Below are 57,671 nucleotides of genomic sequence, written 5' to 3' on the forward strand. Positions count from 1 at the left end.
CTTGTTTTATTTCTGATGATCCGGGAGCACCTGTTGAGCTGCGCAAGATATATAACTGTACTGCAAACATCGCCGGCCATTGCGCCTCCGGCGATGTTTTTTTTAATAAAGCCCTTCCCTGCCGTGGACCTTGGTATAAATGTCTGCGATGTGGAAAATTCTGCTTGCATCTAACCGGATCACCTGCTATATTGATAGTAACAATATGAAAATAACAAAAATTTAATAAGTATTTCCAACAAGGATTACCGGAGAAACGGAGGAATGCAGCATGCAGAAGGTTCTGGGTAACTGGAGGGTGTTCGAGGTAGTCTGGCTGGTCCTGTTCACAATAACAGGAGTGGTGTTCACGTTCCTGTCTAAGGATTCGTTATTCGGATTTACGGTCTTTATCACAGGAGTACTGTGTGTGGTACTTACGGCGAAGGGTAAGCTGGCTAGTTATGTCTTTGGGATGTACAATACGTTCGGTTATGCTTATCTGGCATATATCAACGGGTTATTCGGAGAGGTTATGCTGAATCTGCTGTTTTTTGTCCCGATGAATATTGCAGGCTTTTATATGTGGAAAAAGAATATGCAGAGCGGCAAGCTGTCTATGCTTCAAATGAAGGCCAAAGGCGTACTTCTCACTGTAGCGGTCTGTGTCTCGGGAGCGCTGCTGCTGGGATTCGGCCTATCGTTCATTCCAGGGCAGAACTCGCCTTATATCGATGCTGTAACAACTGTGTTATCTGTCGTAGCAACCATCCTGATGGTGAGAAGATTCAAGGAGCAGTGGCTGGTCTATATTGTACTGAATATGTTCACAGTAATGCTATGGGTCATCCGGATGCTGGATGGAAGCAGTGAAGGTCCGCTGATGATTGTCATGTGGAGCGCTTATCTTATTAACGCCGTATATGGCTACTATAACTGGAACAAGGGTGCGAAGGAGGCAATGGCATGAAGCGTCTTGGGTTAACACTCGGCAAGTTCGCTCCGCTGCATAAAGGGCATCAATTCATGTTCGATACGGCGCTTCAGGAGGTCGACGAATTGATTGTGGTGATCTACGAGACGGCGGTCAGTCCTGTTCCGCTGCAGGTGCGGGCAGACTGGATCCGCAAGCTCTATCCGTCATCGGTCCGGGTCATTGAAGCCTGGGACGGTCCCGACGGGTACTCAGATGACCGGGAGCATGAGATCCGGGAAGAGCAATATATTCTGGGTCTGCTGCAGGGGGAGCAGGTGACCCATTTTTATTCCAGCGAGTTCTACGGCAAGCATATGAGTATTGCGCTGGGGGCCATCGACCGGAGGGTGGATGAAGCCCGGCAGCAGGTGCCGGTATCAGCCACCATGGTCCGCTCTGATCCCTACAAATACCGGGATTATGTAAGTGGCATCGTATACCGGGATTTAATTACGAAGGTGGTATTTGTAGGTGCGATGTCTACGGGCAAGTCCACGATTACCGAAGCGCTGGCCCGGCAGTACAGGACGGCTTACGCCAGTGAATACGGACGGGATTATTGGACGGAGCATCAGGTGGACCGCCGGATCGGCATTGAGGCTTTTGATGAAATAGCTGCGGGCCATATTGAGCGGGAGCAGCAGGCGCTGCAGGAAGCGGACCGGTATCTGTTTGTCGATACGAATGCAATTACTACTTATATGTATGCGCTCGACTATCACGGGCGGGCCCCGGAGCTGCTGACCCGGCTTGCGCTGGAGAATGCGCAGCGGTATGATTTGTTCTTCCTGTGCGATGACGATATTCCTTATGACGATACCTGGGACCGCAGCGGCGATCAGAAGCGGCATGTATTCCACAAGCAGATCATAGCTGATTTGAAGGCACGGCGGATTCCTTATATTACGCTTAGGGGAACGCTTGCTGAACGGATGCGGAAGGTAGACGAGGTGCTCGCGAAATTCCAGCCGTATGGTAACTATTTCGGAGAGCAGCAGAACTAGCTTATATTGACAAGAAACCGGGAGGCGAAGAAAGTGGAATTATTGGATCGGGACGGTCTTACAGAACGTCAATTCATGGAGCAGTACAAGGCAGGGGATTATGAGCGGCCGTCAGTGGCCACGGATATGGTCATCTTCACGGTGACGCAGACGGAGACGGACAATTACCGCAAGCTTCCGGAGAAGGAGCTGCGTATTCTGCTGATCCGCCGGGGCGGGCATCCCTTCCTTGGGAAATGGGCACTGCCGGGCGGGTTCACGCGGTCCAGCGAGACCGTGGATCAATCTGCTGCGCGCGAGCTGAGTGAGGAGACCGGCGTAGAAGATGTGTATTTGGAGCAGCTGCAGACGTTCACCGATGTCGGGCGCGACCCGCGTACCTGGGTCATGAGCTGCAGCTATATGGCCTTAATCGACAGCAGCCGGTTTAAGATTCAGGCCGGGGATGACGCGGATGATGCGGCCTGGTTCAAGGTAAGCTACCGGCTGCTGCGCGAGCATAAGGAGCTGCTGGAAGAAGGCTACGTCAAGACTTGGACCTATGAGCTTAAGCTAAGCAGTGAAGAGGAAGAGCTGACAGCGGTGATTAACCGCACAGTGACTGCAAAGCCAACTGCCAAATCTACAGTATATGCTATAGAGTCGAATGACGGGCTGGCTTTTGATCATGCCAAGATCATTGCCTACGCGGTCGAGCGGCTGCGGAAGCAGACGAATGATACGGATATTGCGCTGCATCTGATGCCGCCGCTGTTCACTCTGACGGAGCTGCAGCAGGTGTATGAAGTCATTTTGGACAAGGAGCTGCTGAAGGCCGCCTTCCGGCGCAAGGTCGCGGAGCTAGTCACGGAGACGGATAACTACACAGAGAACGCCGGGCACCGGCCATCCCGGTTGTTCCGGAGGAACTGGGCGGAAATGTAAAGACTGTATCATACAAAACGGGAGGGAACGGTTATGAATATGGGAAGTGCTGTCCTGCGGACGCTGGAGTTCAGCCAGGAGCTGGATTTGCTGCACAAGCATATTACCGGCAGCGGTCTGCCGGTGTCCAAGAGTGATTCTTTTGATAAGCAGGTTATTCTGCTTGAACAATATCAAGGCGAAGATACGTTTCAATCCACATACAAGACAATGAAGAGGGTTAATATTCTGTCCGGATTGTTCGCTTTGCCTGTATTGCTGATTGTGGCTGCCGCCTTCATCTATGGACGTTATATCGACCGCGATTATGATGTTTTCGGATATTTTGTAGATCATCCCGTTATGTATCTCGTGCCGGCTGCGCTAATCGTAGTGACGCTGGTATTGGCAATGTTTCACTCGGCACTGCGGCGGAAGCTGTATGGCAGTATATACCCGGATCTCAAAAGAAAACTGGGGATGAATGCGGCCTGAGAGCCGCATCCTCCCCCGGTTATCAAAGCTAAAGGCGGCCGGTAACGGTCTGGCCCTTCAGCGGCCGCAGATGATCCTTCCACCGGATGTTCAGGGACCGTGAGCCGAACAGGTCGGATCCGTCCGACATCTGAAAGTGCAGATGCGGCTCGCTGGAGTTGCCGGAATTGCCGAGCTTGCCGATGACCTGGCCTGATATGACGTTATCCCCCTCTTGTACTGTGACCGATCCTTGCTTCAGATGCGCCAAAAAGCTATATTCCCCGCCGTGATCAATTACAACTACGTTACCTGCCGCTTCCTTCTCATTCATTACGCCAACGGGCGTATTATCAGGAATATCCTGTATAACCCTGATGACAGTTCCGTCAGCGGGAGCGGTGATATCCTTTCCGAAGGCATAATAGCTCTCATTATCGGCAGGATCGCCCTGATAGGAGTATCCATTCACTTCCTGCACGAAATCATAGGCGTAGCGCTGGCTCTCGTACTCATAATGATAATTGTCAAGCATGTTGCTGCCGCCCCAGAACACGAACCAGTCCCCCTCGAACGGCGGGGACACGACAGTTTCTGTTAGGGCTTGATCTGTCACGGGATAGCTGTCAAGATTGGTGATACTCAGACCCAGAATCATGCCGGTCTCATCAAAAAAAGCAAGAATTCCTTTGGCGCCGGTATCGCTTATCCATACCCGCTGCTCACTGCCGTTCAGCTTCACCACAGTAGAAGGCGTAAAAGAGGTAACCTCCTGAATGAACGCAGAACCCATCTCCGTAAAGTCTGCCTCACTAATGTACTGTTTGAAGTCGGGGCTGAAACGCTCATAAATCCCGCTATAATTGCCGCTCAGCAAAGCTTCAGCCAGATCTTCCGGCTGCACTGCATATTGTCCGTTTTGGCTGTTCATTGGGCGCGCTCCTCCTATTTCTTTTTGATATATTATATACAGTGTATTCCAGGTTTTCAAAAGAGCAGTATAAGGAGGTAAGATAAGTTGAAACGGGATCACAAACAGAACGGCTTCCTGCCCGCCATGAACCAGACCATCAACATCCTGGTTGTTGAGGATGATAATGATATTAATCAATTGCTGTGCGATATTATCCGCAGAAGCGGCTATATTCCCCAGTCCGCGTTCTCCGGAACCGAAGCGATGCTCTATCTGGAGCGGCAGGCCTGGGATCTGGTGCTGCTGGATCTCATGCTTCCGGGCATGGACGGAGAAGGGGTCCTTGGCTATATTGCTGAGCACAGCGCCGCTCCGGTCATCATTATTTCCGCCAAGCTGGACCAGAAGACGAAGATTGAGACGCTGCGGACCGGGGCGGATGATTATATTACGAAGCCGTTTGATATTGAAGAGGTCTCGGCCCGGATCGATTCCCATTTACGCCGGGCGCAGCGTGCGATGGAGCGCCTCCAGGTGCAGCAGCTGCAGCACAAGGATATCGTGGTGGATACGGAGGCTAAATCAGTTAGCGTCCAGGGGGCAGAGCTTGCTTTTACCGCCCGGGAATATGAGATTCTGGCGCTGCTTATGCTGTCTCCGAAGAAGGTCTTTACCAAGGCCAATCTGTTTAAAAGCGTCTGGAATGAAGAGTTCCATGGCGACGACAATACGATCAATGTGCATATGAGCAATATCCGCAGTAAGCTGGCGAAGGTGAATCCGGATGAGGAATATATCGAGACGGTCTGGGGAGTAGGGTACCGGCTCAAAACTTAAGGTTTGGTTAAGAATTAAGCTAAGCCTTTCTTATGTTTTCCTTTCTATACTAAGAGCATCACATAAGGGAGGTGCCAAGGTTGAGCGAATATGTGCTGAACACACATGACTTATGCAAGCAATACAGCGGGCAATTTGCGCTGAATAAAGTGAATCTATCAATTAAAAAGGGTTCGATTTACGGTTTCATCGGGCAAAACGGGGCCGGGAAATCCACGCTGATCCGGCTTGCCGCAGGACTGGCCTATCCGACTACAGGGACGATGGAGCTGTTCGGTGAAAGCGATGAGCGCAAACAGATTGAAGCCAGAAAAAGAATCGGGACAATTATCGAGGGTCCGGCGCTCTATGCGCATATGACGGCTGAAGACAATCTGGAGGCGCACCGGCTGCTCCGGGGCATTCCGGGTAAAGACCCGGTCCAGCGGATTCTGTCACTCGTCGGGCTTCAGGACACGGGGAAGAAGAAAGCAAAGCATTTCTCCCTGGGCATGAAGCAGCGGCTGGGGCTCGGCATTGCTCTGCTGGGCGATCCGGAGTTCCTGATTCTGGACGAGCCGATTAACGGGCTGGACCCGATGGGCGTTGTCGAAATCAGGGAGCTGCTTAAGAAGCTGAACCGGGAGTACGGAATCACCATCTTAATCTCCAGTCATATCCTCAGTGAGCTTCACTTATTGGCTACACATTACGGTATTATTCATAAAGGTGAGCTGCTGGAGCAGCTGACCGTAGCGGAGCTGACTGCCAAATGCCAGCAGTACCTGCATATCAAAGTGGATAATCCGGATAAAGCAGCGGCTGTTATCGAAACGGTTCTGGAGACACGGGAGTTTGAAGTGCTGCCGGGCGGGACGATCAAGCTGTTTAAGTATCTGGAGGCACCAGGTAAAGTGTCTCAGACACTTACCGGTGAGGGATTGATTATCGAGCAATTCATGCCGATGGGGGAAGACCTGGAATCCTATTTTACAGGCCGGATCGGAGGTGTTCAGCATGGGTAATCTGTTCAGGGCAGAGTGGTTCAAGCTGATGAAAGACCCTGTGTTCCGGCTGCTGATTACGGTGCTAGTGGCTGTATCGGCATTGTACCCGTTATTAATGTTCTTCGATACCGGAGATCCGGTTCTTATGGACGAGCTGTATATGTACAATATCCTTGGCGGCAACAACTATGTGATCAGGCTGGTTCCCTGTGTTCTGGCCGGCTTCTTCATCTCCAGTGAATATTCCAGCGGTACGATGAAAAGCATCGCGGCCTCCGGCAACAGCCGTCCACGGATTTATACAGCCAAGCTGATAGTCTACTCTGCGGGCTCGGTTCTTATTGCACTTGTGCTTCCGGTAGTGATGACCGGGGTCAGCTCGCTCTACTTCGGGTTCGACCATATGCCGGAGCTAGACTATTATGTGCAGACAATCGGGTTAACGATGCTATACGCAGCTGCCTTTGCCTCTATAATGGCGCTTTTCTCGAGCATCTTTACGGATAGCGGACGGGCGATTGCCTTCCTGCTCTTGTTCTTTTTGCTGATAGACAGTATTCTCTATTTGCTTGCTTCCAAGCTGGCGCTGTTCGAGTTCTTCTTCAATTATTCCATATTTAAGCTGCTGGTGGATGTGCCCCGGATCCTTATGACAGACAGTACGGACTGGTTCGCTCTGTTGTCTGTGCCTGCACTTACATTTGCCGTGTTCGGATTGCTGGGCAGCTGGCTCTATAACAGGAAGGAAATTAAATAAGCGAAGGGGCAGGTGAGACACATTCTCTGGATGACTGCGATAAGTATAGTAGCGTTACTGGTGGTGCTTGCCTGCCTTTATTGTGTGAAAAAAGAGCTGCGGAGAGTTACCCGGCAGCTCCGGCAGCTGAACAGCGGCACCTCGGCGAAAAAGATTGATCTCGCCTATTTCGATAAGGATCTGGAGCGGCTGGCTGAGGCGGTGAATGAGCAGATTGATCAGACCCGGCAGGCGAATGCCGACAAGCGGCGGACGGAATATGAGCTTAAGCAGGCGATCTCCAGCATCTCGCATGATATCCGCACCCCGATGACCTCTATTCTCGGCTATGTTCAGTTTCTGGAGACAGAAGACATAACCCCGGAGCAGCGGGGGAAGTATACGGAAATTGTTAAAAAAGGCGCACTCCGGCTGAAGGTGCTGCTGGAGGACTTCTTTGAGCTGTCGATTATTGAGTCTGCCGATTACCCGCTGAACCCTGAAGCCGTGAAGCTGAATGAGCTGCTGCCGGAGGTGCTGGTCGGGTTCTATGAGCAGTTTGCTGCCCGGCAAATTGAGCCGGTGATTCATATTCCTGAGGAAGAGGCGGCAGTTGTAGCCGACCCGTCTGCGGTGAAGCGCGTAATAGAGAATCTGGTGATGAATGCCATCAGGCATTCCAGCGGAAAGGTAGTGATTCAGCTGGAGAAATCCGGTCCGGCGGTCCGGCTGACCGTCAGTAATCCTGCTGATCTGCTACGCGAGCAAGATCTGCAGTATCTGTTCAACCGGTTCTACACCGGTGATCAGCCCCGCACCGGCAAGGGCACCGGGCTCGGCCTGTCGATTGCACGGAGCCTGATGCTGAAGATGAATGGTGAATTGTCTGCCGAGCTTAAGGGGCAACAGCTGTTCATGGTTTGTGAGTGGCAAGGGAAGCCGTCGTAGGAATACTCGTTGAAGGAATACTCAATGTTACCTCTGCTCCGCCGGAGGAGGAGACATTGCCCAGGTGTAAGCTTCCTCCATGCTGCAGTGCAGCGGACTTCGCGATATACAGTCCCATTCCGTGGTGGCTGCCGGAGCTGCGGCTTCGGTCGCCCCGGTAGAACTGGCTGGCAGCGTCCTTCAGATCGGCCTGTGAGAAACCACCGCCTGTATCCGTAACCGTGAAGTGAACGGCATTTGCATCACCCCGGACAGAGAGAGTCACGCTGCCTTGCGGGGGCGTATACTCCGCCGCATTCGCTAATACATTGATAATTCCCCGCTGCAGCAGCTCCTTGTTAATGAAGAGAAACTCCGGAAGGCTCTCCTTTTGTATAGAGGTCTGAAGTTCTCTGCCCGAGGCAAGTGCCTTCAATTGGGCCTCAAGCGCATCAATAACGTCTTTGACCGGGACATGCGACTGCTGATGAAGAGATTCGGCCTGCATGCCTGACAGATCAATTACCTCCTGCACATACGCTTCAATATCTCCGGCACTGCGGATAATGTATCCGTTGTATTCACGCTGGGCCTCATTCTGCGGTGTCTCCGCCAGCAGCTCCGCATTCCCCCGGATGATGGTCAGCGGCGTCTTAATATCGTGGGCCAGCGCAGATATCTGCTCCCTGCGGGAACGCTCCAGCTCCCATTGGCGCTTAAGCGAAGCATGCAGGGCATCCTTCATCTGGTCAAGTGAGGATAGCACTTCGTCAATCTCGCGGATGCCGCTGGGTTTAATCGTGAACTCCAGATTCTCGCGCCGGATGCTCTCTGTTGCCTCCTGTAAGCCGGTCAGCTTCTCGGACAGCCGCCGGCCGAACCGGGCAGCGAGCAGGGCTGCCTGCAGCAGAATGGCAAAGATGAAGAGCAATAGGGCCAGCAGCTGGGGATTCGGCAGATGACTGCGCAGCTGCGCAGAGGCATACTGCGGCGTTAGGCTGTAACGGAAGATCCAGAGCTCCTGTCCGCTCCAGGCGGTTGTATAGTAATAAGAGTCTTGAGTCTTCCCTTGCCGTACCATCTCCCAGGCATGAGCGGCCGCGCCCTGATTCAGATTACCGGACAGCAGAACTCCTTCCCCGTTGAAAACCGCATAATCGAGCATTTCCGGAACACTGCCGGGCGTTACGGTACTGCCGGAGACAAGGTGCTGCTTGAACGCAGCAATCTCCTTCTCGGCATAGTTGGCAGGCAGAACGGAGCCTGAAGCAAAAGCAAGCGTGAATAGGCTAAGTATCACCACCAGCAGCAGAATCGTGCCTGCACTCAAGAATAGAAGGTATTGCAGGAAAAAGGTGCGAAGCCGCACCGGCTTGTTTCGTCTCACAGCTTCCACTTGTATCCAATCCCCCAGATCGTTTCGATGGCATCCACTCCGCATTTACCCAGCTTGGCACGGATATTCTTGATATGCTCCGTAATCGTGCTGCTGTCGCTTTCCCCGTTATAACCGAAGATTGCTTCATAGATATGCTCTTTAGAGAAGACCTGCCCGCGGCTGCGAGCCAGAAACTCACAGATTTCATATTCACTTTTGGTCAGCGGCACTTTGTTCTCCTGGACGAACAGCTCTTTACCGGAAAGGTTAAAGCGGACCTGCTCCAGATAGAGCACCTTCCGCCGCTCTCTGCCCTCCCGCCGGAGATGGGCCTGAATCCGCGCCCGCAGCGCGCCTATGCCAAAGGGCTTCACAATATAATCATCTGCCCCTAAGCCAAGGCCATACATCAGGTCGCTCTCCAGCGTCTTAGCCGTAACAAACAGGATCGGGCAATCTACTGCTGACCGGATCTCCCGGCAGAGAGTGAAGCCGTCCACACCGGGCATCATTACGTCGAGCATAATAAGATCATAGGCGCCAAGGTCAATCCGGCGCACTTGTGCAGGATCAGACATTACCGTTACCAGATGCTGATCGGCAGCAAGGGCGCTGCGGATCAGCGACAAGATAGCGGGTTCATCGTCTACTACAAGTATTTTTGCCATATTCCATTCCCTCAATTATAGGTTGTAGGTCTAATTATCGCTTGATCGTCCCTCCCACCGCCGGAACCATATGCAGGATAGAATAACAGCTAGTATTGTTCCCGCTGTGCAGAGCGTAATTCCGGCCTTAAGTTCAGGTAAAGCAGGGGGTAGTATAGTGCCGGAAGCATGGATCGTCCATAAAGAGATGAAGCGGGTACCCCAGGCAAACGGGGTATAGGGCCAGGGGATATCGCCAAGTCCCGTAAGCATTAAGGCAGCGATGAGGCTGCCCGCAATTCCTGCTCCGATGGAAGCCCCTTTCCCTAAGCGAAGACTGATGAAGAGATGCATAACATAGAGAAAGATGCTGCTGCCGAACAGGATGACTGCCCCCGTGAGGTAAAAGGGTATCCCCAGCCTGTCCTGCTGCAGAATTCCGCCGAACCCCAGGGCAAAGATGAGATAGGCCAGCAGGATGGCTCCAAGACCAAACAGCAGCAGAAGCAGGAGCTTACTTATATAGGCTGAAATTTTATTAGCGGGCATAGCAAGCATCCCTTGAAACTGTCCTGCGCCGGCCTCCTGTTCCGCAGACATGGAGCAGACAAGTCCAATCAGTGCAGGTAATGCACAGCCCAGAGATTGTATGAATACGAGCGCTTTATCAATAGCATTCCATGGTGAGTATGAATAGTACGCCAGGAACACTGCTGTTCCGATCAGCGGAGCCAGCAGATGGATGAGTATAAATGGTGTGCGCCGGGTTTTGAGCAAATCCGCTCTTAGCAGTCCGGGTAATGATGACATTTTAATTCGCCTCCCGTTTGCGGAACCACGCTGCAGTAAGGAAGAAGAGCAAGCCGAACCAGGCCAGGGAGACGAGTGTATCTGGCAGAATCATACCGGTGCTTCTCAGCGGACTGTCCGCCGGTACGGGAAGGCCATTGGGCAGAATCGACAGAACCGGGCACATGAGTCTGGCGGTAATTGTATAAGGGACATAGTTCCACAATCCTCCGGTATCGAAGGTTACGATACCCAGGACAGTACCGGACATATTCAGCAGCACAGCAGCGAATAAGCCAAACCGTGCCGCCAGGAACAGGCATAGCGGAATCTGCCACAGGAAGGTGGCAAAGATCAGGAAGCTGCCGGCTACGCTGTCCGGCACCGGAATGGTTTGGCCAAACAGTACGCCGCCTGCGGTAATGCCTATAAGGAACAGGAGCAGCGTGACGAGGAGCCACTGTGCGCAGGCAAGGATTTTGCCGGCCCAAAGCATTCTCAGATCAAAGGGCAGAGCCAGCAGGCCGTGATACTTCATCTTGGCATCCTTCTGTAGAACCAGCGAACAGGTAAGGGTCAGCGCACCGGGAAGGAACACTGCATACCACCAGTTGTAAGCCCCGCCCTGAAAGGACTGTCCGCCCATCATCACAGCGCACAGAAGCATTGTGAACAGCGGGGTGATCCATAACAGCCTCGGGACGAAGGTGTGCCGCCATTTCAAGCGTTCAGCCCGGATATGACTAAGCATGTGGCACCCCCTCCCTGGGGCTCGCGGCTACCACCTGCATGAACAAGGCTTCCAGCTCTTGCCCCGCAGGCACGGCTCCCTGATAACCGAGAATGCCGCCAGCGATAATGCCGATCTGATCGGCAATCTGCTCCACCTCAGAGAGAATATGGCTCGACAGGATCACGGTAATCCCCTGCCCGGGAAACGACCGGATCAGCTCCCGCAGCTCCTGAATTCCAATCGGGTCGAGTCCGTTCGTGGGTTCGTCCAGAATGAGCAGCTCAGGCTGGTTCAAGAGTGCAATGGCGATCCCCAGCCGCTGCTTCATACCCATGGAGAATTGCCCGGCCCGTTTCTTCCCGGTATGGGCCAAGTCCACGGTAGCGAGCACCTCTTCAATCCGGGAATGCGGCAGTCCAAGAGCAAGTGTCCGTACCTTGAGATTCTCACTGGCTGTCAGATTGTCATAGAGCGGCGGAGCTTCAATCAGTACGCCAATCCGGCTGAGATGCTGGCGTGTCCATTGCTGTCCATGGATGAGAATATCTCCGGAACCTGGACGCAGCATACCTGCAATCATCTTGAGTGTGGTCGATTTGCCAGCCCCGTTCGGGCCGAGCAGCCCGTAGATGGAGTTACGGGGTACAGCTAACGATACTTTGTTGACAGCAGTCTGGCCCTTGAAGCTTTTGCATAAATTACTGGTTTCCAAAATAATGTTCTGCATAGTATATCATCCTTTCCACTTCCATAGTGTAAGAGGAATTTCTAAGGATTCTATAAGGGCAGACTTGAGTCCGCCGTGGGCCTTTGACAGGAGCATTGTGCATGTATGCCAAAAAAACGCCGTATGCATAATCGCATACAGCGTACCTGCCAGCCCCGGATTACCGCTCCCGCACCGTCTCCCCTTCAACCAGCACAGGCTGATAGTAGGTACTATTCCGCAGATCCTTCTTGCCCTGCAGCTTCTTAATGACCCATTCGGCGGCATCGCGGCCCATCTGCTCCTGCGGATGGGTCAGCGTCGTCAGCTTAATGTTCGCATTCTTCGCAATATAGGAATTATCCTGGCCGATAACCGACAGATCCTCAGGAATCCGGATCTCCAGCTGCCGGCACACATTCACCACTTCCAGACCAACCTCATCGTTGTAGCAGACAATAGCCGTCAGCACCTCACGGTTCTCGGTCAGGAACTGCTTCAGGCTGGCAGACAGGTCCTGCTTCGATTCCGTATCGAAGGAGAGCACTTGCTCAGGGTGGAAGCGCAGCTTGGCTTCGCCCAGCGCCTTGATATACCCCTTCATCCGGTATTTGCCCTGCAGGTCATCCATCTTGGCGATGATGCCGATCTGGGTATGGCCTTTCCTGATCAGCTCTCTGGTGGCTAAGTAACTGGACTGCACATCATCAAGGCAGAAGAAGGGCACCTCCAGCTCTTCATAATAGGCATTAATCATGATGAACGGGACATCCTGCTCTTTAAACGAGAGGTAGTAGGCAATGTTCGGATTGTACAGATTGCTCTTGGTCGGCTCAATGATCAGGCCGTCTACCCCGAAGGAGAGCATCATTTCCAGCGCCTTCTTCTCCTGGGCAACATCATTATTGGTACTGGCGAGCAGCAGCGAATAGTTATCCTCATTCAGCCGGCCCTCAATGCCGCGGATAATGGACGGGAAGATGTAATCCGAGATGTAAGTCGTGATCACACCGATTGTTTTATTATTCGGACTGCCCGCCGGTTTGGAGCGGAACTGGCTGCTGACATACGTGCCGGAGCCCTTCTCGCTGCGCAGGAAGCCTTCATTAGACAGGTCAAGAATAGCCTTGCGGACGGTCTGCCGGCTGACGCCATACGTCTCCTGCAGTGCCGATTCTGTAGGGATCTGTTCACCGACACTGTAGGTGCCGGAGAGGATATTGCTTCTTATATCATCCAAAATAATCTGGTACTTGGGCTTCACGCGGCTCACTTCTTTCGTGATTGTTCATATGCGGCTGTGTAGGATATAGTAAGTTGTACGTACACATTATAATGCGGATATTGACCTATTATAATCTACTTTTCCAGCAGGATAAAGGTATAAAGAAAAAAATAACGGGGAATCCTGATAATTTGTATGTATATCTTATATATTGTGTTGACAAATGTACGAACAAAAAATATACTAAGTCTGTTAATAAAGGAAGCGCCTTCTTTCTATTATGAATTTATAACCGTTTGGTCAGAGAGGAGTACCGTGAGCATGGATCAGAACATCAAGCAGGCGATACTTAATGGAGAAACTTCACTGGGTATCGAATTTGGGTCCACACGTATTAAGGCAATATTGATTGATCAGCGTTTCGAGACGATCGCTACCGGAAGTTATGAGTGGGAGAACCTGCTTCTGGACGGGTACTGGACGTATCATCTGACAGACATCCTTAAGGGTCTGCAGACCGCATATCAGGAAATGAAGCAGGAAGTTGAGCGGAAGTATGAGCTTAAGCTGACTAAGGTTGGTTCGATCGGCTTCTCGGCTATGATGCACGGGTATATGGCTTTTGACAGCAAGGGTGAGCTGCTGGTTCCGTTCCGGACCTGGCGTAATGCAACAACCGGTGCTGCGGCAAAAGAATTGACGGATAAATTCCAGTTCAACATTCCTGAACGGTGGAGCATTGCCCACCTGTACCAGGCAATCCTGAACGGAGAAGAGCATGTGCCAGGCATTGATTACGTAACGACGCTGTCCGGGTACATCCACTGGCTGCTGACCGGCAGCAAGGCGATCGGAATAGGCGATGCCTCGGGGATGTTCCCGATTGATGAGCGTACGCAGGATTACCATGCAGCGATGGCCGGGCAATTCGATGAACTGAATGCAGCCAAGGGCTATCCTTGGAAGCTGAATGATATTCTGCCTAAGATTTATCATGCAGGCGAGCAGGCAGGGGTACTGACCGAAGCCGGTGCAAGACTGCTGGATGCGTCAGGTGAGCTGCAGGCAGGCATTCCGCTTTGTCCTCCGGAGGGTGATGCCGGAACAGGGATGGTCGCTACGAACAGTGTCCGCAAACGGACCGGTAATATCTCGGTCGGCACTTCAGTGTTCGCCATGATCGTCCTGGAGAAGGATCTCAGCACGGTATATCCGGAGATTGATATGGTAACGACTCCGGATGGCAGTCCGGTAGGAATGGTCCATGCCAATAACTGCTCCAGTGATATTAATGCGTGGGTGGGCCTCTTCCGTGAGTTTGCAGAGGCGATGGGCATCAAGGCCGATTCCGGCCAGCTGTTCAGCGTACTGTTCAACAAGGCGCTGGAAGCAGATGCCGACGGCGGTGGTCTGCTCAGCTACGGCTACTTCTCCGGGGAGAATATTACCGGTATTGAGAAAGGCCGTCCGCTCTTCGTCCGTTCACCGGAGAGCCGTTTCAATCTGGCTAACTTCATGCGGACTCATCTGTTCAGCGCCTTCGGTGCGCTGAAGATTGGAATGGACATCCTGACGAAGAAGGAGAATGTCTCCATTGACAGCATTCTGGCGCACGGCGGGTTGTTCAAGACTCCTGTGGTCGGCCAGAAAATTGTGGCGGCATCCATGAATGTGCCAATCTCTGTAATGGCAACAGCCGGCGAAGGCGGCGCATGGGGCATGGCGATTCTTGCTGCCTACATGCAGAACAAAGAGCAGCAGGAGCGTCTCGACGACTTCCTGGATCACAAGGTATTCAAGGATGTGGAAGGACAAGTAATCCATCCGGATGCGGCCGATGTTGCCGGATTTGAGCGGTTCATGCAGCGGTATACGGAAGGTCTGGCGATTGAGCAGGCTGCGGTAGATCATCTGGTAGAGAACGGGAGGAATTAATACATGTTAGAGCAACTGAAAGAAGAGGTATTCGAGGCGAATCTGGATCTGCCTAAGCATGGGCTCGTGAAATATACCTGGGGCAATGTGAGTGCGGTTGACCGTGCAAGCGGCCTGTTCGTAATCAAGCCGAGCGGCGTCAGCTATGACAAGATGAAGCCGAGCGATATGGTCGTTGTCGATTTTGACGGCAATGTGGTTGAAGGAGAGATGAGACCATCCTCCGATACACCGACTCACGCTGTACTGTATAAGCATTATTCCGAGATCGGCGGGATTGTGCACACCCATTCGACCTGGGCAACCATCTGGGCGCAGGCCGGGCTGGATGTTCCGGTAATGGGCACAACGCATGCCGACACCTTCTATGGCGCGGTACCTTGTACCCGGTTCCTGACACAAGAGGAGATTGACCGTGGTTATGAAGCTGAGACCGGGCATGTAATTATTGAGACCTTCGAGCAGCGCGGAATTGATATTATGGCGGTTCCCGGTGTTCTGCTGAAGGGCCATGCGCCGTTCACCTGGGGCAAGGATGCCCATGCTGCAGTCATGAACAGTGTTGTGCTGGAGGAAGTGTCCAAGATGAACCTGTTTGCCCGTGAGCTGAACCATTTCGCGGAAGAGCTGCCGCAGCGGATTCTCGATAAGCACTATCTGCGCAAGCATGGTGCAGGCGCGTATTACGGCCAGAAATAAAGTGAATCCCCATCATATAATTATTAATTCCAAGAGAAGAGGATGAATATTATGTCAACAGTAAGTGCCAAGCAGTTCTGGTTTGTTGTAGGATCACAGCATCTGTATGGAGAAGAAGCCCTCGGTGAAGTTAAGGCACATGCACAGGAAATGACGGACGCCCTGAATAACAGCGGTGTTCTGCCTTACCCGATTGTCCTGCAGGACCTTGCTGTCAGCGCAGATAAAATCACTTCGATCATGAAGGAAGTCAACTATCGTGATGAGGTAGCGGGTGTAATTACCTGGATGCACACCTTCTCCCCGGCAAAAATGTGGATCCGCGGCACCAAGCTGCTGCAAAAGCCATTGCTGCACCTGGCTACGCAATATAATGAGAGCATTCCTTGGGCAACGCTGGATATGGACTTCATGAACCTGAACCAGGCTGCCCATGGCGACCGTGAATATGGCTTCATCAATGCCCGCCTGAAGAAACAGAACAAAGTTGTTGTAGGATACTGGGAACGTGCTGAAGTCCAGAAGCAAATTGCAGAATGGATGGACGTGGCAGTAGCTTATAACGAAAGCTTCAACATCAAAGTAGCCCGTTTCGGCGACAATATGCGTAACGTTGGTGTAACTGAAGGCGATAAGGTAGAAGCCCAGATTCAGTTCGGCTGGACTGTCGATTACTTCGGCATCGGCGACCTGGTTGCTTATGTAAACGAGGTTACAGAAGAAGAGACCGCTGCACTGTTCGCAGAATATGCGGAACAGTACGACTTTGATTATGGCTCATATGACAAGGAAGCATGGGAAGCCAGCGTTAAGGTTCAGGCCAGCTATGAAATTGCCCTTAAGCGTTTCCTGGATAATGGCGGCTATAATGCCTTCACTTCAAACTTCGAAGATCTGCACGGCATGAAGCAGCTTCCGGGTCTTGCAGTTCAGCGTCTGATGGCAGAGGGCTACGGCTTCGCCGGCGAAGGCGACTGGAAGACAGCGGCGCTTGACCGCTTGCTGAAGGTAATGGCCCACAACGTGAATACCGGATTCATGGAAGATTACACCTATGAAATGGCTGCAGGCCAAGAGGCTATTCTGCAGTCCCACATGCTTGAGGTAGATCCAAGCCTGGCCAGCAACAAGCCTAAGGTCCTTGTATCTCCGCTGGGTATCGGCGACCGTGAAGATCCTGCCCGTCTCGTATTTGACGGCAAGGCCGGCGAAGGTGTGGTTGTCTCCATGGCTGACTTCGGTACACACTACAAGCTGCTGATCAATGAAGTAACAGCCTTCGAGCCTACGGTTCCGGCTCCTAACCTTCCAGTGGCACGCGTAATGTGGCAGGTGAAGCCTAACTTCCAGGATGGGGTTAAAGCCTGGATTGAGAATGGCGGAGGCCACCACACCGTAGTTTCCCTGAACCTGACTACAGACCAGATCGTATCCTACGCTAAGCTGGTTGGCTTGGATTATGTAATTATTAAGTAATTACCCGATGATCAGCGGTCATTGGAATTGAAAGGCGGGCAGCCCGTTAACCGGGGCTGCCCGCCTTTATTACATTATAACGTTATAAACTTCATCACTGGCTGGAAAGCAGGAAGTTGTAGAGGATCGCTGCTGCTTCTGCCCGGTCTGCTTGAGTCCGCGGGCCGTAGCTTCCGTTCAGATCCGCGCTGACGATTCCGGCCTGCTTAAGTGCCGCAACAGGCTGCTGTGCATAGGCAGAGATGGCTGTTTGATCGCTGAAGGCTGATACAGGCAGCTGATTCTGCTGCAGAGTATGGCCGCTGATAAGAAGAGCACGATGCAGTAGAACGGCCATCTCCTGGCGGGTCAGAAGATCAAGGGGACCGAAGGTGCTCTCACTTCTGCCGAGCACAATGCCAAGCTTCTCGGCGGAAGCAACGGCGCTATAATACCATGTGCCTTCTTTGACATCGGTAAACTTACTGAAGGCAGCAGAGCCTGGAAGATCCAGGAACTTCGCCAGCATCTGTACGAATTCCGCTCGGGTCAGCTTGCCCTGCGGATCGTATTGTCCTGACCCCTTACCGGCAATTACACCCCGGGCTGCAATTGCCCGGATGGCATTGCCTGCTGCTGCCGGCAGAGTGTCAATATCCTTGAAGCTAACGTCTGCGTATACCACAGAATATTTACTGAAATGCTCCGGCTGGAACACCATTTTCTCTGACTGTGCATCATACAAGCCATTCATGGCAATCTCCAGACCATTGTCCACGTTGTAGACGACAACCTGGCTTGCATGCTCTCCGGCTTGCAGCTTATACGGAAGCTTTACCGTCACCTGCTGCCCGGACCATACTGCAGGAGCAGTATCTACACTCATCTTCAAATCATATACCGGCTGATCTTTGACCAAGGCACGCACTGCATCCGGAAGTCCTTCTGCAGTACCGATAGAAATGCTGATGGAGAGCTTTTTTGCACCATCCTTGAACAGGTTCTTCAGATAGGTCTGATCCAGTTCAATGGCGGAGCCAAGCACTTCAAGGGAGACGGACTGGACGGCAGCCGTATCCAGTGTGCGAATCCAGTCACCAGGTATTTCTATACTGACGGCCGTCTGGCCGCTTGCCGTTTCAACCGGAATCGTGATTTTACCCTCTGCAGCTTTGCTGGCCGCGGCCTTTAGAACCTCTTGTGAGAGAGAGACTACGCCGGTTGCCGTTCCCGGTGCGGTTTTCGCTATTGTCGTGCTTGCCAGCGAATCGGTCTGCACAGGGTCGGGCTGTCCAGGCTTCGGCTGCTCGGGCTCAGGCTCCGGTTGCCCAGGCTTCGGCTGTTCCGGCTCCGGATCAGGCGTAATATTACCGGCAATCACATCTAATGAATAGGTGCTCTCAATTCTGCCGTCAAGGGAACGGACATGAATCACGGTCTGGCCTGTCTTAACGGCTGTCACAGTGAATTCAGTCAAGCCTGTGGCCGCAGAGTAAGTGACATTGCTGACTGTAGCGATGCCCGGGTCAGCGGAAGCAGCCTGCAGTCTTTTGAAGGTGGTGTTATCCGGTTTTACAGATGCAGTTATCTTGTCAGACTGGCCGACGGACAGTTTTCCGCTTGTGCTGCCCTCCAGTTGTATGCTTTCGGAGAAAGTCTGATTCTGCACATCGGATAGCATGGCGGTCAAATAAGTTAATGGTGAATTATAATTCAGTGCCTGCTCATTGCTCTCCCAGTCAACTGTAGCCTGATTGTATGCTTTGGCCGGGAAATTGAACTTCCCGGTATTGTTCGGACCTCCCGGCATATAACCGTTAGGCATTTCTGTAATGAAGTCTCGCATGTAAATCTCATGGTGGGTAATGTGTACACGGTTCTCGCCATACCCCGTAATAAAGCTGAGCTGCAGAGGATTAACACCCAGCAGGTAATTCAAGTTGCCGCTGGCAACCTGAATGTTGCGTTCATCGTGCTCACCGATAATCCGGCTGCCGATATCCAGACTGACGGCTACGCCGGCAACATTGGAATTAGCTCCCCAGTAGAATCCCTTGTTCGTAGAATTACGCCATACAGCCTGATTGGTAGCGGTATCAATAACCGCAGCTCTCCATTCCTTGTATTTGGGTACGAACCAGGCTGTAATTTCTTCATTTGGAGCAGCGGAGCTCAGATAATGATAAAAGCCGATCAATTCCAGGCTGCCGATCCCATGCGAGAAATCGGTCGCCATAAATTTCGTTTCGAATGCTGCATAGTTGGCCAGCACGAAATCGTTGTACCGCGCCTCACCTGTAGCTCTATACAGGGCAGCCGCCGCATAGAACCGGTCATTCAGATCTTCATTGTCATTGTAAGGCCCGTCCGGCTGGGCGATAAATTCCGGATGCAGCTCCAGATAGTCCCAGGCTCTCACGGCGGAATCCAGCAGGCTATCGGCGTATTCTTCTAAGCCGGGCACATTCTTGAAGACATTATAAGCATGGGCCAGTGCACCTGCCGTTGTAGCCGTTTGGGCGGTTGGAATAATACTCGTTCCGCCTGTACCGTCCATAATGAAACGCTTTGGTTCAGGCTCGCGGATTACATAGGCATAGAAACCGCCGGATGCCGGATCCTGCATTTTCAAAAAGAAATCGGTTTCAACTTTGATTTCATCAAGCAAATCCGGAATGCCGTTCCCGCTCTCCGGGATATTCAACTGGCTGTCGGAGAATTCTTGCGGATAGTTCTCGTAGGCCCATAGCAGATCGGAAACTGCAGTTGCAGCCGCAGTTACATATTTACCGGTATCCCCCGCATCCCACCAGCCGCCGGACACATCCTTGGTGATTGCCGGATTGGACTGCAGCGGAAGATTGGCATCAATCTTGTGCAGGCCGGTGCGGGCAAATTCACCTGCATGCTCAGGAAGCAGATCAACGTTGGCCCTCTGGTAATAGAAGAACTTCTGAACGTCTGTCAGAAGGCTGTCGTATACATCTGCGCCAATGGTGAACGCAGCGGAAGGAACATCCACCCCGTCAACTGTAATATAATAGCCGCCGTTCTCAGTTAACGCCGAGAAATCGGCCTTCAGCACCTTTTCGCCGGACAACTCATCATAAGCGGCTACAAGGGAAAGCGTCCCCTCATAAGCAATACTGTTATCCGAGACCTTTCTGACCTGGAAAGGTGTGCCGGCAACTGCTGGCAACTCATTATAGTATCCGCTTACATTTGCGTATTTCTCACCATAACCCAGGTAGCCCACCTGATTGAACTTGATCGGTGCATAGCTTCTCTCTGTGTCAGGAGAAGTCACTTTAATATTCGAAATCCAAAAGGTGATGGGCGCATTATCACCGGTGATTTTCAATAACTGGATCTTGCTTGCATCAAAGAGGGGATCTCTGCTGAAAATGTCATTTAACGGAATAGATACATGCTGCCACTCGGTTGTCACCTCCGTATAGGCGCCAACCTCCACCAGAGCATCAATATTGGTCTCCTCCGGCACATCATTGTCCTTGTAGAAGCCGCCATTGCCGTCAGGTCTTTCATGAACGACATCGCGGAAGCCAATCCTGAAGTTCTCTCCGCCTTGACTGCCGGCAATGTCGAACTCCAAGGCTCCATTCGCATACGCGCTGAAATCAAAGGACTGCCAGCCGTTAACTACCAGCTGATCGGCCCACCAGTCGTTAGTTTCGATCTTACGGGCCGCTTGCTCCTGATATACTTCCTGGGTAACCGTATTGCCGTAACCCCAGCCGCTATCTTTAATATTAATATCAAGCAGCTTGTTCCAATTCTCGCCTCCCGGAGGGAGATAATTGACTTCGGCAGTCTGCTCCGCGTAAATCAGCGATGGAGATGCCAGCATCGATGAAGCAATGGCAAAAGTTAACAAAACGGCCGAAGCTTTTTTGGTGCGATTCATTGTTTTTGTCCGCAAGAATGTAACCCCTTTCATTTGGTTTATATCATACTATCAAGAGTATTCTAAAAAAAATACAGGCATAATTAGATGTATTTTCATGTACTTTTTCCATATTTTACGTATTGCTTGAGTGCTTTATGGATATTTTAAGAATTTCTAAAGTTCCAGCAGCAGGATAACTTGAGACTTTTTTCACAGCTGCAATACTCACACAAGAAGTAATATGTTAGAATATTAGAATGCATTAACGCTTCACCAGTTTAATACACAACACAAGCTATGATTGCTATGGATCACACTATAGCAGGAGCAGCTTCTGGAGAGACTGCGGAGTTCCGCAGCGCCGAAGGGTTCACAATCTCAGGCAAAAGGACAGAAGAGTACTGGATTTGTATTTGTCATGCTGCAGAATAACGGCAGGGGCAGGTAGCTTATTTGGATATTCTTATGAACCTGGAGATTGGATGACATCCGATCTCTTTTTTGTGTTGTTAAGAATCTGCATGTTTCGGGGTTATTATGTGTTACACACATTAAGGGGGAGTAAGCATGGCACAGACAGAATTAAAGAGAGACCTGGCCAACAGGCATGTACAGCTCATTGCTATTGGCGGCACGATAGGAACAGGATTATTCCTGGGCTCGGGGAAGGCGATCCAGCAGGCCGGCCCGTCCATTATGCTCACCTATTTAATCGTGGGGATCGCGGTGTTTTTTGTAATGCGGGCGCTGGGGGAGCTGCTGCTCTCCAAGGCGGGCTATCAGTCTTTTACAGACATTGCTGAGGATTATCTGGGTCCCCGGGCTGCATTCATTACCGGCTGGACCTACTGGTTCTGCTGGATTATGACGGCGATGGCCGATGTCATTGCGGTGGGCGTCTATGTACAATACTGGTTCGATATCCCGCAGTGGATACCGGCTGTGATCTGCCTAGTAATCCTATTAGGACTTAACCTGTTAACTGTCAAAAGCTTCGGCGAGCTCGAGTTCTGGTTTGCCTTAATTAAGGTTATCACCATCCTGGCCCTGATCGGCCTTGGGATCATTCTGCTGGTGATCGGATTCAAGACCGATGCTGGCTCAGTAACGGTCCGTAATCTGTGGGAGCATGGCGGCGTGTTCCCGAACGGGGTCAAAGGCTTCCTCTTTTCCTTCCAGATGGTTGTGTTTGCTTATGTCGGGGTGGAGCTTGTCGGGGTATCGGCGGCAGAAACGGCGGACCCGGAGAAAAATATCCCGTCAGCGATCAACAAGATCCCGCTGCGGATTCTCTTCTTCTATGTAGGCGCGCTCTTCGTATTGCTGTGCGTTAATCCGTGGACCCAGCTTAGCCCGGCGGAAAGCCCGTTTGTGCGCACCTTCACCCTGGTCGGCATTCCGGTAGCTGCCGGGATCATCAATTTCGTCGTGCTGACCTCGGCGGCGTCCGCCTGCAACAGCGGGATGTTCTCGACCAGCCGGATTCTGTATAATCTGAGCAGAAGAGACCAGGCATCGGCCCGGCTTGGCAAGCTGAACAACAATCATGTGCCGGCCAACTCGCTGTTCCTGTCTACGCTGGTGATTTCTGCGGGGGCGCTGCTCAGCAAGCTCATCCCGGGCCAGGCCTTCGGCATCGTTACCACAATCAGCGCCATCTGCTTCATCTGGGTCTGGGGTGTAGTGCTCGTCTGTCATATCAAATATAAGAAGAACCGCGGGGATCTGCATGCTGCCTCCAAGTTCAAGGCACCGTTTACACCGTTCATCAACTATGCCGTCTTAACGCTGTTTGCCGCCATTCTCGTCATTATGCTGATTGCAGAGGAGACGCGTCCGGCACTGCTGTTCACTCCGCTGTGGTTCATTCTCTTGTTCATCCTCTACTCGGTTAGAAGCCGGAAGGTTAAGGAGACACAGGAAATTCAAGAGATTCCGGTGAGCCATAGCTGAAGTTCATCATAGCCTGTCCACATAAGCATTCAGCCGCCGAACCACTCCGTACACCGGGGTGGTTTATTTGGCCTCCTGACAAAGGCGGGTTGACGCCTGCCGGAGCAATCGTTCAGTATATAGGGGAATAACCGGGTATACGGTTAGAGCCGGAGGACAAGAGATGAATAACAGCAGACGGCGTCCCTTTAAAAAAATATTCAAATTCAGCACCAAGCTGATTATCGCCCTGGCGGCGGCCAATATCCTGATTTCTGTTATTACAGGTCTGATTACGTACCGTATTCATCTGTCCCTGTTCAACAAAGAGATCAGCCGCCAGTATTACATGACAACAGAACAGATTCTGGCCCAGCTGGATTCCAGAGTCAACGACATGTACCGGATTACAGATTACATTACCCTGAATCCTTCGGTTAGCGAAGCAATCCTGGATCAGAATGTGAAGTCGGGCTCCTTCGAGCGGATGAAGGTTGAACAAATGCTCGACAAGGAGATGTATCAGGTCCGTCTGGATGCACCGGAGATCTTCGCGATCCGGATCTACGATTTGAAGGATAATATTCTGAACCTCGGCTCATTCTCCGGCCAGTTTCATAATCTGGAGAATGATTATCTGAACGAAATGCTTACGAGACTGGAGGCAACCGGCGGGGAATATGTCTGGAGCCGGCCGGATAAGAAGGACTTCCAGCAGCAGGACAGGGATAATGTGGTGCTGGCCGGCCGGCTGATGCGCTCCATTGAACTGGATACCTATGGCCGGATGCTTATTTTGTTCAACACGTCGCTGTTTGAATCGCATCTGAAGGACCTGCGTATCCATGAGAATGCCGAAGCCTACCTGTTCGACGAAGAGGGCAGGCTGCTGTATTCACTGAACAGCATGGAAGGCCAGAGGACGCCCGTACTGGCGGATATGCCTGCGGAGGGAATTCTGGTCCGTGAGGAGCAGGGCGAATCCTATATGTATACAAGACAGCAGTCGGAGAAGGTCGGGTTCACTCTGGTAAGCAAGGTGTCACTGACGCAGATCCAGAGCCAGAGCAAGGTTATTCTTCAGGTCGCGGTTGCTTCGGCCTTCGCGAGCCTTGTCTTTCTCGGGATCATTATTACCGTGATCAGCCGGATTCTGCTGCGTCCGATGGGCAGCCTCGTGCGGGGAATGAAGCATGTGCGTGAAGGACGGTTTGATACCCGGATCGAGATCCGCAGCAAGGATGAGCTGGGTTATCTGGGCGAGAGCTTCAACAATATGACCGCGCATATCGAGACGCTGATCTATGAAATGTATGAACGGACAATCAATGAAAAAGAAGCTGAGTTAAAGGCGATCCAGGCCCAACTGAATCCGCATTTCCTATACAACACACTGGGGATGTTCTTCTGGAAATTCTATATGCTGGGCGATGAGAAATCAGCCCGCCTGATTACCAGCCTGTCCGAAATGCTGCAATATTCGCTGGAGCCGGTCCAGCAAATGACTACTCTGCGTGATGAGATCAAGCAGATTCATAACTATCTGGAGATTCAGAAGGCACGGTATCCGGATTCACTTACGGCTGAAATCGATATTCCTGAGGAGATGCTGGATGCCCGTGTATTCCGGCTGCTGATTCAGCCGATCGTGGAGAATGCGTTCGTGCATGCCTTCCGCAACAAGAAGACCGGCCGCCGGCTGCGGATTACCGGTTCCCTTCAGCCGGAGGGGGAAGGCCCGGGCTTGTCCATGGTGCTGGAGATCAGCGACAACGGCAGCGGGATGACGGAGGAGACCCTCGGGCTGATTCTGCATCCGCCGCAGGAGCCGGTGAACGATAAGCGCAGCCGGATCGGAACAGGGAGTGTTATCCGGCGGATTGAGTTAGCTTATGGCGATCCTTACGGAGTAGAATTCGAATCGGAGCCCGGCGCAGGTACGCTGGTGCGGGTGAAGCTGCCTTACCGGCTGCTGGAGAGTGAGGATATATGATTGGTAAACTGCTTGTGGTGGATGATGAAATCTGGTTCCGTGAAGGCCTCGTGCAATTGATCAGCAGTAATCAGCTTGGCTGGGAAGTGGTCGGTGAGGCGTCTGACGGGGAAGAGGCGATGCAGGCGGTGGAGCTGTACAAGCCGGACCTGATTATAACAGATATTAATATGCCGGCGATGGACGGGCTGCAGCTGATGGAGTGGCTGTCCCGGGCCTACCCGGAGATCAGGGTGATTATTCTGACCGGGTACCGGGATTTCGAATATGCCCAGCGCGCCCTGCGCTATGGGGCGGTGGAATTTCTGCTGAAGCCGTTCTCGCTGGATGAAGCGTATCATGTGCTGCGCAAATCGTATGAAGAGCTGCGGCTGAAGCAGCTGGAAGTGCGGGTCATGAAGCAGGAGAGGCAGACTGAGCTGTTCCGGGCAGCGTTGTTCGGACTGCCCTGTGAACGGACGCTCAGGGAGGAATGGGAGCAGAAATGGCAGAATGCGGAGATCTGCATCCTGCAGGTTCACAGCTATAATCTGCCGGAGAAAAACTATACGCCGGGCGATATCAGCCTGCTCCATTATGCGGTGACCAATATCCTGCAGGAGCTGCTGCAGGTGCATCAGGCAGAAGGGATCTATTTCCCTTTGCGGACTGAAGCATTCGCCTTCCTGCTGGAGCCGGGGTCTGCGGGTGCAGAATACCGCAGGGCTGTGCAGGAAGCCGTACACCGCTACATCGGGCTGGCGACAGGATGGCTGGTGATTGGTACAGTGGAGCGGTTTGAGCAGCTGGCGGAGCAATACAATGAAGCCCGTGAAGGTCTTGCGGACGGCAGGGCAAGCGAAGTATCCGCAGTCGACGGCTTCCTGCCGCTCAAGGAGGAGCTGCTGTCCCTGCTCGTAACCAGCAATCTGGCGGCGGCGGAGCAGCGGCTGACGGAATATCTTGAGACCGCGGCACCGCTTGGGCTTCAGTCCTGCAAGACGAAGATTTATACGCTGGTTACGGTGTTCGCAAGTATTCTGCTGACCGATTTCAAGCATCTGAATGCGGCTGCTGCCAGTGAGGGGCTGAGTCCTGCACGCATCCTGGAGATGAGGTCTGTCCCGGAGCTGTTGTCCTGGGCACAAGGCAGAAGTACGGAATTCCTGGATATCTTCAGGCAGTGGCTGGGACGGCAGCAGGATAATGTGGTAGTTCAGGCCAAGCAATATATTGAAGCCCACTATCAGGATGACTGCTCCTTGCAGACAATTGCAGCATATGTTCATGTAACGCCGAATTATCTCAGCAATCTGTTCAAGAAAGAGACAGGCACCGGTCTTACGAATTATGTCAGCCAGCTGCGGATTGAGGAAGCGAAGTTATTGCTGCAGCACACCAGGCTGAGGATGACGGAAATTGCGGAGCGTGTCGGTTTCGATAATTCCAGCTATTTCACCGTTGTGTTTAAGCAGCTGACCGGCGAATCGCCGCGGGAGTTCCGCAGGCGCTATGAATAAGTTCCGAAATTATCCGGGCTGAATCTTTCGGCGCCCTCCCGGGCGCTGCGGGTTCAGCCCGTTTCCATTTAGTTGGGCAGAGTTACTTTGTGTAGAATATCAACAAAAAATCGTAGGATTTTGAATGTTCCCTCCCTCTGCGGTCTGTACAATCTAAGTATAACCAATAAACAAAGAGAAGCATGACGTGGAGAGGAGTACGATATGGAGATTATGAATGCGGCTGCAGCCGCAAATCCGGACGGTCCGGAAGCTGTGCACAGAACAGGCGGGCCCAAGTGGAGGCGTTTCAAAACCAACCTGCCTTTGATGATTATGTTTCTGCCTGTCCTGCTGTTTTATCTCATTTTCCGCTATGCTCCGATTGGCGGTTTAGTGATTGCCTTTAAGGATTACAATTTCTACGACGGCATTCTGAACAGCCCATGGGTAGGCTTTCATTACTTTGAAGTGCTGTTTCAGGATCCCCGGACGCTGGAGATTATCCGCAATACCCTGATGCTCAGTATACTGAGTCTGCTTATAGGGTTTCCGATTCCGATTATTCTGGCCATCATGCTTAATGAAGTGCGCAGCATGGCGTTTAAACGGACGGTTCAGACCATTGTATATATGCCGCATTTCTTGTCCTGGGTCATTATTGCCATGCTGGTTACGACAGCCTTTGCGATGGAGAACGGGATGGTTAACCGGATTGTGGAAAGTATTGCGGGTGATGCGTACCCCTTCCTGTATGAGAAGTTCTCCTGGGTTGTGATCTTCATCGGCTCGGGAATATGGAAGGACATGGGCTTCAATGCCATTATTTTTCTGGCGGCCCTGTCTGCTATTGATCCCAGCCTGTATGAAGCAGCGGGGATGGACGGAGCGAGTAAAATGCGCCAGATCTGGCATATTACGCTGCCGGGTATCCGCCCCACAATTATCCTGCTGATGATCCTGTCGATGGGCCGGGTGATGGAGGTCGGCTTCGATCAGGTATTCATGCTGCAGAATTCCAACGTAAACCAGATTGCCGATGTAATCAGCACCTACATATACCGTATAGGCCTGCAAGGTGCACAGTTCAGCTTAACGACAGCGATGGGGCTGTTCGAATCATTAGTGGCGTTTATCCTGGTGTTCACTGCCAACTATATCGCCCGCAAATTTGGAGAAGGACTATGGTAAGGAGGAACATCAATGCGGGATAGCAGAAGCGAGAAGGTTTTCTACTTCTTCAATTACGTGCTGCTGGCGGTTATTGCAATGAGCTGTATCCTGCCGCTGCTGAACGTGGTCGCCTTATCACTCAGCGGAGCGGAGGCGGTAGTCAGCGGCCGGGTTACTCTGTGGCCGGTAGAATTCAGTCTCTCATCATTCAAAAGCTTATTTACAGGCACGCCGATTATGCGTTCCTTCTGGAATAGCGTACAGATTACGCTGGTAGGAACAGGACTAAGCATGCTGGTTACCATTATGGCCGCCTACCCCTTATCAAGAAGACAGTTTTACAGCCGCCGCTTCTTTACGATGGCCATGGTGTTTACGATGATTTTTAACGGCGGGCTGATCCCGACCTATCTGGTCGTGCAGAATCTGGGCCTGGTGAACAGCTATGCAGCCTTATGGCTTCCGGGTCTGGTCAGCACCTACAATATGCTGCTGATGCGTTCGGCCTTCGAACAGCTGCCGGGTGAGGTGGATGAAGCAGCCAAGATTGACGGATGCGGCGAGCTGGGTATCCTGGTACGGATCGTACTTCCGCTCTCCAAGCCGATGCTGGCTACCCTGGCCTTGTTCTATGGAGTCGGATACTGGAATGCATTCATGAGTGTCATGATCTATATCAACGATACGGCCAAGTACAATATGACGGTGCTGGTGCAGAACATGATTAAATCGACGACGATGATTCAGGATTTCGCCGATCCTACCATGCTGGCTAATATGACACCGGAAGGCGTGCGGTCCGCCGCAGTTATCGTCATGATTGTTCCGATTCTGGCGGTGTACCCGCTGCTCCAGAAGTATTTCGTGAAGGGTGTTATGCTCGGCTCAATCAAAGGTTAACCGGCCGAACTTTATCCATATCCTTATCTTAAATCTTAAAGAAAGAGGGGTTTTCATCATGAGTTTATTGAATAAGCTGCCTAAAATGATGTTGATTGCAGGGTTGGGAGGAAGTCTGCTTGCCGGATGCTCAAGTGACAACAAGGAGCCGGCCGCAGAAGGCGGGGATACCAAGGCGCGCGGCAGCATTTCTTCTACCATCTACGACCGGGGGTCCGTGCCGAGCGGGATGGGGACGATCGAAGACAACATGTGGACCAAGTGGATTAACGAGAATGGTCCGGCAGACGTGAAGTTTGTGGCTATTCCGCGCTGGGAATCCCAGTCCAAGCTGAATGTGCTTCTGGCCTCGGGCAGTGCGCCGGATCTGATCTTCGAGTTCGGCACAAGCATCCGTAACCAGATGTTCGACCAGAAGCAGCTGCTGCCGCTAGATGATCTGATTGAGCAGCATAGTGTGGAGTATAAGGCGCTGATGGAGAAATATCCGCAGCTGAAGCAGGCTGGCATCAAGTCAGACGGCAAGCTGTATGAAGTCGGCCGTATGAATGAGGTGTATCCGCTTGTAAGCGTATTTATCCGGGAGGACTGGCTGAATAAGCTGGGGCTGGACATGCCGGCAACGGAGGAGGAGTTCCTGGCAGTGGCCAAAGCCTTCACAGAGCAGGACCCGGACGGCAATGGGGTTGACGATACTTACGGCATCGGCGGCTTTGAGTTCGGGGATAATGCCGGGCTGTTCCGGTATATCTTCAATGCCAACTGGGTGAATCTCGGTGAGGATGGCGGAATTGAAGTCGGGCCGGAGCGTCTGAAGAAAGAAGCAGAGTTCAAGCGGGCACTGTATGAAGCCGGTGTCGTAGACAAGGACTTCCTGAGTGATAAAGACGGGTCCAAGTCAAAGCAGGACTTCCTGAACGGCAAGATCGGAATCTATGCCTTCATGACGAATGATTATATGGGCTTCGCTTCCCGCGAGCTGGATACACTGATGAAAAATGTCCCGGAATCCAAACTGAAGATCCTGCCGCTTCCGAAGACCTCTGCCGGACAATTCACTACCGTCTGGAACAATCCGGTCCAGATGACAGCTGTGGTGAATGCCCGGGCCAAAAACCCGGAAGCTGTTATGGAGTATATAGATTTCCTGGTTAAGCCGGAAATCGGACGCACCTTCCGTTATGGTATCGAAGGCGAGCATTTCAAGCTTGAGGCTGACGGCAGGCCCGTTATTCTGGATCAGGAGAAGTACAAAAATGAAGTAAGCTGGGCCAGTGATTTCGCTATGGTATACAGCCGTCTGGAAGAAGGCAAATACGGATATGCGGAGACCCAATTCGATGAAACCATTCCTGCCCAGAAAGAAGCCCTGCGCCTGTTCAAGGAAGCGGTGGATACGTATATGACCGATCTGCCGGTGGGCGAAGGCTTGACGCACTCCGAGCATATGCCGCAGCTGCCGAAGGAGCTGCAGGTTAAATTCAGCAATGTGACAGCTGCTGTCCATGATATCTATACCAGAGCGATCCTTGGCGGAACTAATTACACCATTGAGCAGGCGGCAGCGGATGCTGAGAAGCAGTGGCAAACCGGCGGCGGTGCTGAAATTGTAAGCTGGTATGAGGAATGGTGGAATAAAGAAAAGGATAATGTGCTGATCTGGAGCGATTTCTACGATATCTATGAACAGCAGCGTTCAGCATATCAGGCCAACTAACTTAATATAATGAAGCAGCCGTCAGGGAAAATGTCCTGGCGGCTGCTTTACTGTGAAGAGGTATTTCTATAGGTTCTATAGGCTCTTAAGTACGCCTCATTTATAGAGGCGAATTTTAAATATTAAATTTTAAAGGGAACCTGCTGGAATATGTCGAAACTTCAGTGAAGTAATTCTATCAAGTGACGTATAAAGGAGATTTCGCTATCTATGAAGAATGTGATTCGTTCCCTTGAAGATATAGTACAGCTGGCCCCGATTCTCAAAGCTGCGTTTCCATACGATATATCTATCGCTGTCTGTGACCTGGAGAAGTTCATTGCCTATTTCCCCGGGGAGTTCATTGATCTGGGGATCCAGGCCGGGCAGGTAATTCAGCCGGAAGAGCCGTTGTATCATGCGCTGCAAAATGATGAATCCGCCGTCTCGAACGTGCCTAAGGAATATTACGGTTATGAATTCGTCGGAACCGTACTGCCGGTGCACAGTGAAGATGGAGCTGTCAGCGGGGCAATCTGTATCCAGGTGCGCAGACAGACGGAGCTGCGGGAGATCGCGGGTCAAATCTCCACTTCCCTGAACCAGGCGAATGAGCGCATCGCCCATGTGGCGGATGGCTCTAATCTGCTGGCCGGCTTCTCGCAGAAGCTGCTGCTTCAATCCCAGGCTGCCGCTGAAAGTGTCCAGAGAAGCGATGAGGTGCTGTCCGTCCTGCGGAAGGTTGCGGATCAGACGAATCTGCTGGGGATTAATGCCGCCATTGAGGCTGCCCACGCCGGAGATAAGGGCCGTGGGTTTGATGTAGTTGCGAAGGAAATCCGCAAATTCTCCAGAGAAACGGAGTTATCCGCGCTGCGGATCCGTGATACGCTGGAGCAGATTCAGCTGGCGATGAAACAGATTGGCCAGTCGATAGACCAAATCGCCTCAGTCGGCCAGGAGCAGGCCGCTTCAACGCAGGAAATCTCCAGCTTCGTTGAGGAGATCCGGGCGATGTCCGAGCAGCTTAACAGGTATGCGCAGAAGCTGTAGACTGGAGCGGGGGGATATGCTTGTACGTATATTGGGTTGACTCTGTTGTGTCATAGAAAGGAGGCAAAAGTATGAACATCAGAACGCTGACATCCGCCGATGCAGAGCTGTACCGTGAGCTTCGGCTGCAGGCGCTGCAGCAGCATCCCGATGTCTATCTCAGCTCCTATGAATCGGAAGCGAAGCTATCGATAGCTAATACACGAATCAGGCTTGCGCCAGCGGAGCATCATTTCACCCTGGGAGCGTTTGATTCGGATGATAAGCTGGTGGGAATGGTCACGCTGTTCCGGGAGAGCCGGGCCAAGATTGATCACAAAGCCAATGTGTATTCCGTCTACGTGGATCCGGCTGTCCGTAAGCAGGCGGTAGGGCGCCTGCTTATGCTGGAGCTGATTGCCCGCGCGAAGGATATGCCGGGACTCGAGCAGCTTAATCTGACCGTAACCTCAACCAATCTGCCGGCGAAGAGACTCTACGAATCGCTGGGGTTCATCTGCTACGGTACTGAGCCAAGGGCGATGAAGCTGGGTGAACGTTATCTGGATGAGGATCATATGGTGCTGATGCTAGGGGCGGAATAATAATTCTGCGGGATTGAAACCTTTTCCAATTAGCCCAGTATTAAAGATGGTTGAATATGGAACTAATTGGGGGCGTTGATGTTGAAAAGGTTGTCGATGGTATGTATCGTATTGATTATGGTGTTTAGTCTGGGTGCTCTTCCTGTCTCGGCCGCGGAGAAAGGAGCCCATATTTTCGTGGACGGGGAGCCGCTTCAATCAAGAGCTGTAACTAAGAACAATGTATCGTTCGTGCCTTTCCGGGAATTGTTTGAGAAGCTGAAGATGAACATTGAATATAATGCTAAGCTGAAGCAGGTAACCGGCACAAAAAACGGGCTGAAAATCTCCTTCACGATCGGCAGCAAGACGGCTTATGTGAATGGAGTGAAGAAAAGCCTGCAAGCGGCACCTTTTTCGCAAAACGGCACCACATTAATTCCGGTACGGATTGTAGGCGAAGCGACAGGCAATGCCGTATATTTCTCGGCGAATGTAAATGTAATTCAGATCAACAGTCCGTCTTTCAAAGGCGCAGCTTATACCATTGATGGGGCTTATGTTTCATTTAATGCGGATGGCACTGTCTCACTTGCGTATAGCCCGGAATCGGAAGAGCTGCGGGAATTAGCGGAGATTGCGGCTATTAAGAATTCTGTAGATAATTTCCCCAAGGTGCGTATTGTTGGAGTAAAGCCTACAGCAGAACAGGCCAAAGATCCCGGCTATAAGGGGTATCCGGATTATTTTGACGAGAATTATGTCATTGCTGCCGGAAATAATGAGCAGCTGCCGCCGCTGATGAGTGAGGGCTGGATTTCCTTATCTATGTTATCAGAGATTGAAGGTGTGAATAGCCTGGGCAGCAGTCAGCCTGATACGATAGCGATCGGCAAGTATGCCGGAATGGATTTCATCAGAGTTACGATCGTCCTGACGGATGAATATAAGAAAGCCAAAGAAGGAGACTTCGTTCTGAGTGATATCCGCGTTAAGAAGTACAAAGGCTTGATGTACCTCAGTATTGAAGATCTGCAGACAACGGGACTTACTGTGGAATAATGATACTAGATAACATTCCAGAAAGCATGTGACACTGTTATAGCAGGTGTTAGAGAAGCGGGAGATTATTAAAAATTTGGAGGGGCTTTTGCTGAGAGATTACAGCAAAAGCCCCTCCTGCATATACAGCAGAAGGGGCCAGGCGGGAGGATTACTGGTTAGTCTTCGCGTCAAGAATTTCATGTACACGGGTTACCATAGCAGCTGCGTCATTGCGGGTAATTCCGTCCTGCGGCTTGAAGTTTCCGTCCCCATCCAGAGCGGTGATCTTGAGGGCAATTGCTGTCTGAATAGCACCTGAATGAAGAATATCGATCTGGTCATCGTCTGCAATATCTACCGGATTCAGCTTGATCATCGGCAGCTGGCCGCTGGTCTGGAGTGTATGAATCAGCAGGTAGGTGAAGGACTCACGGGTCATGCTGCCGGCCGGAGCGATCTTGATCTGCAGGCCGGCTTCCGGTCCGGCAGCATCCTTAATGAACTGAACGGCTTCTTCTGCTGTAAGCACCTCTCCGGCAGCAGTCTCCGGTGCCTGATGTGCCTTAAGGTAGGAGAGTGCATTGCTGATGGCGACGGCTGCTTCAGCACGGGTGATCTCCTGTTTCGGGTTAAGCTTCCCGTTCGCATCCAGCTTCAGTACACCATAGCTTAAAGCGCGCTGGAGTGACCCGGAATACTCCACTTTAACCTGATCCTGATCCTTATATTCCACTACCACCGGTTTAATCATCGGCAGCTGGCCCTTTGCTTCCATCGCATCAATAACCTGGTAGGTGAATTGCTCGCGGGTCAGCTTCTCACCGGGCTTCAGGTCGGCGGGCAGATCCAGCCCATGAACTCCGGCGATAATCAGCGCCTGGGCATACCATGCAGAATCATTGGCATTCTTGAAATAATCGGTGGCAAGCGGCGCCTTCACGAACCGGATCGTATCCAGGTTCAGCCCGAATGCATTCACGATCAGCTGTACACCTTCTGCTGCGGAGATACTGAGATATGGAGCGAACCGGTCCTCGCTGACCCCTTTAATCAGGCCGCTATTTTGCAGAGCGATAATCTTCTCCTTATCCTGTACATTGTTCAGATCCTTGAAGGCTGCAGCCGATGCCATTTGTTGCCCGGCGAAGCTGAGTGCAAGGAGAGCAGTGGCGGACATTGTAATGATTTTGAATGATTTATTCATTTGAACTCACCTCATAGAGTAGTTTGTGTGTTTATTTGTGTACATAGACGGTCCATCTGCTAAAAAGGTTACAGCAGCCGCAGCCTCAATTTCGGTATGATCAAAAATTAACTATATAGAGTGCGCTTCAGAATCCGATTAGACTTAAATGTTGTACCTTTTGCAACTTTGGTTCATAGATATTCAGGTGTTCCGGAGGATTGTTGTACTAAATACAATAATCCTCCGGAAGAGCTGCTTGGAATAGGAAAAATCCTGCAGTTTATACAACAATCCCGGCTTTTGGCCGATCTACTGAACGAAATGTTGTATTCTGTGCAGGATTTCATAAAAAGTTACCCGGTTATTGCCCCGGAAGGCGGATGAATCAGGGGGCTTCTCCGCAGCAACTGCAGTTGGGATAGGATTTTCTTTTATATTAAGGGGTAGGGTTCGTGCGCTTCTTCAGACAAAGCTCCCGCCAGTTCATGGAAATCAAACAGGACATACTCGCCTCGGCGGTTTCGGATCATATTGCCGGTATGCAGATCCCCATGACAAAAGTGTCTGGGAAGAGGCGAGATGCGGCCCCATAATTCATGACCGTAGTGTTCAAGATCAAGGATTTGTCCCGGATCACTATCCAGTTCACGCATAATTGAGAGATAGTCATCGATGTATTCGGTTCGGGGCCGCTGGATAAGCTGATCCGGATAGCGCTGCATAAGCTTATGCAGCTCACCGGTCTGTTGTCCGATACGCGCCGCTTCGGCTACTCCATCCGGCGTATCTCCCCCGATATAGTTGTATAGCACTGCCGGACACCATTCACCGTGGTGGTCAAGGAGCAGATGACTCTCCCCCCGGACTGTCCGGAGAACCGATGCTGCGGGATAACTATTTGCCTGCAGATATTCCAGAATACGCACGGATTGCAGGGCATCAGCTGTTTTGAAGCTGCGGTAGATTTTAAGCATATACCGGTTTCCGCCGCCCTCAGCAAAATATACCGAGCCGATCATCTCCCGGTGCAGCTTGATATGTTCTATACGTAACGGGTAGGACCGGTTCAGTTCACGAATAAGATAATCCAGTTCCATCTGCTATAATCTCCTTCACCAGACTTGTTCATCTGTTATCCATTATTTCATCAGCCGGGAGGAGGCGTATAGAGAGAGCTTAGTTATAATTAAAGTTAGCAGAATTCGAAAAAAAGAAGGCATATACAGGAAATCATCCCCTTTTTACCGAAAGATAGGAAGGAGATGATAACAGACAGATTACTTGGAGGTTGTAATGAAAAAACTGCGTTCCCTGATTATGTTGGTGGTATTGGTTATGCTATTTAGTGTGTTAACTCCATGGGCAAAGGTATCCGGAAGCTCTGCCGGGGCTGAAGCTGAGCAGAGGGTAAAGCTGTCCTATCAATGGATGGGGCACAGCTATACCAAGAATCAAACCGGACATCCCATTCTTAGAATGACCAGAGTGGACTACAGCACCGGGCTGTTTACCAATGAAGATGTTGCCTTGGATTTCATAGATACCGCCATAGCGTACCGGTTGGATTCAGTATCGGGCAGAAATACGAAGAACCCTCTGGTTGCTTATGGGGTAATGAGAAGCGAAGCCGCAGAGAAGATTATGAAATACGACAGTTTGAGGAAAGTGCTGAACGTCACTACGGAACGGGCTGTAAGCGCGGGGACCATTGAGGACGTGTATCCGGATGCCGGCATGTATGTCGTAAAGAATAAGGCCAATGAATACGAGGTCTATTCGTTATCCGCGAACAAGCTGTTACATAAGTCCAAACAGCCGCCGCGAGAATATACTAATTCATATAGCGCCAATATCATTGACCAGAATTACTTTGACCCGGAACCTTCGTTAGGAGCATTGTATTACGGGGTACTTTCAGGAACATCCCCCTACGAGCTTAAGGCGGACGGGACTATCAATAAACTCCATTCTTACAAAAAAACAACCTGGGATAACTTCGTATATAAGAAGACACTGAGTGCTTCTGTTATCTTCAAACAATCGAAGGCGGGCGATATCATTAAGCATGAGCTTGTCATTAACGGCAAGGTCCGCACATTGCTTGAGACTAATCTGAAGCGTGCGGATTATGCGAGTGCGAGTGCACAGATCAGTCCAACGGGGAAATATATCGTTCTCTGGGTATCCTATATCGAGAATAAGAAGAAGGTTAAGGGAAAAGAAGAGTACCGGGTCTATGACGCAGGGACGGGTACACTCATCCGGACAATTCCGCTCAATATTACGGGTCCTTCTTCACTGGGTAACGCTCAGATCCGTTTTGTTGCGGACACGGATCATATCATTCAATCCTCACTCATGAATCCGGCAACCTACCGGACGATCGATTCAAATCTGATTACGCCGTGGAGCTACGGGAATGTATTAAGTGGACATACCCCGTATTACAACTTTTCTTTGAACGATTACGTATCCATGAATGACCCTGTCCCGGTAAGCTTTAACGGAAAGTACATGCGTTATAGCGGCCAAGGGACATTCCGGAGTGCCGACCTGACGTTGTACTCGCCTGTCGGCGAATTGATGGCTCTGCTGGGTGGTACGGTAGCCAGTAAGAACGGCCGGAGTACGGTCTCGTATCAGGAGAGCTCCTACACCCTGGACCCCAAGAAGCAGATTGTCTGGAAGAGCCGAACCTACTACCCGCTCAAGGAGATCCTGTCCGCCCTTAGCCTGAAGAGTTCAACGAAGGGCAACCTGCAGGCTGCAGACGACTGGCTGGAGTTCCAAATTACCCGGTAGCTCCGGCTATCTGGTAACAGAAACAATCCGGTTGCGTCCCTGATGTTTGGCTACGTACAGCGCTTTATCCGCTGTTTTGAACAGGTCGTTTAAGTAAGTGGCTGCGTCTACCGATTGTGCAACCTTGAAATCGTCGATACTAAGAAGACCTATGCTGATGGTTACGGACACAGGCTCGTCTACATAGTCTATTTTTATTTTATTGGACTCAATGCTTGTTTTGAGCTGTTCGGCAAACAGAGTAGCACCCTGCTCCAGCGTATCCGGCAAATAGATAATGAATTCTTCTCCGCCGTAACGGGCCAGAATATCAGCAGGCCGCAGGCTGCGCTGAAGAACCTCAACTGTACTGCAAATAACGGTATCGCCGGCCAGATGGCCGTACTGGTCATTGACTCTTTTGAAGAAATCGATATCAATCAGTATAATAGTTGCAGCTGCCTTGTCGTCCCGGTTCTGCAGGATTTCATTCTCAAGCTGCTGCATGAGATAATGCCGGTTGAAGCAGCCGGTCAGGCTATCGGTGATCGCCATCTTCCTGAGCTTATCGTTACTCCGGAACAGCTCCTCATGGACCTTAACCAGCGCTTCATTCCGCTCCTGCAGAATCGTATTCTGATGATGGGTCTCGTCAATCAGGCGGCGCAGCTCGGTAATATTCTGGAACGTAACAATCCGCCCTACCCGGATACCGCTGACCATAATCGGCGCAGCATGAATACTGATATACATTTGGAGAGAAGGATAGAACAGCTCAATCTCAGCTATCTCCAGCGGGGTCTCCTCATAGCTTTGCAGGAACTCCCCAATCTTCACCATATCGCCTGCAGGCAGATACGAGGCCATATTAAACGCTGCACCGCTCGTAAGACTGATCTGCGGCAGCAGCGCCTGGTTGATCTCGACTACCCGCTCCTGGTCATCCAGTACCAGAATGCCGTATTCCATCGTATTAATAATATCCTGATGTGCGATCGTTACAATATCGAATACTTTATCCTGGTGAATGGTGATAACGAAGAATGCAGCGGATACCGCAATGCCAAGAGAGGTGAAGCCCGGAATAACCGGGAGGTAATCATCCAGAATTACATTGAGCAGCACATCGAGCAGGAGGAACACGCAGACAGCCAGGATTCCTTTTAGCATATACATGATCTGATTCTTGATCCTTGGTGCCTGATCGGACACTAGAGCAACATAAACAATATACAGGGACACGCAGGCATGCAGAATCAGAATGGACAGGTTGACCCAGAAGATCGGGCCGTATATTCTTTCGACATATCCGCCGTTTACCGGGAGCACAAACCAGCCGTTCGGATTGATTATGACAGCAACGGATGACAGAATTGCCGGGACGATCAGTGTGATTAACACTTTCCGGTTCAGAAACTGCTTCTGCCCGGAGAGCAGAATGGTGAAGAAGATCCAGCCTGTAGTCAGCAGGGAAGCATCAATAAAGGCGAGCTTGACATAAAATAGCTGATAGACAGGTTCATTGACCGTCCGGATGGCGAATTGGCAGTAAGGCCAGATCATCATGGAGCAATGGAATCCCAAATAGACTTTATGCAGATTGGTAATCGTCACTGTAGCAACTATGTATATAAACAAAAGAAATAAAATAAAGCATATGATCAAGTCGATCCATGATTCCAAAGCCAATATATTACACCTTCTTGATTTTATTAGTATTTATTGAATATTATGGGCCCAAGGTCTTATATATTGACTTTAATATATAATTAGCGTGTGCAGATTACAAGATTTTTAGTTGAATCAATTTAGAAGAATTAGAAAGACTCTACTGGAAGTATGTGGTCCCGGTCCTTCACAGAAAGCGCTGTGGAGCAGGATTACACCCGGGAATCGTTGAATAGTATGTTTGAATAGTATGGAAGAATAACTACTTTAAATAGGCGTATAAGAACTACGCTTTAGCCGCAGGAGGAGAACAGCATGAAGTCTATTACCGTTCAAAGCCTTACGGAAAAATTCAATCTAGAGGTGCTCGCCGGAGCAGGTCGCATGGACCGGATCATTACCCGTCCCAGAACGCATAGACCTGGGCTTGAGTTTGTCGGTTATTTCGACTTCTTCCCAATGGAGCGGGTGCAGATCCTCGGCCGTAAAGAGATTAATTATCTGTTAACGCTTAGTGTTGAGGAGCGTATGCACCATATCGGAAATGTCGTGAAATATCATCCGCCGTGCTTCATTGTGACTAGCGGCCAGCAGGAGATTCCTTATCTGACGCTGTTCTGTGATCAAGAGGGCATTCCGCTGCTGCGGACATCCGAGGTTACGACGGAGTTTACGGCCAGACTGGACAGCTTCCTCGTGAAGACGCTGGCTCCTGAGCTGTCCATACATGGGGTATGTGTGAACGTGTCGGGTATCGGCATTCTGCTGCGGGGCAAATCGGGCATCGGCAAAAGCGAAACGGCACACACGCTCATCCGCCGCGGCCACCGTTTCGTCGCCGATGATATTGTCGTACTGAAGAAGCTGGGGCCGGCGACGCTGCTCGGGACGCATAATGAGACTACCCGCGAGTTCCTGGCGCTGCGCAGCATCGGCCTGATTAATGTCGTACGCCAGTATGGACGGCGGGCCTTTCAGGATGAAACGCGGATTGTCCTGGACATCGAGCTGGCACCGTGGCAGGAGAATTCACTCAATAATGAGCTGGAGCTGGTTCCCCAGTTCACTGAATATCTCGGTGTGCAAATTCCGCATATCGAAGTACAGCTTCAGCCGGGGCGGGATGTGGCGGGGTTAATTGAGGCGGCTGCGAATAACTGGTATCTGAAGCAGCTTGGATACAGTGCGGTCGAAGACTTCATGAAGCGGATCGAAGACGGGATGCAGTCCGCTCCGAATCGATGAATCCTCAGAATCTGTACACATATACCTTCGTCTGTAATCTGTCTTTGCAGGTGATGATGCGGACGGGCGGCTTGTCCGGCAGTGCGAAGCAGATGCTGATTACGGTTGCACCGGCGGGCAGCTCCTGTTTACATTTAGGCGCGAGGCGCTCCATTGCGCCGGGGAACAGATAGCAGAGCACAATATCGGCATCACCGAAGCTGCTTCTATAGATATCGCCCCGCTTAAAAGCAGCCCTGCTGTGCAGCAGCCCCTGCCCGTTCTTAACCGGAAAGAGCTGGGTATGCAGAACCGTGAACAGCTGCGAGAACCATAAGGGGATTCTTGAATTTTCTATCCCGGTCAGACGTTTGCCCGGGCAACGGGCAATAATGCTAAGACCGAGCGTCCCCCAGCCCGAGCCGGCCTCCAGAATGTTCGCGTAACCCGGGATACGGTTCACTTCTTCAGCTACGGCTATCCGGACTGCTTTGGAGGAGGGCATTGGAGAAATTCCGTTCTTCCAGCTTACAAGGACAATCCAGGTTACGGCCAGCAGGACGATGAGGGTAATCAGCCACCAGATACTATCAATAACCGTCATGACAGGCTGCCGCTGTAATATTTATACTCAGTGTTGATCTGAAAGCCGGCATTCAGGTAGAGGTTCAAAGCCCGTTCGTTCTCCGTAACCACGCCTAGACGAATAGAAGAATAATGCTCCTGCAGCAGGAAATCTACGATCTGCCGCAGCACGATTCCGCCATAACCCTTACCCTGATAATCGGGCAATACGCAGAAGTTATGGATAAACGCCGTAGCTTCATTCACGTAATTCACCCGGATCAGCCCAATCCGCCGGCTCCCGGTCCAGGCGATGTAAGTGATCCGCTCCGGCTCAGTTGTCTGCAGGAAGTACTCGCGGGCATCGTCTTCCGGATCTCCGAAGGCCCGGGATGAGCAGGTGACCATGAATTCGAAATCCTCCGGTGAGGCAGGGAGCAGCCGTATATCTGCCTGAACCTGATCTTTAATTTCTGTGTGGGCCAAAATCATTGAGTATTCTGAACGGTCGAAGACTGCACCCAGAGAGGAGGCAGCACTAAGCCCCGCCCGTGAGCGGGCGGGAATTCTGAAGCTGAGCTTCTGTATATCCAGCCGGCTTATGTCCGCTCCGGCACGCTGCATCAGGCTGCGGAATACGCCCCGGCGGCGGTGCTCCGGATGAACCATTGCATTGATCTGGGCATAACCGCTCCCGGAGTCGAACCAGCTGAGGAGACCAACCAGCTGATCTCCGCGGTAACAGAGCAGGGCATGATCGCCGTCTTCTTTGATGAGGTGCTCGATGTCTGAGCTTAACAGGAAGCCTGCCGCCTGGGTACACTGCTGCTCCAGTAGACGGACGGCAGCCTCCTGCTCCTTGGAGTGGTAGGTCATTGCGATGATGTTAGAATCTGACATGCGTTATACACCTCTGTTTGTTATGTCTAGGAGCAGGAATGAATTCTATACCTTAAGAAGCTGGCGGAATTCGGCAACACTGTTAAAGATACCGTCCGGCGGAACATCATAGGCTTGGCTCTGGAAGGTGGACAGCCAGCGTACACCGTAGGTCCGCAGCCCGGCAGCTTTGCCTGCGAGAATATCCGCATTGCTGTCGCCTACAAATACAGCACTGGAGGAGTCGATGCCAAGCGTACGCAGTGCTGTATGAATACCTTCGGGGTCAGGCTTAGGCTTAACTACATCATCTCCGGTAATTGCAATGTCGAAATAATGCTCCAGCTCCAGCGCTCCGGCCGAGATCTGATAGGCCCGTCTGCTTTTACCCGTAATGACTCCAAGCTTCAACCCCTGCTGCTTTAAGGCCTGAAGCAACTCCAGGATGCTCGCCTCATTCTGAAACTCTTCGAAATGCCCCTGCTCATATAGCGAATAATAATCCTCAATAGCCTGCGGGACAGAGGACGGGTCTGCGAAATTGCCGCCAATAATGCCCTCTTCAGTGGGGCCGAACATCGTGACAAGCTCATCCCGGGAGACCTCCCGGTGATCGTACTGCTTGAATACGGCCTGGAAGGCGCGGAAGGATAACGGCAGCGTATCGGCCAGTGTTCCATCGAAATCAAATAATACAGCTTGAATAGACATGACTTGGGGCACATCCTTTGAAAGTTAATGTGGAAGGAGGAATGCTTCCGGATCAGGAGGTCGGGCCTGCCTGGAAAATGCTGTTCTTATAATTCATAAGCGGTGCCAGCCAGACCATACCGGTTCCCCGGTAGACATTGACCAGACCTTCACCGGATACGGCTGAGCCCATGCGGGTCTTCCCAGACTTCTCTACAGTAAAGTCCAGCGAGTTCGACCACATTAAGGCGAAGTTGCCGTCCACCTTCAGCACATCATTCTGCAGCTCGACGACAACCGCCTCTTCAGAAGGAATAGGGGCTTCCAGTGCAATAATGCCTTTGCCCCGGGCGCTCAGGTTGAACAGTCCTTCTCCGCCAAGCACGGCTGAGGATACATTCTTACGGGCAGCAACAGAAACATCCAGTGTAGTCTCGCAGGCCAGGAACATGCCGTCATCAATGACGATGTGGTCGTTGTCGACATCAATCAGCCAGAGATACTTATAGGTGGTCTCAAGCATAATCGTGCCTGTCCCTTTGTAGAGCGGTTTAATCGCACTTGTGCCGGTTGCCGCACTCGATATAATATTCCGCATCAGGCCGCCGACTCCCTTGACTCCTGATGTCATCTCGATATTGCCGATCATGTACTGCATGGCGCCTGCGCTAAGCATGACCTCACTATTATTGATTTCAATCATCAGCTGCTTGTTGCGCATATTGCTCCGGCTCATGAAGTAGTTGGCCTCAGCTTCTGCCATAGAGGTGCTGCTAAGATCCTCCTTGTATTCGATAACCGTAAAGCCGCCGAGCTGCTCTTTGATTACAACATTAGGGTTGTCCTTCAGATTATTAATCGTAAAAGCCATAATGAATCCCTCCTTGAGCATATAAACTGATTATATCAGAGTTGCCTTGTGGTAATATATTGAAAATAAGTGCCGGACAGCGCAGAAGCTTTTCATAGTAAACCGGTTTAACTTTACTTATAATATGAAGTGTAGCGCTCTGAGCACAGGCTCATATCACATATTAGCATTAGAGCCGAAAGGAAGTTAACCTTGTTTGAGACATTGCTTCTCAATTTCCTGTTTATGCTGTTTCCGGTGCTGATCTTTCTGATCTTCTTCGAGAATAGGCCGCATGCCTATAACCGGAAGATTCTTGTGCTGCTCTCAGCCATAACCATGATTCTGTGTATCGCGAGGCCCATTCGGCTGGAGACGGGGTTTATCTTTGATTTGCGGTATATTCCTTTTATCATCGCAGCTTTGTATGGCGGATACAGAAATGTCTTTCCCTTGTATCTGATTCTGAATATATACCGTTTCTATATCGGCGGGGAAGGGACGGTCCATTCATTTCTATTCTCAACGGCAGTGCTGCTGGCGGTCCCTTTAATGAGCAGAAGCTTCATCCGTTCCAGGCCCCAGAACCGGATTATCCGGGCAACAGCCGTTGCCGTTCTCAGCATGGGCTGTTATCTCATTGTGATGAGCATGATCGTGAAGAATTTCGACAGGCAGTTCTGGATGCTCGTCTTCTACGCCCTGGCCACACATGCCGTAATGATGGCGGTTCTCATGATTCTGCTGGAGCAGATCATTACCAATCTGAGAAACCGCGACCGGATTATGCAGTCCGAACGGCTGAATGTGGTCAGCGAGCTGGCAGCCAGTGTCTCCCATGAGATGAGGAATCCGTTAACGGTGACAAGCGGGTTCCTGCAGCTGCTCAACCGCTCGAAGACACTCACACCTGAAGAGAAGGGCTATATTGAATTATCGCTGCAGGAGCTGAACCGGGCGGAGAAGATTATTAATGATTATCTGTCTTTTGCCAAGCCGCAGTCGGAGAATATCGTGTATTCCAACCTGCAGGCCGAGTGTGAGTACACCAAAAATGTAATTATGCCCTATGCCACTATCCATAAAGTAACGGTTGAATTCAGCTTCAGCAACTCGCTCAGGACCTACTATGACCGTACCCAGATTCAGCAGTGTCTGATCAACCTCTATAAGAACGGGATCGAAGCGATGAAGGGGCTGGAGGAAGGCGTGCTGTCCATTGATATCTCTGAAAGAAAACAGGATATTCTCATAACCATCCGGGACACCGGCATCGGCATGACCAAGGATGAAATCTCACGGCTGGGCAAACCCTACTACTCCACCAAAGAAGAAGGCACCGGCCTGGGGATGCTTATGGCTTACAGCGCTATCGATAAGGTCAAAGGCAGTATTGAGGTCAGCAGTGAAAAGGGAAAGGGAACTACCTTCCTGCTTACCATTCCTGCGAAGGCCGGTTAGGGTTAGAGTGGGAAACCTGCTGCGAAAATGATAAAGTATCTCTTAGAGGATCTGGATATATTAACCGGGAGGCTGCTAGTAATGAGAGAAGAATTAATTGCACAATTAAACGCTTGGCATGAGGAAGATGAGTTCGAACAAATTGTATCCCGCATCAAAGAGGTGCCTACACCGCTGATCGACGATGAGCTGGCTGTTCATTTGGGCCGGGCACTGAATAATCTCGGGCGGTATAAGGAAGCGCTTAAATGGTTTAATAAGACTGCCGATAAGGGGAAAAAAGATCCGCTGTGGCATTTCCGCGTCGGTTACGCCCACTATTATCTGGACCAGTACGACGAGGCGATCAAAGCCTTCGAGAAGGCGCATAAGCTGGACCCTGAGGACGAGGACATCATCGAGTTCCTGGAATGGAGCCGGAATGAAGCGGCGGCCGTGAACGGAACGGATGATTCTGAAGAAGATGACGAGGATGCAGAAACGGATGCAGAAGATGCAGAAGATGCAGAAGAAGACAGCAAGGAAGAAGAGCGTAAGGGGCGGTAAGACATTACCCGTCTTCCGGGGCTAACTGGCCTGCGCAGGAGGGGCAAAGGGGGCTGGAGAGCTTGAAGCTGTCGGTATTCTATAATCATATTGTGAAGGCCAGCGAGCAAAGCGGCCTGCCGCTGGAGGCTGTGCTGGACAAGGTACATGCCTGTGGCATTGAAGCGGTGGAGCTGGATCTGCAGGAGGCGCTGGCCGGGGCTGAGGCGCTGAAACAAAGGCTGGATAGTGCAGGGATCGCTGTGGCATCAATGTATGCTTTTTGCGATTTCGGTAATGATCCTGCGCCGGAGCCGGGTTACCGGTTCATTGACACTGCCGCTTATTTCGGGGCAGGCAAGGTGCTGGTCATTCCCGGCTTCCTTGCAGAAGCGGCCAGCCTGGAAGACCGTAATCAGGCCCTTAAGGGAATGGCTTCAGCGCTGACTGCCGTGTGCGGCTATGCGGAGCATAAGGGCATCCGTGTAACGATGGAGGACTTCGACGATATCCGTGCGCCGTTCTCGTCAGCAGGCGAGCTGCTCTGGTTCCTGGAGCAGGTGCCGAAGCTCTCCATCACCTTCGATACCGGTAACTTTATCTACCGGGGCGAGGATGAGCTGGAGGCCTTCGCCAAGCTCAAGCACCGAATCATTCATGTCCACTGCAAGGACCGCCTGCTTGAAGACAGTGGCGGAGAGCTGAAGCTCAGCACCGCCGGAATTCCGCTGTACCCATCTCCTGTAGGGGCCGGCTGCATCAGGATTGCAGAGATTCTTCATCTGCTGAAGGCAGAGGGCTACGACGATACATTGGCGATTGAACATTTCGATGCTACCGACCAGCTGGCATATATGGAGCAATCTGCTGCCTGGCTGCGCGCCAGGCTGGAATAGCTGTATTGCAGCAGCTTGACCGGCAGATGTTCCAGGGCATACAATACAAGAACAATCTTACAAATGAGGTGAAATGGATGCCATACCGTACCGTCGCAAGGAATTAGTTATCGGGCTGGGCAGAACGCGTACCAGCCATCAAGGGGGAAGTCTATTCTCTTGATCCAAGATAACTAATACCTTGCACGGTGTCTGGATATCCGTTTGGTGAAAGCCGGGACACTGCGCTATGAAGCATAGAGACCACATGTTTTACTGTGGTTCTTTATTGCCGGGTAGCGGGAGGAGTCCCGGCTTTTTGTATTTCACAATTCAATTATAAGATTGGAGATTGTAATTATGCTGCGTCAATGTCTTGTCCGCCTGAAAGGGTGGATTGCTGTGTATATTGTGCTTGGCTTCGCTATTCAGCTCTTAAGCAGCCTGGGAATCGTATGCTTTCAGAAGATTCTGGATCAGGCTGTGGGCGGGACGGGCCTGGCTGTTATCACTCATTCCATTGTAATATACGGACTGCTGCTGGGAGTGAATGTAATTCTGAATTATCTGGACGAATATCCGGGCGCCCGGCTGTCCAGTAGCATTACGGAACGGCTGAAGATTATGGCGTTGTCCAAAATCTCCCGGATGGACTATTCCGCCTACCAGAACATGGGCACAGGCCAGATGATTAAGGTGATTGAGAACGGGGCTGCGGCGGGCAACAGCATCCTCTTCTCCTTTTACCTCCAGACGCTGCACGAGCTGCTGCCGACCATCCTCTTCAGCCTCATCTTCATCAGCTTCTACGACATCCGGATTATGGTGGTTATTGCCGCCGGGTATGTGGTGATCTTCCTGATTACCAATGTGCTGCTGAAGTTCCTGTACCGGATCAAATCGGCGGTGCTTAAGGAGCAGGAGACGATGTCCCGTTACTCTATCCGCGGCTTCATGGAGCTGGTCGTCTTCCGCACCAATAAGAAATATGCACAGGAGATCAGCAGGCTGAACGATACAGCACAGCAGATTATTCAGAAGAGTACCCGGCTGCAGATGATCCATGAATCTTTTTTTGCCTTGTTTGAATTGTTCATTACGGTCATTAAAGTGATCGTGCTGCTCTACGGAGTGAAGCAGGTGATCTCCGGGCAGGCCTCAGTGGGGGTAATGGTCGCTTTATTCATGTTCATTGAGAAAATCTATACACCGATTGCTATCTTCAACGTGCTGTTCATCAATTATAAGCTGAACCGGGTGACGTATCAGCGGTTTGAGGAATTCCTGGCTGCCCCGGAGGACCGGAATCTGGAGGCGGGCACAGAAATTAAGCAGCTGCAGGGTGATCTTGAATTCAAGGAAGTCTCCTTCGGCTACGGGGAGGTGCAGGTGCTGGACCGGCTGTCCTTCTCCATCGCCCGCGGTACATCGGTTGCCCTGGTGGGCCTCAGCGGCAGCGGCAAATCGACAATCATCAAGCTGATTACAGGCCTTCTGAAGAAAAGCAGCGGCAAGCTGCTGGTCGACGGCACCGATATCGACGAGCTGAAGCTGGACAGCTACTATGATTATATCTCATATCTGTCACAGGACAGCCCGATCTTCGATACCTCCATCCGGGGCAATATGGTGTTTGAGCAGAAGGTCCCTGACGAAGAGCTGTATGCTGTACTCGATAAGGTGCAGCTGAAGGAGAAGGTGCTGGAGCTGCCGGAGAAGCTGGATACGCTGGTCGGTGAACGCGGCCTGAAATTGTCGGGAGGGGAACGGCAGCGCCTCGCATTCGCCCGGGCGATCCTGCAGAAGCGGCAGCTGGTCATTCTCGACGAGCCGGTATCCGCACTGGATAACATTACGGAGAAGCGCCTCATGGAGACGGTATTCGCAGAATTCCGGGGGAAGACGGTCATTATTGTTGCGCACCGGCTGAACTTCATCAGCGGTGTAGATAAGATTCTGGTACTGGAGCGGGGCCGCCTCTGCGGTGAGGAGGATTTCAATTCACTGATCCGGGATTGTGAGCCTTTCAGGGCATTATGGAATAACGGCCGGGGGCAAACGAATTAAATCAAACTGTACCTTGAGACCGTCTTCCGGCTGGACTATGCTGGGTTCATAGAGAACCTGAAAGCGAGGCCAGACTGAATGAATGCAACACTGCTTCAGATGAGGCTCGAAACAGAGCGCTTAATCATCCGTCCTTATATAGAAAGTGATTTGACCGCTTCCTTCGAATTGATGCAGAATCCGGAGGTGCTGGCCTTCATGCACATGGATATGATGCCGCTGCATGAATATGAGGGGCTGTTCCGCTGGCTGATGTTCAGCTACCATACGCCCTTTGAGCTGCCGTTCAAATATTCATTTGCCATCTGCAGCCGCGGGACCGGCCGGCTGGTCGGCTGGTGCGGCGCGGGCGTGCTGGACTTCAGCGTGCCCGATACTGAGCTGTATTATCTGATCGGCCGCGAGCACTGGGGCCGGGGATATGCTACGGAAGCGGCGGTGGCGCTTGCCGGCTACGCCTTCAATGTCATCGGGCTGCAGCGGCTGTACGCTAAGGCCGATCCGCGGAATACGGCTTCGCTCGGAGTGTTTAAGAAGCTGGGCTTCCGGTTCGAGCGTGAGCTGGCCGGACTGACCGGCGATTATGCGGATTGTAACGGCGAGCTGCTGCATGTTCTGCAGAAGGAGCAGTTCCTTGAGCGATTTCGCCGGCCGGAGATTAGCGGAAGTGAGTAAAGGCCCGGCCCGGAGGCCTCACCGGGGCGGGCGAACAGGTGCTGTCCATTAGGATAGCACCTGTCTGCTGTTGCAGGGCATTGCCGCTGCGGGGTTGACGCACAATCGGCCCGTTTGCCCTCGCGGCCGCTGAATGTATTCGGTATTCCGCATATAATGTGCTCGTTTGCCCTAGTGACCGCCGATTGTATTCGGTTTTTCGCATACAATGTGCCTGTTTATCCTCGCGGCCGCTGAATGTATTCGGTATTTCACATACAATCTGCCCGTTTATCCTCGCGGCCGCTGAATGTATTCGGTATTCCGCATACAAAGGGCCCCTTTGCCTCCCCTGCAGTGGCGGTGGAGGTTACTTGCCCGGGTTCACCCGCACCTGTACACCCTTGCCGCTGGTCTGAATGCCGGTCGCCTTGCTCCCGGCTTCTTTCAGGTCCGCCAGCAGCCGTTCCAGCACGGCCTTGGCTGCCGCCGCTTCCTTCGCGCCGGTTGCCTTCACGACCAGCTGCACCGGCTTGCCGGAGCGCAAATGCTTGTCCGCCTGCCGCCGCTTTGTGTCGTAGTCATGCTCCTGGGTATGGGCGGTGAAGCGCAGCTCCTTCACCTTCTCATTGCTGCCGCCGCCCGCAGGTGCCCGGCCGGCATCACTCTTGCGCGCTGATTGCGCAGCGGCCTTGCCTTTGCCTTTGGCTACCAGGCTGCAAGGCGGCGGACTGCTCATCAGCGAGGTACAGACCAGATCAGCCCCTGCAGATTTGGCCATCGCCAGCGCTTCATTCCGGGAGACGGTGCCGAGCTTCTCACCCTTCAGCCCGGTGAGCACCACCTCGGTTGCTCTAATCTGTTCATTAATAAATACGGCCACGGAAATAAATCCTCCCTTTGCGGATATGATATAGCTATCATATATGGAAGTAGGGCAGGGTTCAATTGCCCGGTGTAACATCCTGCCAAACAGATGTCCCGGCCAACTTGGCGGATAATAAAGCAGTCGTTATTGATATTCCTTGACGGGAATATTCCTGTTGAGGTATATTCGGGATGTACTTCAAATAACGAAAGCTCTATTAAAGGAACGTCGGAACTATGGACACAACGATATTTAGCGCTCTTGCGGAGCCTACCCGGCTGCGGATGGTGGAGATTCTGAAGGAAGGGCCGCTCGGTGTAGGCGAAATGGCCGAGCGTCTTGCGCTACGCCAGCCGCAGGCCTCGAAGCATCTGCGGGTACTGCTGGAAGCCGGACTGGTTGAGGTAGAAGCGGCCGCGAACCGCCGGAATTACAGGCTGCGGACAGAGCCGCTGGAAGCGCTCGATGCCTGGCTGGAAGCCTACCGGAAGCTATGGAGCGAACGCTTCGATCAACTGGACGACTATCTGCGCCAGCTGCAATCCGAGGATCATTGAATAACTAATCAGGAGGGATTATGTATGTCCGGCAAAATGATTTCCCGTGTAGAAGGTCTTGAACTGGTGCTTGAACGTGTATTCGATGCACCGCGCGACCTTGTATTCAAAGTATTCTCAGAGGCAGAGCACTTGAAGCAGTGGTGGGGGCCGCGCGGCTGGACGGTTCCCTTCTGTACAGTAGATTTCCGTCCCGGCGGTGTGTGGCATTACTGCATGAAGTGTGTGGATGAGAATCAGGGAGAGTTCTTCGGAATGGAATCCTGGGGCAAAGGGATCTATCACGAAATTATAGATGGCAAGCAGATCATCTATACCGATTACTTCTCGGATGCCGAAGGTAATGAAATTGCAGATATGCCGTCCACGCTGGTGACGATGCTGTTCGAGGACCAAGGCGGGAAGACGAAGCTGGTTAGCCGCTCTAAGTACACTTCCGCCGAAGCGCTGCAAACCGTTCTGGATATGGGGATGGAGCAGGGAATTACGGAGACCTGGGACCGTCTGGAGGAGCATCTGGAGTCGGTTCAGCAATAGTAGCTTCACTAATAACAAAGGCTGTCCCTGCCGCAATTCCGGCGGGGATGGCCTTTTTTGAAGGATAAAAATTCATATGCTGCTGGACTGGGATGACGGAGCAGCCCCGGTAGCCTTGGTGAGGCTTTCTTACTATTTTTTCCTAGACCTGTTTGGGCCCTCTCTATTCTAGGTGAATGGGTATTAGCAGGTACACTGCCTGCGAGCGTCCGCTGGAATACATAACGGAATAGCTTACAGGTTCAGAATTAGGGAGGCAGAGGGTATGGATAAGGAGCAGCTGGCGCAGCTGAAGCGCTGGCATGAAGAGGATGAGCATCAGCAGATTGTAGATTACATTCAGGCTATTCCGTCTGAGGCGAGAGATTACGAGGGGATCAGCTGCCTGGCCAGAGCTTACAATAATCTGGACCGTTACGGGGAGGGGCTTGAGCAGCTGCTCAGCATTGCGGAAGAAGGCAGGGAGGACCCGTTGTGGCATTTCCGCACAGGGTATTCCTATTATTATCTGAAGCAGTACGAACAGGCTGTAGAGGCTTTTGAACGGTCCGACAGCCTTGAGCCCGGAGACGGGGATACCCGGATGCTGCTGGAATGGAGCCGGAACGGTGCGCAGCGCGGGAAGCGGGAGCAGGCAAGGCGGGCTGAAGCGCTGAGCAGGGCCGATGTACAGGCAGATGGCAATGGAAGCAGCCTGGATGCTTTTATCGAATACTGCCGGGATTTCTGGGAAGACAGCGACTATGCCCGGAAGGAGTATGTATCGGCGCCGCCTGGTGACGATCTGATTGCTTCTGTGGAGCAGGAGCTGGGCTACAAGCTGCCGGCGTCCTACATAGCGATGATGAAGCAGCAGAATGGCGGGATTCCCCGCAACACCTGCTTTCCGGTAGAGGAAGCCACTTCGTGGGCCGAAGATCATATTGCGATTACAGGAATTGCCGGTATCGGCCGTGATACGAGCTATGCCCTGTGCGGCGATCTGGGCAGCCGGTTCATGATCGAGGAATGGGGTTACCCGGACATTGGTGTGGTTATCGGCGACTGCCCATCGGCAGGCCATGATGTGGTGATGCTCGATTACCGCCACTGCGGCCCGGACGGCGAACCGGAGGTGATCCATGTGGATCAGGAGGGCAACTATGAGATTACTTTCCTGGCCAAGGATTATGAGAGCTTCATCCGCGGTCTGGTGAGCGAGGAGGCCTTTGATACATCGGAGGAGGATAAAGAGGATGACCTGCGGAGGGTAACACACGGGGCGTTCTCCCCGCTGCTGCAGGAGTTGACCGCTAAATTCACAGAAATAGATAATATTGAAGGAATCATCCGCAGCATCTGCAAGGAAATTGTACAGGAGAAGGGTCACTTCTCGCTGCATGCCGACGAGCGTTCTACCCTAATGTATGACCTGCAGTTCAGCTTGTATACGAATGCCTATCCGGAGACCTCCCGGGAGCAATATCTAGAGGATTACTCTAAGATGATCGCTTTTGGCGGCGAATTCAGTACAGGCGGATATGCGCCGGGCTTCATTACGGACTGGCTGGATAATAGGATACAGCTTGGCATGATTGTGGAGCGTGAAGGGATAGTCCGGTTGACCGATAAAGCACAGGAGCAATTACTTGAGAAACTGAAGGAGGCAGGAACAATGGATAATGCAGACATTAAGCCGTTTATCCTGGTGGAGCAGAGTAACGGCGGGAAATCAGTGATTCTGAGTGTTGGCAGCTACAAAGCGGATCTGTTCGCTGCGCGTGCAGATGAAGGGTTCGAGGGTAACGGTTATGATTGGGGCTCCCTGGCAGCGGTCTTCCTGGAGGAGCAGATGCCCGAGCTGTCCGGTATCATCCGGTTTGACCCGGAGGCGGATATGTTCTGTGCGTATTCATCCGACGGAGAGGCGGTTGTAGCCTTTGCTGCAGGCTTTAAGCGTGCTTGCGAGGATGATGCGCTTATCCGTGATTTGTTCTCGCGGGCGGAGCTGGATTAAGCGGGATTAGATCATTGTCATGGTGGGGATTTAAAAATGAGTTTTCTTTCATAATCTAATATATTTTCCGTTTTTTATTTTTGTGAATTTAGGATTATTAATCTGGTTTTCAAAGGTAGATGAGATAATTAACTATTACAAAATGGGGTTGTACTCTAATACAGCCCCTGTATAAGGTCTTTAATGTTAAATATCGTTGAATTAATCTATTAAAAATCGATAACATTAATTTACTTAGATTTTTCTTGTATACAATATCTAAAAAATCCTTTATAAGGAGCTGCTATGACTGGACAATCTTTAATTCAAAAGCTTTTCTATTTAGTTTCTGATGAGCACTTTGCCCAAATTGAGAATCTTGCCAAAAGACCGAATCTCTTTAATATTGTGGGTAGAACACATACTGAAACTTGGCACTCAATGTTTTTAGGCTGGTTGTTAGATCCACAAGGTAGTCACAATTTAAAAGACTATTCTTTAAAAAGATTTCTTGTAGCTGTTTCTAACCCAACGGTGTATGGGGAGGACGCTAAACTTGATGAGATTGCTAGGGTTGCTTCTATTTGTGACTTGAAAAAGGCAAACGTGTATCCCAATCAAGAGATCAAAAAAGAATTCAGTTGTCCTGTTGGTAAGATGGATGTATTTATTGAGATAGAAGATATAGAACATGATTTAAAAGTGATTATTCTACTTGAACAAAAAGTTAATGCTAAAATCGATAATATGCAATGTAAGAAATATCTGGATTGGGTTAAAAGTAACTATCCAAATTATTTTATAATACCTGTATTATTAGCACCGAGTCACCAAATTAATGTTTCATCTGAAAAAACGTTAGGGAGCTCAGAGTGGTACTGTATTGACTATCAGTTGCTGCATGACAAAGTACTAACTCCCATTGCGAGAAATCCAGAGTTAAACCCACAAGTCAATGCGTTAATAACACAATATATTGATGTTCTAAAAATTCCTTATAATGGGAGGAAACTAGCGGTGACTGATGAAGAAAAAGAATTAGCTCTAGAGCTGTATAGTAAACATAGAGAGGCTTTTGAAGCTATCCAAGCTGCACTTTCTGACTCGGTAGATATTTCGCTTATTCCTACAACATCAGAAATTTCTAAATTAATGTTATATGCAAATGGCAAAAAAATAGACGGAAGTAGAGTACCTGAGTTTTATTTAAAAGGACTACAATTTATTATAAATAATTCTTTTGATTTAGAGAAGATTACTCCCTTTGAGACAAGTTCAAAAAGATATCTAGTTAACACTGAGCCTAAGCATCCAAATGGAAATCCGTTCACTGTACCAGTAAGCTATAATGGGTATTACATCGAGGCTCATAAGAGTAGAGAGCAAGCAATTAAAGATTTAGCCAAGTTATTAAAGGCCTTAAATATGAGAGTCAGTCTTGAAGTTGATCCGTATTCGGATTAAGAATCCCCGTTCTCTCTAGATTCATTACATAAAGTACTCCCTAGTTAAAACAAGTAAAATAGCTGTCCAAATCTGCCATGCTTTTATAATAATAGTGTTAGTACTCTCATTATCTATAAGAAAAAGTATGCTCAAAGCCAAAAAAATACTAGAGCGGCAGATTACCGGCTGGAGGAGTGAAACCAAGGATGATCGCATTAATCTTGGCTGCGGGCTATGCTACCCGCCTGTATCCGTTAACCAAAGACACGCCAAAGCCGCTCCTTCCCGTTCAAGGGAGCCGGACGATTCTCGATCTGCTGGTGGAACGCCTGGAGGTGCTGGAGGAAATAACGGAGCTTCTGATTGTAACGAACGACCGGTTCTATCCGGCCTTTGAGCGGTGGGAGCAGAGCTACACCGGTCCGAAGCAGGTGAGAATTCTGAATGACGGCACGGCTTCACCTGAGGAGCGGTTAGGTGCGATTGGTGATATCAACTTTGTGCTGGAGCGGGAGCAAGTGCAGGATGATCTGCTGGTACTGGCTGGAGATAATGTGCTCGGATTCGGCCTTGCAGGATATCTGGATTATTTTCACAGGGTGAATACCGACTGCATTCTGGTCCGGACAGTGGATGATCTGGAGGAGCTGCGCAGTATAGGTGTTGCTGAGCTGGACAATGAGCTGCGGGTGCTGTCGCTGGAAGAGAAGCCGCAGCATCCCCGGTCCAACATTGGTGTATTCGCCCTCTATATTTACAAACAGTCGACACTGCCGCTGTTCGAACGCTACCTTGCCGCAGGCGGCAATCCGGATGCGCCGAGCTATTTCCCTGAGTGGCTGCATTCCCGCCAGGAGATGCGGGCGTATTATACGGAGGGTACGATTGAGGATGTCGGCACGCCGGAGGCGTATGCGGAGATGCGTGCCCGGTTAAGCAGCAATGAAGCTTAGCGGATCATAATGTTCCGTGCTGTGCTGCGGCTAATCTGCATTTGCCAGAGTGGAACGGACACAGAGGACCTTATTTTGCCCAAAAGCCGGCTTTTCTGCTTGTTACGGACTCAGGAGCCGTTATTTTGTGCTTTGGAGCCCGAAACAACGGTAAGCCGGTCAGATAAGAGCATCTGAGTCCGTGTAACCTGTAAAATGGCGGATTTTGCCCCAATAACGGCTTCTCAGTCCGAGTCCGCAAGGAAGCGCCGGAGCATGAAGATGCGTTTCAAAGTGCCTGCAGAACGCCCGCAGTCAATCACACCGGTATTCATCCCGCAATAAAGGGTGTCCCTAGCCTAATACGGCTAGTAGGACACCCTTTGTTGTATACGCCAGGCTGCCGGATTCCCCTGAGACCGTGAAGCACTTACAGCCCCGGATTCCCTGGGACCAGTCAGTCTCCCTCTGCCAGGCCCTTGATCCGCTCCAGATCACTGCTGCACAGTACTTCAAGATTTGCCGTAATCTTCTCGGCGCTCCAGTCCCACCACCGCAGCTTCAGCAGCAGCTGAATCAGCTCATCGCTGAAGCGCTGCCGCAGAACCCGGGCCGGATTGCCGCCGGCAATGTGGTACGGAGGCACATCTCTGGTTACGGTAGCGTTAGCGGCGATGATGGCGCCGTCGCCAATCGTTACCCCGGGCATGATCGTGGCATTCTGGCCGATCCAGACATCGTTGCCGATGACGGTATCGCCCTTGTAGGGTAGCTCCGCCAGCTCCGGCACGGCCTTCTCCCAGCCGCCGCCCATAATGTTGAAGGGATAGGTAGTCACCGAGCCCATCCGGTGATTGGCCCCGTTCATGATGAATTCGGTTCCGCGGGCGATCGCGCAGAATTTGCCGATGATCAGCTTATCGCCGATGAAATCGTAGTGGTGGGTGACCCGGCTCTCGAAGGAGACCGACTCGTCAGGATCATCGTAGTAAGAGTAATCTCCGGCGATGATTCCCGCGCGGGTAACGGTATTTTTGATGAACCGGACTTGCTTGATAAGGGGATTCGGATGAATAGCGTCTGCATCAGGTCCAATAGGCTGCATAAGAGTAAGCACGCACCTTTCCTCAAATTATCAGTCATACCCTAACGTTATCATATTCATTAGCGGGTTGTCCCCCTCAAGGCAGCTGTACATAGAACGTGGCAGACTCCCCGGCCGCACTCTTCGCGTAAATCTTTCCTTTATGCTGGTCCACAATCGATTTTGCAATCGCGAGACCGAGACCGTAGCCGCCCTGCTTGCGGGCTCTTGAGGTGTCCGTGCGGTAGAAGCGGTCAAAGATCCGCGTCAGATGCTCGGCGGCGATGCCTTCCCCGGTGTTTGAGACGGAGAGGAGGACGTCGCTGTTTTGCTTTTGGAGCGCAATGGTTACCGCACCCTTGGGATTTGTGTATTTCACGGCATTGTCGAGCAGAATCATGACCACCTGCTTGATCTGCTCGCTGTTGCCCGTTACGGTCAGGCCGGGTTCGATGTTGTAGTCGAAGGCGATGTTTTTCTCGAATATTACGGCCTCCATAGTCAAAATAATATTCTCCACCGCATCGCTCATGTTGAATTTGCTGTGAACCATCCCGGTCCGGGAATCATCCATCTCCGTCAGATAGAGCAGATCATTGGTCAGCCGGGTCATCCGCCGGGTCTCCGACTTGATATACTGCAGCCACTTCGCCTGGTTATGAATCGTATCGTCACTGTTGGAGAGCAGTACATCCGCGTTGGTGTTGATGATGGTCAGCGGTGTCTTCAGCTCATGGGAGGCATCGGCGATGAACTGCTTCTGCTTCTCAAAAGCCTCCCGGACCGGCGCAATGGAGCGGTTCGCGAAGAAACGGCTGGTGAAGTACAGAATAATCAGCATCAGCAGCCCGACCGCAGTGAAGGTGTAGATCAGGTTGGTGAGGATTTTTTGCTGGGCGGTGATGTCCAGGAAGACGACAATCTTCTCGCTGCTGTTATGCTTAATCATGTAGATCCAGCGGCTGTCATCCAGGGTGAATCTTCCGGTATCCTTGCCGTTGTCCAGCGCCTTCGCCAGCGCGGCTGTATAGAATTCATCATCCATCGTGAATTTGGATTCCTTGTCCGTCAGATTCCCTTCCGCATCCGCGATGACCGTGAAGGAAATGGAACGTTCCGGAGGCTGGCTGCCGTCCAGCGGCCCTTTATCTTGGGGAATCCCGCCGCTAGCACCGCCGATACCGCCGCCACCCTCGCCCCCGCCGCCAGGCCGGCCCGCATCACCCGGTCCTTTTTGCTGATAGTCAGCGATCCGGTGCAGGTCCATATTAATGTCATTCTGCACATTCACATACATGATGATATAGATGGAGGCGAAGGCAATCAGCATCATGACAGAAATGGTAACCAGATTGACAATCAGGAAGCGGTTTCTGAGTTTGTTGAACATCAGGAGCTCACCTCTAACACGTACCCGACGCCCCGGATTGTGCTGATCCGCACCCCGGAGTTAAGGAAGGTAAGCTTTTTCCGCAAAAAAGAGATATAGACCTCCACGTTATTATGCTCCGCTTCGGAATCGAAGCCCCACAGCTTCTCGATAATCTGCTCCTTCGAGGTTACAGCCTGCTTCCGCAGGATCAGCAGCTCCAGGAGCTCGGTCTCCTTAAGGTTCAGCTTCATCTCCTTGCCCTTGACCGTCAGCTTCGGATTCGCCGTATTCAGCTCGATATCACCGAACTTCAGGGCATCGTCAGGAATCACTTCCCCTTTACGCCGCAGGGCAGCCCGGATTCTCGCCAGCAGCTCCTCCGAGGCAAACGGCTTGGCGATGTAGTCATCAGCCCCGTAATCCAGCCCCGTTACC

At 51.5% G+C, this 57,671-nt stretch carries 52 protein-coding genes and 1 riboswitch (2 of these 53 running past the window's edge); of the genes, 33 read left to right on the forward strand and 19 right to left on the reverse strand.

All coding sequences use genetic code 11. The features are described from left to right. The 5 genes from LOS79_RS25610 to LOS79_RS25630 form a co-directional block, all read left to right on the forward strand. On the forward strand, positions 1-16 hold the 3' end of the coding sequence (locus LOS79_RS25610) for a helix-turn-helix transcriptional regulator (RefSeq protein WP_315413359.1). The gene continues 191 nt to the left of window position 1, outside the view; only the last 16 of its 207 coding nucleotides appear in the window; its start codon lies beyond the left edge, outside the window; its stop codon occupies positions 14-16. A 255-nt stretch (positions 17-271) separates the two neighbouring features. Next, the gene (gene pnuC, locus LOS79_RS25615) at positions 272-949 is read left to right on the forward strand and encodes a nicotinamide riboside transporter PnuC (protein WP_315413360.1); all 678 of its coding nucleotides are present in this window, start codon (positions 272-274) and stop codon (positions 947-949) included. Beyond that, a complete protein-coding gene (locus LOS79_RS25620) occupies positions 946-1,959 on the forward strand; it encodes an AAA family ATPase (protein ID WP_315413361.1) in 1,014 nt (337 codons plus the stop codon). Before pnuC ends, LOS79_RS25620 begins: the two co-directional genes overlap by 4 nt. 33 nt (positions 1,960-1,992) lie before the next feature. Continuing rightward, a complete protein-coding gene (locus tag LOS79_RS25625) occupies positions 1,993-2,883 on the forward strand; it encodes an NUDIX hydrolase (RefSeq protein WP_315413363.1) in 891 nt (296 codons plus the stop codon). Between the two features lie 33 nt (positions 2,884-2,916). After that, complete coding sequence (locus LOS79_RS25630) at positions 2,917-3,357, forward strand: DUF6097 family protein (RefSeq protein WP_315413364.1); 441 nt, start codon at positions 2,917-2,919, stop codon at positions 3,355-3,357. A 28-nt stretch (positions 3,358-3,385) separates the two neighbouring features. Here the strand turns inward: LOS79_RS25630 and LOS79_RS25635 are convergent, their stop codons facing one another. Beyond that, positions 3,386-4,267 (reverse strand): peptidoglycan DD-metalloendopeptidase family protein, encoded by an 882-nt coding sequence (locus LOS79_RS25635; protein WP_315413365.1) that lies wholly within the window; start codon positions 4,265-4,267, stop codon positions 3,386-3,388. A 126-nt stretch (positions 4,268-4,393) separates the two neighbouring features. Here LOS79_RS25635 and LOS79_RS25640 point away from each other — a divergent pair, with 126 nt between their 5' ends. From LOS79_RS25640 to LOS79_RS25655, 4 genes are all read left to right on the forward strand, one after another. Continuing rightward, positions 4,394-5,086 carry a response regulator transcription factor gene (locus LOS79_RS25640; protein WP_315422456.1) on the forward strand — a complete coding sequence of 231 codons (693 nt, stop codon included), beginning with the start codon at positions 4,394-4,396 and terminating at the stop codon, positions 5,084-5,086. Positions 5,087-5,166: 80 nt separating this feature from the next. Then, positions 5,167-6,090, forward strand: coding sequence for an ATP-binding cassette domain-containing protein (locus LOS79_RS25645; RefSeq protein WP_315413367.1), 924 nt, complete (start codon positions 5,167-5,169; stop codon positions 6,088-6,090). Next, a complete protein-coding gene (locus LOS79_RS25650; protein ID WP_315413369.1) occupies positions 6,083-6,829 on the forward strand; it encodes an ABC transporter permease in 747 nt (248 codons plus the stop codon). Before LOS79_RS25645 ends, LOS79_RS25650 begins: the two co-directional genes overlap by 8 nt. Before the next feature lie 30 nt (positions 6,830-6,859). Beyond that, positions 6,860-7,756, forward strand: a complete 897-nt coding sequence (locus tag LOS79_RS25655; RefSeq protein WP_315413371.1) for a sensor histidine kinase — start codon at positions 6,860-6,862, stop codon at positions 7,754-7,756. Here LOS79_RS25655 and LOS79_RS25660 read toward each other — a convergent pair. From LOS79_RS25660 to LOS79_RS25685, 6 genes are all read right to left on the reverse strand, one after another. Next, positions 7,722-9,122 (reverse strand): HAMP domain-containing sensor histidine kinase, encoded by a 1,401-nt coding sequence (locus tag LOS79_RS25660; protein ID WP_315413372.1) that lies wholly within the window; start codon positions 9,120-9,122, stop codon positions 7,722-7,724. The genes LOS79_RS25655 and LOS79_RS25660 overlap by 35 nt on opposite strands. Beyond that, complete coding sequence (locus LOS79_RS25665; protein WP_315413373.1) at positions 9,119-9,781, reverse strand: response regulator transcription factor; 663 nt, start codon at positions 9,779-9,781, stop codon at positions 9,119-9,121. The genes LOS79_RS25660 and LOS79_RS25665 overlap by 4 nt, the downstream gene beginning before the upstream one ends. Positions 9,782-9,811: 30 nt before the next feature. Next, positions 9,812-10,570, reverse strand: a complete 759-nt coding sequence (locus tag LOS79_RS25670; protein ID WP_315413375.1) for a lantibiotic immunity ABC transporter MutG family permease subunit — start codon at positions 10,568-10,570, stop codon at positions 9,812-9,814. A gap of 1 nt (position 10,571) precedes the next feature. Beyond that, a complete protein-coding gene (locus tag LOS79_RS25675) occupies positions 10,572-11,300 on the reverse strand; it encodes a lantibiotic immunity ABC transporter MutE/EpiE family permease subunit (RefSeq protein ID WP_315413377.1) in 729 nt (242 codons plus the stop codon). Further along, positions 11,293-12,009 carry a lantibiotic protection ABC transporter ATP-binding protein gene (locus LOS79_RS25680; protein WP_315413379.1) on the reverse strand — a complete coding sequence of 239 codons (717 nt, stop codon included), beginning with the start codon at positions 12,007-12,009 and terminating at the stop codon, positions 11,293-11,295. Before LOS79_RS25680 ends, LOS79_RS25675 begins: the two co-directional genes overlap by 8 nt. Before the next feature lie 160 nt (positions 12,010-12,169). Next, positions 12,170-13,252: a GntR family transcriptional regulator gene (locus tag LOS79_RS25685; RefSeq protein ID WP_315413381.1), complete on the reverse strand. Its 1,083-nt coding sequence runs from the start codon at positions 13,250-13,252 to the stop codon at positions 12,170-12,172. A 282-nt stretch (positions 13,253-13,534) separates the two neighbouring features. Between LOS79_RS25685 and LOS79_RS25690 the strand changes: the two genes are divergently transcribed. Genes LOS79_RS25690 through araA form a run of 3 tightly spaced genes read left to right on the forward strand, consistent with a single transcriptional unit; the run spans position 13,535 to position 17,323 of the window. After that, positions 13,535-15,148, forward strand: a complete 1,614-nt coding sequence (locus LOS79_RS25690) for a xylulokinase (RefSeq protein WP_315413383.1) — start codon at positions 13,535-13,537, stop codon at positions 15,146-15,148. 3 nt (positions 15,149-15,151) lie between these two features. Next, complete coding sequence (locus LOS79_RS25695; RefSeq protein WP_315413385.1) at positions 15,152-15,847, forward strand: L-ribulose-5-phosphate 4-epimerase; 696 nt, start codon at positions 15,152-15,154, stop codon at positions 15,845-15,847. A gap of 51 nt (positions 15,848-15,898) precedes the next feature. Further along, on the forward strand, positions 15,899-17,323 hold the full coding sequence (gene araA / locus LOS79_RS25700; protein ID WP_315413386.1) for an L-arabinose isomerase: 1,425 nt from the start codon (positions 15,899-15,901) through the stop codon (positions 17,321-17,323). Positions 17,324-17,417: 94 nt separating this feature from the next. Here the strand turns inward: araA and LOS79_RS25705 are convergent, their stop codons facing one another. Beyond that, positions 17,418-21,227, reverse strand: a complete 3,810-nt coding sequence (locus tag LOS79_RS25705; protein WP_315413388.1) for a glycoside hydrolase family 9 protein — start codon at positions 21,225-21,227, stop codon at positions 17,418-17,420. A 306-nt stretch (positions 21,228-21,533) separates the two neighbouring features. After that, a riboswitch (glycine riboswitch) is annotated at positions 21,534-21,613 on the forward strand. A gap of 163 nt (positions 21,614-21,776) precedes the next feature. On the opposite strand from LOS79_RS25705, the gene LOS79_RS25710 reads away from it, so the two are divergent. The 9 genes from LOS79_RS25710 (at position 21,777) to LOS79_RS25750 (ending at position 33,059) form a co-directional block, all read left to right on the forward strand. Beyond that, positions 21,777-23,162, forward strand: coding sequence for an amino acid permease (locus LOS79_RS25710; protein ID WP_315413390.1), 1,386 nt, complete (start codon positions 21,777-21,779; stop codon positions 23,160-23,162). A gap of 163 nt (positions 23,163-23,325) precedes the next feature. Further along, the gene (locus tag LOS79_RS25715) at positions 23,326-25,134 is read left to right on the forward strand and encodes a cache domain-containing sensor histidine kinase (protein ID WP_315413392.1); all 1,809 of its coding nucleotides are present in this window, start codon (positions 23,326-23,328) and stop codon (positions 25,132-25,134) included. After that, the gene (locus LOS79_RS25720) at positions 25,131-26,633 is read left to right on the forward strand and encodes a response regulator (RefSeq protein ID WP_315413394.1); all 1,503 of its coding nucleotides are present in this window, start codon (positions 25,131-25,133) and stop codon (positions 26,631-26,633) included. The genes LOS79_RS25715 and LOS79_RS25720 overlap by 4 nt, the downstream gene beginning before the upstream one ends. Before the next feature lie 204 nt (positions 26,634-26,837). Then, positions 26,838-27,803 (forward strand): ABC transporter permease, encoded by a 966-nt coding sequence (locus LOS79_RS25725; RefSeq protein WP_315413396.1) that lies wholly within the window; start codon positions 26,838-26,840, stop codon positions 27,801-27,803. A gap of 12 nt (positions 27,804-27,815) precedes the next feature. After that, positions 27,816-28,685, forward strand: coding sequence for a carbohydrate ABC transporter permease (locus LOS79_RS25730; RefSeq protein WP_315413397.1), 870 nt, complete (start codon positions 27,816-27,818; stop codon positions 28,683-28,685). A 58-nt stretch (positions 28,686-28,743) separates the two neighbouring features. Further along, entirely contained in the window at positions 28,744-30,402 is a 1,659-nt protein-coding gene (locus LOS79_RS25735) for an extracellular solute-binding protein (protein ID WP_315413398.1), read from the forward strand. Positions 30,403-30,612: 210 nt separating this feature from the next. Further along, positions 30,613-31,434: a methyl-accepting chemotaxis protein gene (locus LOS79_RS25740; RefSeq protein WP_315413400.1), complete on the forward strand. Its 822-nt coding sequence runs from the start codon at positions 30,613-30,615 to the stop codon at positions 31,432-31,434. A gap of 71 nt (positions 31,435-31,505) precedes the next feature. Further along, a complete protein-coding gene (locus LOS79_RS25745; RefSeq protein ID WP_315413401.1) occupies positions 31,506-32,018 on the forward strand; it encodes a GNAT family N-acetyltransferase in 513 nt (170 codons plus the stop codon). A 78-nt stretch (positions 32,019-32,096) separates the two neighbouring features. After that, entirely contained in the window at positions 32,097-33,059 is a 963-nt protein-coding gene (locus tag LOS79_RS25750; protein ID WP_315413402.1) for a copper amine oxidase N-terminal domain-containing protein, read from the forward strand. Positions 33,060-33,210: 151 nt separating this feature from the next. Here LOS79_RS25750 and LOS79_RS25755 read toward each other — a convergent pair whose 3' ends face one another. Beyond that, positions 33,211-34,245 carry an S-layer homology domain-containing protein gene (locus tag LOS79_RS25755; RefSeq protein WP_315413403.1) on the reverse strand — a complete coding sequence of 345 codons (1,035 nt, stop codon included), beginning with the start codon at positions 34,243-34,245 and terminating at the stop codon, positions 33,211-33,213. 413 nt (positions 34,246-34,658) lie between these two features. After that, positions 34,659-35,324 carry a phosphotransferase enzyme family protein gene (locus LOS79_RS25760; RefSeq protein ID WP_315413404.1) on the reverse strand — a complete coding sequence of 222 codons (666 nt, stop codon included), beginning with the start codon at positions 35,322-35,324 and terminating at the stop codon, positions 34,659-34,661. A 196-nt stretch (positions 35,325-35,520) separates the two neighbouring features. Between LOS79_RS25760 and LOS79_RS25765 the strand changes: the two genes are divergently transcribed. Continuing rightward, complete coding sequence (locus LOS79_RS25765; protein ID WP_315413405.1) at positions 35,521-37,029, forward strand: hypothetical protein; 1,509 nt, start codon at positions 35,521-35,523, stop codon at positions 37,027-37,029. 6 nt (positions 37,030-37,035) lie between these two features. On the opposite strand, the gene LOS79_RS25770 is transcribed toward LOS79_RS25765, so the two are convergent. Next, positions 37,036-38,697 (reverse strand): diguanylate cyclase, encoded by a 1,662-nt coding sequence (locus tag LOS79_RS25770; RefSeq protein WP_315413406.1) that lies wholly within the window; start codon positions 38,695-38,697, stop codon positions 37,036-37,038. A gap of 294 nt (positions 38,698-38,991) precedes the next feature. Between LOS79_RS25770 and hprK the strand changes: the two genes are divergently transcribed. Beyond that, entirely contained in the window at positions 38,992-39,921 is a 930-nt protein-coding gene (hprK, locus tag LOS79_RS25775) for an HPr(Ser) kinase/phosphatase (protein WP_315413407.1), read from the forward strand. Positions 39,922-39,925: 4 nt separating this feature from the next. On the opposite strand, the gene LOS79_RS25780 is transcribed toward hprK, so the two are convergent. The 4 genes from LOS79_RS25780 to LOS79_RS25795 are packed head-to-tail and all read right to left on the reverse strand — an operon-like array spanning position 39,926 to position 42,904. Beyond that, a complete protein-coding gene (locus tag LOS79_RS25780; protein WP_315413409.1) occupies positions 39,926-40,504 on the reverse strand; it encodes a class I SAM-dependent methyltransferase in 579 nt (192 codons plus the stop codon). After that, positions 40,501-41,364, reverse strand: a complete 864-nt coding sequence (locus tag LOS79_RS25785) for a GNAT family N-acetyltransferase (RefSeq protein WP_315413410.1) — start codon at positions 41,362-41,364, stop codon at positions 40,501-40,503. The genes LOS79_RS25780 and LOS79_RS25785 overlap by 4 nt, the downstream gene beginning before the upstream one ends. A 45-nt stretch (positions 41,365-41,409) precedes the next feature. After that, on the reverse strand, positions 41,410-42,054 hold the full coding sequence (locus LOS79_RS25790; protein WP_315413412.1) for an HAD family hydrolase: 645 nt from the start codon (positions 42,052-42,054) through the stop codon (positions 41,410-41,412). Between the two features lie 52 nt (positions 42,055-42,106). After that, the gene (locus tag LOS79_RS25795; RefSeq protein WP_315413414.1) at positions 42,107-42,904 is read right to left on the reverse strand and encodes an AIM24 family protein; all 798 of its coding nucleotides are present in this window, start codon (positions 42,902-42,904) and stop codon (positions 42,107-42,109) included. A gap of 192 nt (positions 42,905-43,096) precedes the next feature. On the opposite strand from LOS79_RS25795, the gene LOS79_RS25800 reads away from it, so the two are divergent. The 5 genes from LOS79_RS25800 (at position 43,097) to LOS79_RS25820 (ending at position 48,486) form a co-directional block, all read left to right on the forward strand. Further along, entirely contained in the window at positions 43,097-44,344 is a 1,248-nt protein-coding gene (locus tag LOS79_RS25800; protein WP_315413416.1) for an ATP-binding protein, read from the forward strand. Between the two features lie 81 nt (positions 44,345-44,425). Beyond that, on the forward strand, positions 44,426-44,890 hold the full coding sequence (locus LOS79_RS25805) for a tetratricopeptide repeat protein (protein WP_315413418.1): 465 nt from the start codon (positions 44,426-44,428) through the stop codon (positions 44,888-44,890). Between the two features lie 62 nt (positions 44,891-44,952). Continuing rightward, entirely contained in the window at positions 44,953-45,765 is an 813-nt protein-coding gene (locus tag LOS79_RS25810; protein WP_315413420.1) for a sugar phosphate isomerase/epimerase family protein, read from the forward strand. 339 nt (positions 45,766-46,104) lie between these two features. After that, positions 46,105-47,811: an ABC transporter ATP-binding protein gene (locus LOS79_RS25815; RefSeq protein WP_315413422.1), complete on the forward strand. Its 1,707-nt coding sequence runs from the start codon at positions 46,105-46,107 to the stop codon at positions 47,809-47,811. A 78-nt stretch (positions 47,812-47,889) separates the two neighbouring features. Beyond that, complete coding sequence (locus tag LOS79_RS25820; protein WP_315413423.1) at positions 47,890-48,486, forward strand: GNAT family N-acetyltransferase; 597 nt, start codon at positions 47,890-47,892, stop codon at positions 48,484-48,486. A gap of 349 nt (positions 48,487-48,835) precedes the next feature. Here the strand turns inward: LOS79_RS25820 and infC are convergent, their stop codons facing one another. After that, positions 48,836-49,348, reverse strand: a complete 513-nt coding sequence (gene infC, locus LOS79_RS25825; protein WP_315413424.1) for a translation initiation factor IF-3 — start codon at positions 49,346-49,348, stop codon at positions 48,836-48,838. Between the two features lie 221 nt (positions 49,349-49,569). Between infC and LOS79_RS25830 the strand changes: the two genes are divergently transcribed. The 5 genes from LOS79_RS25830 (at position 49,570) to LOS79_RS25850 (ending at position 54,801) form a co-directional block, all read left to right on the forward strand. Further along, entirely contained in the window at positions 49,570-49,890 is a 321-nt protein-coding gene (locus LOS79_RS25830) for an ArsR/SmtB family transcription factor (protein WP_315413425.1), read from the forward strand. Between the two features lie 24 nt (positions 49,891-49,914). Then, entirely contained in the window at positions 49,915-50,427 is a 513-nt protein-coding gene (locus LOS79_RS25835; RefSeq protein ID WP_315413426.1) for an SRPBCC domain-containing protein, read from the forward strand. A gap of 265 nt (positions 50,428-50,692) precedes the next feature. Beyond that, positions 50,693-52,423, forward strand: a complete 1,731-nt coding sequence (locus tag LOS79_RS25840) for an Imm51 family immunity protein (protein ID WP_315413427.1) — start codon at positions 50,693-50,695, stop codon at positions 52,421-52,423. Between the two features lie 285 nt (positions 52,424-52,708). Beyond that, positions 52,709-53,866 (forward strand): PD-(D/E)XK nuclease family protein, encoded by a 1,158-nt coding sequence (locus LOS79_RS25845; RefSeq protein ID WP_315413428.1) that lies wholly within the window; start codon positions 52,709-52,711, stop codon positions 53,864-53,866. Between the two features lie 188 nt (positions 53,867-54,054). Further along, the gene (locus LOS79_RS25850) at positions 54,055-54,801 is read left to right on the forward strand and encodes a nucleotidyltransferase family protein (protein WP_315413429.1); all 747 of its coding nucleotides are present in this window, start codon (positions 54,055-54,057) and stop codon (positions 54,799-54,801) included. Between the two features lie 436 nt (positions 54,802-55,237). Here the strand turns inward: LOS79_RS25850 and LOS79_RS25855 are convergent, their stop codons facing one another. From LOS79_RS25855 to LOS79_RS25865, 3 genes are all read right to left on the reverse strand, one after another. Beyond that, complete coding sequence (locus LOS79_RS25855) at positions 55,238-55,885, reverse strand: Vat family streptogramin A O-acetyltransferase (RefSeq protein WP_315413430.1); 648 nt, start codon at positions 55,883-55,885, stop codon at positions 55,238-55,240. Positions 55,886-55,961: 76 nt separating this feature from the next. Continuing rightward, positions 55,962-57,254: a sensor histidine kinase gene (locus LOS79_RS25860; protein WP_315413431.1), complete on the reverse strand. Its 1,293-nt coding sequence runs from the start codon at positions 57,252-57,254 to the stop codon at positions 55,962-55,964. Continuing rightward, on the reverse strand, positions 57,254-57,671 hold the 3' portion of the coding sequence (locus LOS79_RS25865; RefSeq protein ID WP_315413432.1) for a response regulator transcription factor. 260 nt of this gene lie beyond the right edge of the window; 418 of the gene's 678 nt are visible here — the last part of the coding sequence; its start codon lies off the right edge, out of view; the stop codon is at positions 57,254-57,256. Before LOS79_RS25865 ends, LOS79_RS25860 begins: the two co-directional genes overlap by 1 nt.

Source organism: Paenibacillus sp. MMS20-IR301 (genome assembly GCF_032302195.1).
Classification (GTDB): domain Bacteria; phylum Bacillota; class Bacilli; order Paenibacillales; family Paenibacillaceae; genus Paenibacillus_AQ.

Bases quoted from the DNA above. Each gene is read 5' to 3' on its own strand.
- pnuC (WP_315413360.1), top strand. From the start codon at position 272: ATGCAGAAGGTTCTGGGTAACTGGAGGGTGTTCGAGGTAGTCTGGCTG.
- LOS79_RS25620 (WP_315413361.1), top strand. From the start codon at position 946: ATGAAGCGTCTTGGGTTAACACTCGGCAAGTTCGCTCCGCTGCATAAA.
- LOS79_RS25630 (WP_315413364.1), top strand. From the start codon at position 2,917: ATGAATATGGGAAGTGCTGTCCTGCGGACGCTGGAGTTCAGCCAGGAG.
- LOS79_RS25635 (WP_315413365.1), bottom strand. From the start codon at position 4,267: ATGAACAGCCAAAACGGACAATATGCAGTGCAGCCGGAAGATCTGGCT.
- LOS79_RS25640 (WP_315422456.1), top strand. From the start codon at position 4,394: ATGAACCAGACCATCAACATCCTGGTTGTTGAGGATGATAATGATATT.
- LOS79_RS25650 (WP_315413369.1), top strand. From the start codon at position 6,083: ATGGGTAATCTGTTCAGGGCAGAGTGGTTCAAGCTGATGAAAGACCCT.
- LOS79_RS25655 (WP_315413371.1), top strand. From the start codon at position 6,860: ATGACTGCGATAAGTATAGTAGCGTTACTGGTGGTGCTTGCCTGCCTT.
- LOS79_RS25665 (WP_315413373.1), bottom strand. From the start codon at position 9,781: ATGGCAAAAATACTTGTAGTAGACGATGAACCCGCTATCTTGTCGCTG.
- LOS79_RS25670 (WP_315413375.1), bottom strand. From the start codon at position 10,570: ATGTCATCATTACCCGGACTGCTAAGAGCGGATTTGCTCAAAACCCGG.
- LOS79_RS25675 (WP_315413377.1), bottom strand. From the start codon at position 11,300: ATGCTTAGTCATATCCGGGCTGAACGCTTGAAATGGCGGCACACCTTC.
- LOS79_RS25680 (WP_315413379.1), bottom strand. From the start codon at position 12,009: ATGCAGAACATTATTTTGGAAACCAGTAATTTATGCAAAAGCTTCAAG.
- LOS79_RS25690 (WP_315413383.1), top strand. From the start codon at position 13,535: ATGGATCAGAACATCAAGCAGGCGATACTTAATGGAGAAACTTCACTG.
- LOS79_RS25695 (WP_315413385.1), top strand. From the start codon at position 15,152: ATGTTAGAGCAACTGAAAGAAGAGGTATTCGAGGCGAATCTGGATCTG.
- araA (WP_315413386.1), top strand. From the start codon at position 15,899: ATGTCAACAGTAAGTGCCAAGCAGTTCTGGTTTGTTGTAGGATCACAG.
- LOS79_RS25705 (WP_315413388.1), bottom strand. From the start codon at position 21,227: ATGAATCGCACCAAAAAAGCTTCGGCCGTTTTGTTAACTTTTGCCATT.
- LOS79_RS25710 (WP_315413390.1), top strand. From the start codon at position 21,777: ATGGCACAGACAGAATTAAAGAGAGACCTGGCCAACAGGCATGTACAG.
- LOS79_RS25715 (WP_315413392.1), top strand. From the start codon at position 23,326: ATGAATAACAGCAGACGGCGTCCCTTTAAAAAAATATTCAAATTCAGC.
- LOS79_RS25720 (WP_315413394.1), top strand. From the start codon at position 25,131: ATGATTGGTAAACTGCTTGTGGTGGATGATGAAATCTGGTTCCGTGAA.
- LOS79_RS25725 (WP_315413396.1), top strand. From the start codon at position 26,838: ATGGAGATTATGAATGCGGCTGCAGCCGCAAATCCGGACGGTCCGGAA.
- LOS79_RS25730 (WP_315413397.1), top strand. From the start codon at position 27,816: ATGCGGGATAGCAGAAGCGAGAAGGTTTTCTACTTCTTCAATTACGTG.
- LOS79_RS25735 (WP_315413398.1), top strand. From the start codon at position 28,744: ATGAGTTTATTGAATAAGCTGCCTAAAATGATGTTGATTGCAGGGTTG.
- LOS79_RS25740 (WP_315413400.1), top strand. From the start codon at position 30,613: ATGAAGAATGTGATTCGTTCCCTTGAAGATATAGTACAGCTGGCCCCG.
- LOS79_RS25745 (WP_315413401.1), top strand. From the start codon at position 31,506: ATGAACATCAGAACGCTGACATCCGCCGATGCAGAGCTGTACCGTGAG.
- LOS79_RS25750 (WP_315413402.1), top strand. From the start codon at position 32,097: ATGTTGAAAAGGTTGTCGATGGTATGTATCGTATTGATTATGGTGTTT.
- LOS79_RS25755 (WP_315413403.1), bottom strand. From the start codon at position 34,245: ATGAATAAATCATTCAAAATCATTACAATGTCCGCCACTGCTCTCCTT.
- LOS79_RS25760 (WP_315413404.1), bottom strand. From the start codon at position 35,324: ATGGAACTGGATTATCTTATTCGTGAACTGAACCGGTCCTACCCGTTA.
- LOS79_RS25765 (WP_315413405.1), top strand. From the start codon at position 35,521: ATGAAAAAACTGCGTTCCCTGATTATGTTGGTGGTATTGGTTATGCTA.
- hprK (WP_315413407.1), top strand. From the start codon at position 38,992: ATGAAGTCTATTACCGTTCAAAGCCTTACGGAAAAATTCAATCTAGAG.
- LOS79_RS25780 (WP_315413409.1), bottom strand. From the start codon at position 40,504: ATGACGGTTATTGATAGTATCTGGTGGCTGATTACCCTCATCGTCCTG.
- LOS79_RS25785 (WP_315413410.1), bottom strand. From the start codon at position 41,364: ATGTCAGATTCTAACATCATCGCAATGACCTACCACTCCAAGGAGCAG.
- LOS79_RS25790 (WP_315413412.1), bottom strand. From the start codon at position 42,054: ATGTCTATTCAAGCTGTATTATTTGATTTCGATGGAACACTGGCCGAT.
- LOS79_RS25795 (WP_315413414.1), bottom strand. From the start codon at position 42,904: ATGGCTTTTACGATTAATAATCTGAAGGACAACCCTAATGTTGTAATC.
- LOS79_RS25805 (WP_315413418.1), top strand. From the start codon at position 44,426: ATGAGAGAAGAATTAATTGCACAATTAAACGCTTGGCATGAGGAAGAT.
- LOS79_RS25815 (WP_315413422.1), top strand. From the start codon at position 46,105: ATGCTGCGTCAATGTCTTGTCCGCCTGAAAGGGTGGATTGCTGTGTAT.
- LOS79_RS25820 (WP_315413423.1), top strand. From the start codon at position 47,890: ATGAATGCAACACTGCTTCAGATGAGGCTCGAAACAGAGCGCTTAATC.
- LOS79_RS25830 (WP_315413425.1), top strand. From the start codon at position 49,570: ATGGACACAACGATATTTAGCGCTCTTGCGGAGCCTACCCGGCTGCGG.
- LOS79_RS25835 (WP_315413426.1), top strand. From the start codon at position 49,915: ATGTCCGGCAAAATGATTTCCCGTGTAGAAGGTCTTGAACTGGTGCTT.
- LOS79_RS25840 (WP_315413427.1), top strand. From the start codon at position 50,693: ATGGATAAGGAGCAGCTGGCGCAGCTGAAGCGCTGGCATGAAGAGGAT.
- LOS79_RS25845 (WP_315413428.1), top strand. From the start codon at position 52,709: ATGACTGGACAATCTTTAATTCAAAAGCTTTTCTATTTAGTTTCTGAT.
- LOS79_RS25850 (WP_315413429.1), top strand. From the start codon at position 54,055: ATGATCGCATTAATCTTGGCTGCGGGCTATGCTACCCGCCTGTATCCG.
- LOS79_RS25855 (WP_315413430.1), bottom strand. From the start codon at position 55,885: ATGCAGCCTATTGGACCTGATGCAGACGCTATTCATCCGAATCCCCTT.
- LOS79_RS25860 (WP_315413431.1), bottom strand. From the start codon at position 57,254: ATGTTCAACAAACTCAGAAACCGCTTCCTGATTGTCAATCTGGTTACC.